Origin of the sequence: Arthrobacter sp. JZ12 (assembly GCF_035189165.1) — a bacterium.
Taxonomy (GTDB): domain Bacteria; phylum Actinomycetota; class Actinomycetes; order Actinomycetales; family Micrococcaceae; genus Arthrobacter_D.
This window is the reverse complement of the sequence record NZ_CP045246.1, coordinates 1,545,252-1,602,922: the sequence shown is the minus strand read 5'-3', so window position 1 is coordinate 1,602,922 and position 57,671 is coordinate 1,545,252. Positions and strand designations below refer to the sequence as shown.

Sequence of the window (57,671 nt, the reverse complement as noted above, 5' to 3'; positions counted from 1 at the left end):
GAACCATGTTGATCGCTGCCGCGCGCGCCCGGCGAAGGTCGCGGTGGGGGCCGTCCTGCAGGTTCTGGTCTGCGGTGTAGGCGTGCACGGTGGTCATCAGGCCGCGCTCGATGCCGAAGTTGTCATTGAGCACCTTGGCCAGCGGGCCGAGGCAGTTCGTGGTGCACGATGCGTTGGAGATGATGTGGTGGTTTTCGGGGTCGTACTTGTCCTCGTTGACTCCGAGGACCACGGTGATGTCCTCATCCGTGGCAGGAGCGGAAATCAGCACCTTCTTGGCGCCGGCGTCGATGTGCTTCCGGGCCTCGGAGGCCTTGGTGAAGAAGCCGGTGGATTCGACGACGATATCGACGCCGAGATCAGCCCACGGAAGATTTGCGGGATCGCGCTCTGCCAGGACCTTGATGGTCTTGCCGTTGACGACCAGGGCTCCGTCAGCCACTTCGATGCTGGCTCCTAGCCGGCCGGTGACGGAGTCGTACTTCAAGAGGTGCGCCAGTGTTTCGGGGCTGGTGAGGTCATTGACCGCGACGATTTCAAGGTCAGCGCCCTGTTCCAGAGCCGCCCGGAAGTAGTTGCGCCCAATGCGGCCGAAACCGTTGATTCCAATACGGGTAGTCACTGTTTCTATCTCCTTGATAGGGGTTGATGCCGACGGCGGTTGCCCTCCAAGGCGTACCGTCCGGCGTCTGACAATTCCTGCACCGCACTGTGCGCGTCTACTGAAGTTTGCTGCCAACTGCCGCGTCCGGAGAGGTGTGGAACGACTGTGACGAATACAACATTGACTATCTTATGCACCGACGAGCCTTTCCCGCCGTGCGGCGGGAAAGGTTACGCCGAATGCAGTGGGTTACGACAGGGTGATGAGCCCCGAAGCGTGGGTGCGGGCGGCCTCGAAACGGCGGGAGACATCAGCCCAGTTGACGATATTCCAGAACGCCTTGACGTAGTCTGCCTTCACGTTCACGTAGTCCAGGTAGAAGGCGTGCTCCCACATGTCGAGCATGAGCAGCGGCGTGGTTCCGACCGCGACGTTGCCCTGCTGGTCGTAAAGCTGCTCGATGACCAGGTTTCCGCCGACCGGCTCCCAGGCCAGGAATGCCCAGCCCGAACCCTGGAGGCTGATCGCTGCGGCGCTGAAGTGGTTGCGGAAGGCGTCAAAGGAGCCGAAAGCGTCGTCGATCGCTGCAGCGAGCTCACCCTCGGGCTTGTCACCGCCTTCCGGAGAGAGGTTGTTCCAGAAGACCGAGTGGTTGACGTGGCCGCCGGTGTGGAAGGCAAGGTCCTTGGACAGCTTGGGGATGTTGGTGAAGTCCCCCTTCTCACGAGCTTCGGCGAGCTGCGCCAGGGCATCGTTGGCGCCCTTGACGTAGGTCGCGTGGTGCTTGCTGTGGTGCAGCTCCATGATTCGGGCCGAAATGTGCGGCTCAAGCGCTGCGTAGTCGTAATTGAGGTCAGGCAGTACGTATTCGCTCACGAAATCCTCCAGATCCTGTGTTTCGGTTCCGGGCGGACGCCCGGCTGTTCCGGTTTTCCAAGCGCGGCCCCGCCACCCTGAAAGGGCAGCAGGCCATGAGCTTCCATCCTATGCACGGAATCAGTCATCAAGCATGTCGGCCGTAACGCTGTCCTCGGTTCCGGGGATTCCCAGTTCCACCGCCCGTTTGTCCGCCATCGCCAGCAGACGCCGGATGCGCCCCGCTATGGCGTCCTTGGTCATCGGCGGGTCGGCGATGCGGCCCAGTTCGTCGAGGCTGGCCTGCTTGTGGGCGACACGGAGCTCCCCCGCGTACTTCAGGTGGTCGGGCACCTCATCGCCCAGAATCTCCAGCGCCCGCTCAACCCGCGCACCGGCGGCCACAGCAGCCTGCGCCGAGCGCCGGAGGTTGGCATCGTCGAAGTTGGCCAGCCTGTTGGCGGTGGCGCGGACCTCCTTGCGCATCCGCCGCTCTTCCCAGACCATCAGTGCATCATGCGCGCCCATGCGGGTCAGGAGGGCCGCGATCGTGTCGCCGTCACGAATGACGACGCGGTCGACTCCGCGCACTTCCCTGGCCTTGGCGGTGATCCCCAGCCGGCGGGCCGCGCCCACCAGCGCAAGCGCGGACTCCGGACCCGGGCAGGTCACCTCCAGGGCGGAGGACCGGCCCGGTTCAGTCAGGGAGCCGTGGGCGAGGAATGCGCCGCGCCAGACGGCCTCGGCGTCGGCTGCGGACCCGTTGACGACGACGGAGGGCAACCCTCGCACTGGCCTCCCCCGATTGTCCAGGAGTCCGGTCTGCCGTGCGAGCGACTCTCCATCGCGGACTACGCGCACCACGTAGCGGTTGCCCCGCCGGAGGCCGTTGCCTGACACTACGATGATCTCGCTGTTGTGCCCGTAAACATCGGCGATGGCGCTGCGGAGGCGCCGTGCTGTTGAGGCAAGATCCACTTCCGCCTCGATCACGATCCGTCCCGAAATGATGTGCAGCCCTCCGGCGAACCGCAGAAGTGCGGAAACCTCAGCCTTGCGAACCGACGATTTCTTGACGTCGAGGTGTGAGAGTTCCTCTTTAACATCCGCGGTCAGCGCCACAGACACCCTCCTAGAATTCTCCGAACATGTCGTGGTAGGCCGTTGCCAGGCGCAGCGCGTCGTGCACAGCTCCGCCGGTTGAAGAGCCTACTTTACCGAAGATCGCCCTGCCGCCCATCTCGCCTACAGCTGCCTGGAACTCGCCTTCATCCGCGACGACGGAGGGATCCGCGATGACGGCATCAACCCGGAAGTCCGGTGCGTAGCGGCGGATGACGGACAGGTGGTCCACCGCGCTCATGCCCTGCGTTTCCTTGGTGTCATTGCTCAGGTTCATGGTCAGGCAGCGCCGGGCGGTGGTGTTGCACAGGGCGTTGCGAAGCTCCGGCAGCAACAGGTGCGGCAGGACGGAGGTGTACCAGGACCCGGGACCGAGAATGACCCAGTCTGCAAGCTCGATCGCGTTGAGCGCGTCAACGCAGGCGGGGGCATCCTCGGGTAGCAGCCGCACGGAGCTAACGTTTCCCGAGCTGCCGACCACCGCCAGCTGCGCCTGGCCCGATACCCTGCGCAGGCGCAGGCTGCCGTCCACCTCGGTGAGTACGTCCCCCTCGATCGTGAGTGGAACGCTCGCCATGGGCAGCACCCGGCCCCGCGCGCCGAGCAGGGCTCCTGCCCACTGAAGGCCTGCCACGGGGTCGCCAAGCAGTTCCCACAGGGTCACGATCAGGAGGTTGCCGAGAGCATGGTTGTCAAGGGATCCCTCGACACCCTCGCGTGAGGTGAAGCGGTGCTGCATGACATCGCGCCAGGTCCTGCCCCAGTCGGTGTCATCGCATAGGGCAGCCAGCGCCATCCGCAGGTCTCCGGGCGGAAGTACGCCCAGCTCATGCCGCAGGCGGCCGGAAGAACCGCCGTCGTCGGCTACGGTCACAACAGCGGTGAGCTCCGAGGTCAGCAGCCGCAGGGCAGAGAGTGAGGCTGAAAGGCCATGCCCGCCTCCCAGGGCGACCACGGAGGGAGCATTGTCCTGGGTTCCAAACTTGCTTCGCGCGGCGGAGCTCGCGGGAATCAGGGGCAGCGATCCCGTGAGTACGGCCACTATTCCCGCCCGAGGTCTCTGTGATGGGCGGTGACCTGCAGTCGCGGCAGTTGGGCGAGCCGCTGGGCGATTTCCTCGGTAACCGCGACCGAGCGGTGCTTGCCGCCGGTGCATCCGACGGCGATGGTCGCGTAGTGCTTGTTCTCGCGCCGGTAGCCCTCAAGCACCGGTTCGAGGGCCAGAACGAATCGGTCCACGAATTCACCGGCGCCGTTTGCCTGCAGCACGTAGTCCCGCACGGGTTCGTCCAGGCCGGTCTGCGGACGAAGCACCGGAACCCAGTGGGGATTGGGGATGAAGCGCACGTCGGCCACGAAGTTCGCATCCACAGGGAGCCCGTACTTGAACCCGAAGCTCATCACATTGAGCCGCAGGACGATCGGACCGGACTCGGAGAACAGTTCGGTGATGGTGGTGGCCAGAGCGTGCACGTTGAGCTGGGTGGTGTCGACCACCAGGTCGGAGGCGTGCTTGAGCTCCTTGAGGACCTCGCGTTCCGCGGCGATACCGTCGAGGATGCGGCCGTCAGCCTGAAGCGGGTGGGGACGCCGTCCCTGCTCGAAGCGCCGTACCAGCGTGTCGTCGGCGGCGTCGAGGAACAGCACCCGGTAGTTGATTCCGGCTGCCCTCAACGCATCAAGGGATCCCTGGATATCGCGGAAGAGCTCCTTGCTGCGGACGTCGACGACGACGGCGAGTTTGGGGATCGACTCCGGCGTGCGGGACACGATCTCCGTCAGGGTGCTCAGCATCTGCGGGGGCAGATTCTCGACCACGTACCAACCGTGGTCCTCAAGGGCGTTGGCAGCTGTACTGCGGCCGGCGCCCGACATCCCGGTCACCACGAGCAGTTCAGATTCGGCAGGTTTGACCGGCGTCAGACCGTCAGTCTCGTTCATGTGATTCGTTTCCATCCCACCGTTGCGCGCGAGCAAGGTCTGCACCGCCCCCGGCCGTGCATCCACGCTCTACCCTAACTAAGAATCGAGTATTTCGCCGGTTGCCATGTTGACCGCCGGAGCAGCCGCACGTTCGGCCTCATTCCCCTGCCCCTCCGCCAGTTGGCGGCGGATTGTGGCTGCGAGTGCCGGACCCACGCCCTGCACTTCCTGAAGCTGCTCGACGCTAGCCGCACGCAGCTTACGCACCGATCCGAAGTGTTTGAGCAGGGACCGCCGCTTCGCTGGACCGAGGCCGGGCACGTCGTCAAGCACCGAAACGGTCATGGACTTGCCACGCTTTTGCCGGTGGTAGGCAAGCGCAAACCGGTGCGCTTCGTCCCGGATCCGCTGAAGCAGGAACAGCCCCTCGGAGGCACGGGGCAGGATGACGGGGAAGTCGCCCTCCGGCAGCCAGACCTCCTCAAGCCGTTTGGCCAGCCCGATGACGAACACGTCGTCGATGCCGAGGTCACTGAGCGCCCGGGCGGCCGCACGCACCTGGGGCTGGCCGCCGTCGACCACGACAAGGTTCGGCGGGTAGGCGAACTTGGCGCGCGGTTTCTTCTCCTGCGCAGGTGCAGGTGAGGTACCGGCATCCGGTGACGGTTCGCCGTCGTCGCCGGGCAGGGAATCCAGGGGATTCTGCTCCGCGAGGTAGTTGCGGAACCGGCGGGAGATCACGTCGTACATCGAGGCGGTGTCGTCGCGCGCGGCCTCACCCGTGATTGAGAACCTGCGGTAGTCGGACTTCCGCGGCAAGCCGTCCTCCACCACCACCATCGAAGCCACGACGTTGGTGCCCTGCACATGGGAGATGTCGAAGCATTCAATCCGCATCAGCGGAACCGGCAGGTCGAGCGCCTCCTGCAGTTCCTGAAGCGCGGCCGACCGCGTGGTGATGTCTCCGGCCCTGCGACTCTTGTGCAGCCTCAACGAGTCGGCGGCGTTCTGGGCGACGGTGCCCAGCAGGGCCGCCTTGTCACCGCGCTGCGGCACCCGGATATCGACCTTAGCCCCGCGCAAGCCGCGCAGCCACTCCCGCATCTGTTCCTCGTTGCTCGGAATAGTAGGGACCAGTACTTCACGGGGTATCCGGTTGTTGCTGCTGCTTCCCTCGCCGTAGACCTGCTGGAGCAGGTGCTCCACCAGGTCGGCGGTGCTCATGTCCTCAACCTTCTCCACGACCCAGCCACGCTGGCCACGAATCCTGCCTCCGCGCACATGGAACACTTGGGCCGCCGCTTCGAGCTCATCCTCTGCCAGAGCGAACACATCAGCATCGGTGTCCTCGCTCAGGACCACCGCGTTCCGCTCGAACACCCGCCGGAGCGCGGCGATGTCGTCGCGGATTCGGGCCGCCGACTCATAGTCAAGCTCCGCCACGGCTGCGGACATCTTCTGCTCCAGCTCACGGATGAAGCGGTCCGCCTGACCGGACATGAAGTCGCAGAACTGGACCGCCAACTCCCGGTGGCCCTCGGGCGTGATCCGGCCCACGCACGGCGCGGAGCATTTGTCGATGTACCCCAGCAGGCAGGGCCGACCCGAACGCTCAGCGCGCTTGAACACGCCCGAGCTGCAGGTTCGCACCGGAAACACGCGCAGCAGCGTATCCACCGTTTCGCGGATGGCCTTCGCTGGATAGAAGGGCCCGAAGTACCGGGTGTCCTTGCGCCGGTCGCCGCGCATGACCTGGACCCGCGGATACTTCTCGCCAAGGGTCACGGCGAGGTAGGGATAAGACTTGTCATCCCGGAACATCACGTTGAACCGTGGATTGAACTCCTTGATCCAGGTGTACTCGAGCTGGAGCGCCTCGAGTTCGCTTCCGACGACGGTCCACTCCACGCTCGCGGCGGTGTGCACCATGGCACGGGTGCGCGGCATCAGTCCGCGTGGATTCGCGAAGTAGGAATTCAGGCGGGACCTAAGATTCTTCGCCTTGCCGACGTAGATGACGCGCCGGTGCTGGTCCCGGAAGCGGTAGACCCCTGGTTCCTGGGGGATCTCCCCTGTCTTCGGGCGGTATGTTGCTGGATCTGCCACCTATATATCCTACCGGCGGCTCGCCAGGCCCACTCGCCCGCATGGATTCGCCCGACGGCAAGGGGCCCGCCCTCGGGCTATTCCGTGGGGCCCTTGTTATAACCGGCTGCCCGTTTCTGTCCGGTCAGGGAAGCTATGGCGTCCATGATGGTGTCAGTCACCTGCCTCCGGGCTGGCAGCGAGTGGTCCGGTCCGGTGCGGTCGAAGTAGAGCGGCTCGCCGATTTTCATGGTGAAGTGCTGCGGTCTGATCCATCGGCTGCCGGCCGGCTGGAGGCGTTCTGTCCCGAGCAGCCCGACGGGAACTACCGGAGCCCCGGTGGTGAGCGCGAGCCAGCCGACGCCGGTTCGACCGCGATACAGCAGTCCGTCGCGGGAACGTGTCCCCTCCGGATAGATTCCGACGCCTTCTCCGGCCTCCAGCATGGCGAGCAGGGTCTTGAGCGCCTGCACACTGGCCGCCTGTTGGCCCCGCTGAACCGGAATGGAGCCGACTCCCTCGAAGAACGAGCGCATGAGACTGCCCCTCACACCTGATCCCGTGAAGTACTCGGCTTTGGCGAAGAAAGCCACCCGGCGCGGCATGAGCGCCTGCACAAGCACGCTGTCCAGGAAGGAGAGATGGTTGGGGGCGACGATGAACCCCCCTGTCTCGGGAACATTCTCCAGCCCGACGACAGTGGGCCGGCACAGCGTTGCAATCAGACCGCGCGTGCTGCTTCGGGTCAGGTCATAGACGCCCATGGGCAACCTCTCCCGCGCGGTGCTGCGCGTACTCGAGCACCCTCTCCACCAGTTCCTCGGCAGAATGTACGACGGCGGAGGGCCCGGCGGTGGAGAATTCCTCTTCGCTGCCGAAACCCCAGGAGACCGCGATGCAGTCCAGTCCGTTGGCCGCGGCTCCGTGCACGTCGTGGGATCGGTCCCCCACCATAACGGCGGCGTCGTAGGTGCCCGCGTGCTCTGCAAGGGCGGCCGCGATGATCGTTCGCTTCCCATCCAGCAGGGCCGCCGCCCGCTCATCCCGTGGTGCGCCGTGAACCGAGGCGAACAGTGGGGCCATCTGCTGCACGTCGAGAAGCTCACGGGCGAGCCACTCAGGCTTCTGGGTGGCGACGGCAACGATGTGGCCGTCCGCTTTGAGCCTTTGAACGGCGTCGACAATTCCCGGATAAGCGGTACTGTTCGCCATGCCGTGTTGCCTGTAGCCGGCGCGGTAGATGTCCACGACCTCGTCCACCCGCTCCAGCGGCACGCGCGCAATATCCACAAGTGAGCGCACCAGGGCGGGACCCACCATGCGTTGCAGATTTCCGGAGCTCGGAACGGGCAGCCTGAGTTCCTGTAGCGCCGAAGCAATGCCTCCGGTGATTGCGCCTTCCGGGTCGACCAGCGTTCCGTCCAGGTCGAACAGTATGAGCAGGCGCGTATTCTTCACCGAGCAAGTTTCCCACAGTCGCGGGAGCGACCGGAAACTCTATTCCCGTCAAGGAATATGCGCTAGCTCCCCAGGATCTCCGCGAGGAAGCGCCCGGTATGGCTGCCTTCGGTTGCGGCGATCTGCTCAGGGGTGCCGGTTGCGATAATCTCGCCGCCACCCGATCCCCCGTCCGGACCCAGGTCTATCACCCAGTCTGCACTCTTGATGACGTCGAGGTTGTGCTCGATGGTGATCACGGTATTGCCCTTGTCCACCAACCCCTGCAGCACCTGCAAAAGCTTGCGGATGTCTTCGAAGTGCAGTCCTGTGGTGGGCTCGTCCAGCACATAGATGCTTCGGCCGTTTGACCGCTTCTGAAGCTCACTGGCCAACTTCACCCGCTGCGCCTCACCGCCTGACAGTGTGGTAGCCGGCTGCCCCAGGCGTACATAGCCCAACCCGACATCCACCAGGGTGTTCAGGTGGCGGGCGATCGGCGTGAATGCCGCAAAGAACTCTGCTGCTTCCTCGATCGGCATGTCCAGCACATCCGCGATGGTCTTCCCCTTGTAATGGACCTCGAGCGTCTCCCTGTTGTAGCGCGCGCCGTGGCACACCTCGCACGGGACATAGACGTCTGGTAGGAAGTTCATCTCGATCTTGAGGGTGCCGTCCCCGGAGCATGCCTCGCAGCGGCCGCCCTTCACGTTGAAGGAGAACCTACCGGGCAGGTAGCCGCGAACCTTGGCCTCTGTTGTTTCTGCGAAGAGCTTCCGGATGTTGTCGAATACGCCGGTGTAGGTCGCGGGATTTGAACGCGGTGTGCGCCCGATCGGCCCCTGATCCACATGGATGACCTTGTCCAGGTGCTCGAGTCCGTCAATGCGGCGGTGCCGGCCCGCAACCTGCTTGGCACCATTGAGCTTGTTGGCCAGTACCTTGTACAAAATCTCATTAACCAGCGTGGACTTGCCCGAACCGCTCACGCCGGTCACCGCTGTGAGGACTCCGAGCGGGAAGGTAGCATCGACGCCCTTCAGATTGTGCTCGCGGGCGCCCACAACCTTCAGCTGACGGGAACGGTCAATCTTACGGCGCGTCTCAGGCGGGTCAATCCTGCGCCTGCCGGCGAGGTAGTCACCGGTGACCGACTGCTCGTTCTGCAGCAGGTCCTCGAGTGAGCCGGAGTGCACCACCTGCCCGCCGTGCTCGCCGGCGCCGGGTCCGATGTCGACGATCCAGTCGGCCTCATTGATGGTGTCCTCGTCGTGTTCGACAACGATCAGCGTGTTGCCCAGGTTGCGCAGACGGGTCAGCGTTTCGATGAGCCGGCGGTTGTCCCGCTGGTGCAGTCCGATCGACGGCTCATCGAGGACGTAGAGCACGCCGACCAGGCCCGAACCGATCTGCGTGGCCAGGCGGATGCGCTGGGCCTCGCCTCCGGACAACGTTCCCGCGGCACGCTCCAGGTTCAGGTATTCGAGCCCTACATCGAGAAGGAAGCGAAGCCGCGCCTGGATTTCCTTGAGAACCTGCGCAGCGATCTGCGCCTCCCGCCCCGTGAGCACGAGGTTGTCGAGAAACTCAGCGCACTCCCTCATCGGCATGGCCGACACTTCGGCAATGGAGCGCCCGTTGATCAAAACGGACAGGGACGCAGGATTCAGGCGCGCACCGCCGCACTCCGGGCAGGGCACCTGCCGCATGTATTCCTCGTACCGGTCACGCGCGTAGTCGGACTCCGTCTCAAGGTGCTTCCGGTGGATGTACTGGACCGCGCCCTCGAATCCAGTGCTGTACTTGCGCTCCCGGCCGAACCGGTTGCGGTACTGCACAACGACCTTGTGGTCCTTGCCGTACAGAGCGGCGTCCCGGGCATGGGCAGGAAGTTTGTTCCACGGCGTATCGATGGAAAAATCAAGTTCCTTCGAAAGCCCCTCGAGCAGCCGGGTCCAGTATTCGAGGGTGGCTGCGCCCAGCGCCCACGGAGCAATTGCGCCTTCACGAAGTGAGAGATCCGGGTTGGGCACCACCAGTTCCTCGTCCACCTCCAGCTTGGTGCCGATGCCGGTACAGGCCGGACAGGCACCGAACGGATTATTGAACGAGAAGGATCGCGGTTCGATTTCATCGATCGCCAGCGGGTGCTCGTTGGGGCACGCGAGGTTCTCGGAGAAAGCACGGATGCGGTGCGGGTCATCGGACTCGAGGTCCACAAAGTCCGCGAGGACGCGACCCTCCGCGAGCTTGAGCGCGGTTTCGATCGAATCCGTGAGCCGCTGGCGAACGCCTTCCTTGACGACGAGGCGATCCACCACGACCTCAATGGTGTGCTTGAACTGCTTGCCCAGCTTGGGCGGATCGGTGAGCTGGATCAGGTCGCCGTCAACGCGGGCGCGGGAGTATCCCTTCGCCGCAAGATCCTGGAACAGATCCGCAAACTCACCCTTGCGCCCGCGCACCACTGGGGCGAGCACCTGGAAGCGCGTTCCCGCGTCCAGTTCCATCAACTGGTCGACGATCTGCTGCGGAGTCTGCTTGGTGACTGCTTCACCACACACCGGACAGTGAGGGCGGCCTACGCGCGCCCACAGCAGGCGCATGTAGTCGTAGATCTCCGTGATTGTGCCGACCGTGGAGCGCGGATTCTTGCTGGTCGACTTCTGGTCGATCGACACCGCCGGAGACAAACCCTCGATGAAGTCGACATCCGGCTTGTCCACCTGACCGAGGAACTGGCGGGCATACGCCGACAGCGACTCCACGTAACGCCGCTGGCCCTCCGCGAAAATGGTGTCGAACGCCAGGGACGACTTGCCGGACCCGGAGAGTCCGGTGAAGACGATCATGGCGTCCCGGGGCAGGTCCAGGTCCACGTTGCGCAGGTTGTGCTCGCGTGCGCCCTTGACGATCAGACGGGACAGGTCGTGAGGCAGCTTGTCGGGATGGGAAACTGCGGAATCCACGGAAGTTGCTATAGACACCATTTCACTTTAGTGGAAGCGATGTTCGAAGACATATTCGAATGCCCCAAATCCCGGCGTGTCGGCGGTGATGTTCACCGACGGCGCAGAGCGGCGCGCAGATAGGAGACTGCCTCGTCCTCGGTCAGCCCGTTAGCTTTAATGAGCCGGGCGTATTCGGCTGCGCCTTCCGCAGCCTTGCGCCGTGCCTCATCGCCTGCTGCGGCGACCACCGTTCCGGCGCGTGAACGGGTCACAACGATGTGTGCCTGTTCGAGTTCCCGGTAGGCACGGGCGACGGTATTGACGGCAACGCCCAGATGGCCGGCAAGGGTGCGGACTGGCGGAAGCCGGGTACCGACCGGCAGCGACCCGTCATTTGCGGCGTCAAGGATCTGCACGCGCAACTGCTCATAGGGCGGTACTGAACTGTTCGGATCGATGCGCAGCCACGCCGTCACTTCAGAATTCACGGTGCGCGCTCCTGGACGTTGGTGGGGTGCTCACATTCTGCCACGCAGCTAGAGTGGCCACCATGCACGATCTGAAGGACCTGACCATCCGCAGCATCTCGGTCAGCGAGATGGACAACAACGTCTATCTGCTCACTGCAAAGTCCAGTGGAGCCCAGGTGCTCATTGACGCTGCCGATGACGCGGCGGCGATCCTTCGGCTTCTCGAGGACGGTGCCCAGGACGCGGCGTCCGAGGCGAAACTGGCCCTCATTATCACCACGCACGCGCACTGGGACCATGTGCGCGCGCTCGCCGAAGTCGTGCGGAAGACGGGAGCGCGCACAGCGGCCGGCAGAGACGATATCCCCGAGATCGCCGTACCGACGGATGTTCCCCTGGACCACGGAGACGTCGGTGAATTCGACGGATTCTCCCTGGAGGCCATAGCCCTGCGCGGGCATACGCCCGGGTCGGTAGCCCTTGCCTACCGGGACCCGCACGGTCCGGCTCACCTTTTCACCGGGGATTCCCTGTTCCCGGGTGGAGTGGGAAACACGGGGAAGGACCCCCAGCGCTTCGACTCGCTGTACCGGGACGTGGTGGAGCGCCTGTTCGACCGGTTCGACGATGACACCGTCGTGCACCCCGGACACGGCAAGCCGACAACGCTCGGCGCGGAGCGTCCCTTCCTCAGCGAGTGGCGTTCACGGGGTTGGTGACTTGACTCCGACCGCAAAGATGCGGCGGAAGGGAAAGTGCGTGGCGCCGTCGGCCTCTGCTGGATAAGCCAACCGCAGGTCGCGCGCATAAGCCTGCTCAAACTCCGCCGCGTCCTGCTCGGGCAAGGCGGCAAGCACGGGCCGCAGGCCGGTCCCGCGCACCCATTCCAGGACTGGATCCGCTCCGTGCAGCAGATGCAGGTAGGTGGTTTCCCACGCATCGGTTTCCAGCCCGGCCCCGCGCAGGAGCCGCAGGTATTCGTCCGGGCTCCCGACGGCGTCGTCATGGCGCAGCACTCCGCCAAGCCGGCCCCGCCACCTCTCCGAGTCAGCAAGCCCGCGCATCAGGGTGTGCGAGGGGGCCGAAAAGTTGCCGGGCACCTGTACGGCAAGCCAGGCTCCCTCTTCGAGCAGCGACGCCCACTGCACCAACAGCTCCTGGTGCCCCTGCACCCACTGCAGTACAGCGTTGGAAACAACGACGTCGGTGCCAGCCGCCGGGCGGAAGTCGCGGACATCGCCCACGGCGAAAGCAAGGTTGGGCGGCTGGTGCGGCCGCCTCCGGGCCGCATTGACCATTTCGGGCGAGGAGTCGATGCCGAGGACCTCGGCATCCGGCCACCGCTGCGCGAGGACAGCAGTGAGCTCTCCCGAACCGCAGCCGAGGTCCACCACCCTGCGTGGTGCGTGATGACCGATTCTCCCCACCAGGTCAAAGAAGGGGCGCGACCGGTGATCGGCGAATAGCTCGTATTGTGCGGGGTCCCAGCGCATGCTGCCCACCCTACCGGCCTGCACTGACGCTGAGCGGATAGGGTGGGAGGACATGAGCATCCAGGACCACCTCCCCCAGACCGAACGGCCAGGCGCGCCCGACGCCGACGCCGTCTACACCGCATTCATCGCCTGGTCGGAGAGCAACGGCATCAGCCTGTATCCCGCGCAGGACGAGGCCGTCCTTGAACTGGTATCCGGCAGCAATGTCATCCTGGCTACCCCTACCGGCTCGGGGAAATCGCTGGTGGCCGTGGCGGCTCACTTCCACGCGGTGGCCGAGGGCCGACGCAGCTACTACACGGCCCCCATCAAAGCGCTGGTGTCCGAGAAGTTCTTCGCGTTGTGCGCCATTTTCGGGGCTGAGAACGTGGGCATGGTTACCGGCGATTCGGCAGTCAACCAGGACGCCCCGATTATCTGCTGCACCGCCGAAATCCTGGCCAACATTGCGCTGCGTGAGGGAAACGGGGCCGACGTCGGCACCGTCATCATGGATGAATTCCACTTCTACGCTGACCCGCAGCGCGGCTGGGCCTGGCAGGTTCCGCTCCTGGAGCTGCCGCAGGCCCAGTTCCTGCTCATGTCGGCGACGCTCGGCGACGTCGAACGCTTCGAAACCGACCTGACCGCCCGCACCGGGCGGCCCACCGTACTGGTCTCCTCCGCAGACCGCCCCATCCCGCTCAACTTCTACTACTCGGAGGATCCACTCCAGGAAGCGCTTGAGGAGCTGCTGTCCACGCACCAGGCCCCTGTCTATGTGGTGCACTTCAGCCAGCTCGAGGCGATCGAGCGCGCCCAGAACCTCATGAGCATCAACGTGTGCACCCGCGAAGAGAAGGACCGCATCGCCGCGCTCATCGCTTCCTTCAGGTTCTCCGCCGGGTTCGGGAAGACACTGAACCGTCTGGTCCGGCACGGGATCGGCGTGCACCACGCCGGCATGCTGCCCAAGTACCGGCGGCTGGTGGAACAGCTTGCGCAGGCCGGCCTGCTGAAGGTCATCTGCGGCACCGACACCCTCGGCGTCGGAATCAATGTGCCGATCCGCACCGTCCTGCTCACCGCCCTCAGCAAGTACGACGGCGTGCGGACCCGCCTGCTCAACGTGCGCGAATTCCACCAGATTGCCGGCCGCGCCGGCCGCGCGGGTTACGACACCGCGGGAACCGTCGTCGTGCAGGCGCCGGACCACGTCGTCGAGAACACCAGGGCGATGGCCAAGGCCGTCGCGAAGTTCGGAGACGACCAGAAGAAGCTGCGCCAGGTCGTGCGCAAGAAGCCGCCGCAGGGCTTCGTCTCCTGGGGAAAGCCGACGTACGACCGACTGGTGGAGGGCACTCCCGAGCCCCTGGCGTCCAGTTTCGCGGTCAGCCACTCCATGCTGCTCAACCTCCTGGAGCGCCCCGGAGATCCCCTCGCCACGGTCCAGAACCTCCTGCGCGGCAACCACGAGCCGCCCGCGCGGCAGTTCGCCCACCTCCGCCGGGCCATCAGCATCTACCGTGAACTGGTCACCGCCGGGATCGTGGAGCGGCTGGATGAGCCGGACGAGGATGGCCGGACCGTGCGGCTGAAAGTTCACCTGCAGGCCAACTTCGCGCTGAACCAGCCGCTCTCCCCCTTCGCGCTAGCCAGCCTGGAGCTTCTGGACCCGGAAAGCCCGTCCTATGCGCTCGACGTCGTCTCGGTCATCGAGGCCACGCTTGAGAAGCCGCGCCAGGTGCTCAGCGCGCAGGAGAAGAAGGCACGTGGGGAGGCCGTGGCGGCCATGAAGGCCGACGGCCTCGACTACGACCAGCGGATGGCGCGCCTCGAGGAGGTCACGTATCCGCAGCCGCTCGCGGAGCTGCTGACGCAGGCGTTCGACACCTACCGTTCGGGCTCCCCGTGGCTCGGAGACTTCGAGCTCAGCCCCAAATCGGTGGTACGGGACATGTACGAGCGGGCCATGAACTTCGGTGAGTACATCTCGTTCTACAGTCTCGCCCGCTCCGAGGGCATCCTGCTCCGCTACCTGGCCGACTGCTTCAAGGCCCTTCGGCAAACCGTCCCGAGGGATGCCCTGCGTGAGGATCTTTCGGACATCGTCGAGTGGCTCGGGGAGATGATCCGCCAGGTCGATTCGAGCCTGCTCGACGAGTGGGAGCAACTCGCCGCCGGCGTCCACAGCCGCGACCCGGAGAAGGTGGACCTACCGCCGGAACCGGATTCCGTAACCTCCAACGAGCGGGCCTTCCGGGTGATGGTGCGGAACGAGATGTTCCAACGGGTGCAACTCTTCGCCGACGAGAATGAGGAAGCACTCGGCCGCCTCGATGAGGGCTCCGGCTGGGACGCCGCACGCTGGGCGGACGCCCTGGACGGCTACTTCGATGCCCATGACGACATCGACGACGGCCCGGACGCGCGGGGACCAGCGCTGCTGATCATTCGGAAGTTCCCGGACCGGTGGGAGGTGCGGCAGATCCTGAAGGATCCTTCCGGAGACCAGGATTGGGGCATCAACGCCGTCATCGACCTGGCTGCTTCCGACGAGGCCGGCGCTCCGGCCGTCAGGATCGTCTCCGTAGGGGCGCCGTAGGGCCCTGCCCAAACGCAGGCTGACAGTACGCTGGCTTTATGACTGCTATCCGCGAGGCACGTCGCGACGACGTGCCCATCATCCTGCAATTGATCCATGATCTCGCAGAGTACGAGAAAGAACCCGATGCTGTCCGCAACACCGTCGAAGGGCTGGAAGATGCGCTCTTCGGCGAAAACTCCCGCATCTTTGCCCACGTGGCCGAGGACGACGGCGGTGTCCAGGGCTTTGCCCTCTGGTTCCTGAACTACTCCACCTGGGAAGGCGTCCACGGGATCTACCTGGAAGACCTGTACGTGCGCCCTGAAGCGCGTGGCTCCGGATATGGCAAAGCGCTGCTGCAGACCTTGGCGCGGATAGCTTCCGAGCGCGGGTACGCACGGGTGGAATGGTCCGTGCTGGACTGGAATGAGCCGTCCATCGGCTTCTACCGCAGCCTCGGCGCAGCGCCGCAGGACGAGTGGACAACGTTCCGCCTGACCGGCCCTTCCCTCGCCGCCTTTGCCGACGCCGACTCGTGAGCCAGGCGCACCACTCAAGCGGCCGGACGCTCACCATGCGTGGTCTGCGCTGCACAGCGCATTACTTTTCGGTACCGCTGGACCACACCGATCCCGACGGCGAGCGGATCGAACTCTTCGCGCGTGAGTACAGTTCACTTGAGCACGACGACGGTGCTGCCGCGCGGCTTCCGTGGCTGCTGTTCCTTCAGGGCGGGCCCGGGATCCGCGGCAACCGCGTCACCCAGCTTTCCGGTTGGATGAAAGCTGCGGCGCGGCGGTTCCGCATCCTGATGCTCGACCAGCGCGGCACCGGGCTTTCCACACCGGCGGATGCGCTTTCCCTCGCGAGTCGCGGTACGCCGCAGGATCAGGCCCGGTACCTCCGGCATTTCCGCGCGGACTCGATCGTTGCGGACGCGGAGGCGGTGCGCGAAGCGCTCGGTTCCGGACCCTGGACGGTGTTCGGACAAAGCTTCGGGGGCTTCTGCACGTTGACGTATTTGTCCTTCGCTCCCGAGGGTATCGAGCGGGCACTGATCACCGGCGGGCTCGCCCCGATCTCCGGGTCACCGGAGCGGGTTTACCGGAAGACCTTCGAGAGGGTGGCGGCCCGCAATCGGGAGTACTTCGCCCGCTACCCGGAGGATCGTGCCGCGGTGACCCGCATTGCCCGGCATCTGGAGAAGGTAGCAGAAATCCTGCCGACAGGGGAACGGCTGACCCCGCAACGCTTCCAGATGGTGGGCTCCTACCTCGGAGGCAACACCCGCATCGACTCACTCCACTACCTTTTGGAGGACGCGTTCGCGCCGTCAGGGGACCGGCTCTCCCCCGTCTTCCTCGACCAGCTCCAGCCAGTCATCAGCCGGCGCTCGAATCCCCTCTACGCACTGCTGCACGAGTCGATCTACTGCCAGGGCGAGGCATCGCGGTGGTCGGCGTGGCGTGTCCTGCCGGAGTTCCCGAAGTTCCTGCCCGACGCCCCGGAGCCGCTCCTCACCGGGGAAATGGTCTACCCCTGGTACTTCGACGAGGACCCGGCGCTGGTTCCGCTCCGGGAAACAGCTGACATTCTCGCGGATGTCGATGACTGGGGCCCGCTGTACAGTCGGGCCCAGCTGGCCCGCAACGCGGTCCCTGTCGCCGCAGCCGTGTACCGCGACGACATCTATGTGGACCGGGACCTGTCGCTGGAAACGGCAGCGCAGGTGCAGGGGCTGCAGGTCTGGGAAACCCCGGAATTTCACCATGACGGAATATCCGACGACGGCGACGCCATCTTCTCGCGGCTTCTTGCCATGACGGAGGCCTAACCGCTCGGCCTTCCGTCCGATGGTGATTCCTGGCTCAGCCCTTTCGATGCGAACGCAGAAGCGCCGGCCCTGCCAAGGCAGGACCGGCGCTTTTCGAGGTAGCGAAGCTGTACCCGTTACGGATCAGTGATCCGGGCCACCGGTGCGGGCGCGCTCGGCGTCCGCGGCAAGTTCCGCGTCGATCTTTGCCTGCTTGGCGGCCGGGCTGAGCAGGCTGGCAACAACGGCGATCACGATGGTTCCCAGAATGATGCCGAGCGAGAGGAAGGTCGGGATGACCGGGGCCCACTCGATGTGCTGTCCGCCGTTGATGAACGGCAGCTCGTTCTCGTGCATCGCGTGCAGGATCAGCTTCACGCCGATGAAGGCGAGAATGAAGGACAGGGCGTGCTTGAGGTAGACCAGTCGCGTCATCAGTCCGCCGAGCAGGAAGTAAAGCTGTCGAAGGCCCATCAGCGCGAACAGGTTCGCGGTGAACACGATGAACGGGCTCTCGGTCAGCCCGAAGATCGCCGGGATCGAGTCGACCGCAAACATGAGGTCGGTCAAACCGATGGTGATGAACACGATGATCATCGGGGTGAAGAGCTTCTTGCCGTTCACTACGGTGCGGATCTTGTTGCCGTCGTAGTGCTCGCTCATCGGCAACACGTTGCGCAGCTTGGCAATGAGCTTGTTTTCCTTGTCCTCTTCCTCCTCACCGGAGTCCTTCGCCTGGTGGTACGCGGTCCACAGGAGGAAGGCGCCGAAGACGTAGAAGACCCAGGAGAAGTTGCTGATGAGCGCTGCACCGAGCAGGATGAAGATTCCGCGCAGGACCAGCGCGATGATGATGCCCACCATCAGCACTTCCTGCTGGTACTTACGGGGCACCGAGAACCTGGCCATGATGATGATGAAGACGAACAAGTTATCGATGCTGAGGCTGTATTCGGTCACCCAGCCGGCGACGAATTGACCGCCGAATTCCGGACCCGTGAAGACGAACATCAGCGCTGCGAAGATCAGCGCGAGCCCCACGTAGAACGCGACCCAGAGGCCGGCTTCCTTCATGGACGGTTCGTGCGGTCGCTTGACGACCAGCAGAAGGTCCAGAAGGAGAATAATTCCCAGGACCACGAAGGTGCCTATTTCAAAGGCAAGGGGCAGTTCAAGCACTAGGTACCCTTTCGGAGTTATGACAGAACCCGCAAGTCTCTCCGCCGCGCTTGCTCAATGAAACGACTTGCTCATTGGAACGATCAACGCGGCCGCTACGCCCGGCAGATCCTCATTGGCCTGCGTGTTGACGTTCGTAGCGCGAAAGGATACTCCCCTACGTCTGGACCATGGTACCCGCGCCGAACCGCGATCCTGAAATACCACCAACATGTTGGACGCCGTCAGGCCTGCTTGCCCGCCAGCCCTGCCACATGCTCGATGATGGCAGGCTCGGTCCAGTAGTCGCTGTGGCCACGTACCACTCCATCGGACCTGCGGTCGGGCAGCAGTCGGTTCTCCGCTCCCGGCACCGGGGAACCTACCGGGTCGGTCTCCCTCCAGAAGTTCGTCCAGGATCGGGTGCAGCCTGCCACGGTGTCCAGCACTTCGGGACTGAAGTAGGCGGGGAAGTACTGCGCGTAGATGGAGTAGAGCGGTGCACCGGCGGTTACGAGATGGGGCAGACGAGCGGATCCCGTTCGCCCATGCCGGTGGGCCACCATCCAGGCGCACAGAGCCGACCCCTGGCTGTGGGCTACCAGCACCACCTCACCGTCGGAGTGTCTGCTGACGAGCTGGACTATCCCTGCGACAGCCGCGTCACGGTAGGAGGACCCGGCGAGCGGGTGGTCCCGGACCGGCCAGAAGCCCGCGACGTCCGCTACCTTGCCGAGCACCTCTCGCAGCGGACGGAACTGCCCGAGCAGGATGACCAGCACCACGAAGGCGCCCGCGATCTGCAGCACGAGGATTGCCAGCGCGAGCCACGGACCGCCCAGCCTGCCCTCCCCGAGCGCAGCCGCCGTCGTCGTCGCCGTCAGCGCAAGAACCACAGCGAGCGGCACGATCCCGGGCAGCAGGCTGGGTGCCGAGCCGGCGACGCTGTGCCACCAGCGGCCGCGCGCGGCTTTGCCGCCCCTCAGCGGCGGCAGGCCGGGCCCCGGCGCAAACACGAAGACGACGGCGATCGCCACGATAGCCGCCACCACTGCGATGAGCACCAAAAAAGGGAAGAGATCGAGCCTGCTGTCCCCGGGGTCGGCTGGGTTGTCGTAGGCCAGCAGGATCCCCGTTCCATTCCGGGGGGTCGGCACCAACGCGAAGAGACCCGCCACATAAGTCACGGCATTGTCGATCACGAGCCTGAGCAGTGCGGTCACCGCATGCATGAGGGGAACGGCAACCGCCAGCAGGGCCGCTGCCGCCGCCAGGGGTGCCCGGGCACTGCCCACCTGACCGGAGGCAGCGGCACTTCGGACCGAGAGCAGCAGCGCTGCGAGGAAGGCGCCCCCGGTGCTCACCGCTATCCAGAGTGCCATTGCGTCCAGCCTTGCGCCGTCAGCTGGAACATCCGTTGAGGGCCAGCCGGCGTGCGGAAGCTGAGCCGGCGGGAACAGGGTCACCAGTACACCGGCAACAAAGAGGACAATCCCGTGAACGAGGGTTGCACCCAGCTGCCCGCGCCGGCCCGACTGGTTCCGAATGACTGTGCGGTACCGAAAGATCAGCCAGGCCAGCATCAGGCCCACCGCCGTAAGCGGCAAGGCGCTGACCCAGAAATCGGGAACCGGCAGGGAACGCAGAACCGTCTCCCCCAGCACAACAATCCAGGCGAGCTGGGAGAGCGTCAGCAGCAGGCCGACAACCGCAACCACGCCTGCAAGGAGCCGCTGGCTGCCGGGGTCGGCCAAGGCGGCACCCGGTTCCATTCGGCCTGCAACATTGGCGAGAGTAAATGGAAATGCGAGGTACCAGAGGAAGCTGGTCCTGCGGCGGCTGGATCGGGACCAGTTGAGGATCCTGAGCCGATGGCCGGGGAGCGGCGGCGGTTCGGCGACCTGCACCCACGCGTTCAGGGACTTCTCGCGCGGAAGGCCAAGACTGGTGTAGTACTCGTGGTCACCGATGCCGTGAACCCTTATCTCGGTGAGCTGTGCACCATAGGACCCCGGCTCCGCAGTCATGGCTTAGGCATGTCCCGCGGACTGCATCTGCCGCAGCTCCTTCTTCAGATCGCTCACCTCGTCGCGCAACCGCGCGGCCAGCTCGAACTGCAGTTCTTCAGCGGCGGCATGCATCTGTTGGGTCAACTGGCTGATCAGGTCGGTCAGGTCTTCGGCCGGCACGGCTGCCAGGCCGTCGGAACGGACGGCCGCGCCCTTGCCCTTCCCCTTGCCCTTCGAGCTCTTCGCGGTCTTCTCCAGCAGCGCGCGGGTGTCGGCGTCTTCGCGTGCCAGGGTGTCGGTGATGTCAGCGATGCGCTTGCGCAAGGGCTGCGGGTCCACGCCGTTCTTCTTGTTGTACGCAACCTGGATGTCCCGGCGGCGGTTGGTCTCCTCAATGGCGCTGGCCATCGAGTCAGTGATCCTGTCCGCATACATATGGACCTGGCCGGAGACGTTTCGCGCCGCGCGGCCGATGGTCTGGATGAGCGAAGTGGAGCTGCGGAGGAAGCCCTCCTTGTCGGCGTCGAGGATGCTGACCAGCGACACCTCGGGCAGGTCCAGGCCCTCGCGCAACAGGTTGATGCCCACCAGCACGTCGAAAGTTCCCAGCCGGAGCTCCCGCAGGAGTTCGACGCGGCGGAGGGTGTCGACGTCGGAATGGAGGTATTCGACCTTGACCCCGTGTTCCAGCAGGTAACCGGTGAGGTCTTCGGCCATGCGCTTGGTCAACGTGGTCACCAGGACCCGTTCGTCCCGTTCAACGCGCAACTGGATCTCGCCCAGGAGATCATCGATCTGGCCCTTGCTCGGCTTGACGATGACCTCCGGATCCACCAGGCCGGTGGGACGGATGATCTGCTGGACGTAACCGTCGGACTTGCTCAGCTCGTACTTGCCCGGCGTTGCCGAAAGGTACACGGTCTGCCCGATCCGCTCGAGGAACTCATCCCATTTGAGGGGACGGTTGTCCATCGCCGAGGGCAGGCGGAACCCGTGGTCCACCAGCGTGCGCTTCCGCGACATGTCGCCCTCATACATGGCACCGATCTGCGGGATGGTGACGTGGGATTCATCCACTACCAGCAGGAAGTCGTCCGGGAAGTAGTCCAGGAGGCAGTGCGGGGCACTCCCCTGAGTCCGTCCGTCAATGTGGCGTGAGTAGTTCTCGATTCCGTTGCAGAAGCCCATCTGCTGCATCATCTCGAGATCGTAGGTGGTGCGCATCCTCAGCCGCTGCGCCTCGACCAGCTTGTTCTGGGACTCCAATTCCTCCAGCCGCTCCCGCAGCTCGTCCTCGATGCGGGTGATCGCCCGGCTCATGCGCTCCGGTCCGGCGACGTAGTGGGAGGCCGGGAAGATGTACATCTCGGTTTCCTCGCGGATCACCTCGCCCGTCAGCGGGTGCAGCGTGTAGATGCGCTCCACCTCATCGCCGAAGAACTCGATCCGGACGGCATGCTCCTCATACATCGGGATGATTTCCACCGTGTCACCGCGCACGCGGAAAGTCCCCCGGTGGAAGTCCATGTCGTTGCGGACGTACTGCATTGCCACGAACTGCCGCAGGAGCGCATCCCGGTTCAGTTCCTGCCCCTGCTGCAGGGTGACCATGGCGGAGATGTACTCCTCCGGTGTACCCAGGCCGTAGATGCAGGAAACGGTGGCAACAACGACGACGTCGCGCCGGGTCAGCAACGCGTTGGTCGCCGAGTGGCGCAGCCGCTCCACTTCCTCGTTGATGGAAGAGTCCTTCTCGATGAAGGTGTCCGTCTGCGGGACGTAGGCCTCGGGCTGGTAGTAGTCGTAGTAGGAGACGAAGTACTCCACCGCATTGTTGGGCAGGAGCTCGCGGAACTCGTTGGCCAGCTGCGCGGCCAGCGTCTTGTTCTGAACCATCACCAGGGTGGGGCGCTGCACCTGTTCGATCAGCCAGGCCGTGGTCGCGCTCTTTCCGGTACCGGTGGCGCCCAGCAGCACCACGTCCTTCTCACCGGCGTTGATCCGCTCGGCGAGCTCCTTGATGGCGGTTGGCTGGTCTCCGGCGGGCTGGTATTCGCTGACCACCTCGAAGGGCGCGACGACGCGGTTGATCTCCTGCGCAAGACTCATGCTTAAACGTTAGTCCTTACCCCGGACAAGTTCAGTCCGCAGCCCCCGGTCTCAGCTGCCGGTGAACGCGCTTCTTACTGTTCCGCCGCCTGCTCAGGCGACCAGCCGACGTCGTTCTTCCAGGCGGACAGGCGCGGCGCGGCAAACTGCGTAAACCAGGCCTCCTTGGCAGCCGCGTATCCCGCGATAGTGAAGTCGCCCTGATGCTCCTGCGCGCACCGAACCTTCTCCGTGAGGTACGCCTGAACCATGTCCGGGTTGGCGCGCAGCCAGTCCCGGAAGGCGAGGGCATACACCCAGCCGGGCGAGCCGGCAGCCCTTACGTGGAGGTTCACGGCCCGGCCGGGATCGGCGTTGCAGTGGAGCCGCTTCTGCCAGAGCTCCGGGTCCGGTGCCTCCGGCGTCGGAGTGTCCTGCCAGGTGCCCGGCAGCCGAGGGAATCCGGCAGCGGTGAGGAGGTCGCAGAGAGCGTCAGCGTCGTCGAGGGAACGTACCGTGAGCTGAAGGTCCAGGACGTCCTTCGCCGGCAGCCCCCCAACGGCAGTGGAGCCGACGTGCTGCACCGAGACCACGCGGGGGTCCAGGCGCTTCAAGCGCCGTCCGAGCAGGTCGGCTTCCCGCGGCCAGTCAGGGTTCTCGACGAGCACGGGCCCGCCACTGCGTTCCGCCACACGGCCCAGCTCGATGTTCCGGGCGAAGGGAACAAGCCTGTCCTTCCACAAGCGCCGTACCGCATCCACCAGGTCCCCCGGGGCTCCCGAATTGTCCAGCACGACGTCGGCCGCAGCCCTCCGCGCGGCCGGATCAGCCTGCGCCCGGATGCGGCTGAGCGCATCCTGCTCGGACATGCCGCGGTGGACAACCATCCGCTGAACCCGCTGGTCCTCCGGCGCGTCCACCACAAGCACCAGATGGAAGGTTTCCTCCTGTCCGGTCTCGACCAGGAGGGGGATGTCGTGCACGACGACGGCGCCTGCTGAACCTGAAGCGGCCGCTGCCTCGGCCTCCGCAGCCAGCCGCCGGACGCGCGGGTGGATGATGGCGTTCAGGGTTTCCCTGCTCCCGGGGTCGGAGAAGATGCGCGCTCCGAGCGCCGGCCGGTTCAGCGACCCGTCCTCCTGAAGCACACCGGGTCCAAATGCCGCAGCGACCTCCCGTAATCCTTCCGACCCGGGCTCAACCACCACACGCGCCAGACGGTCCGCATCGATCAGCACCGCACCTGCTTCCTGCAGTGCCCTTGCCGCCAAAGACTTGCCCGCGGCGATCCCACCCGTCAATCCGACCCTCAGCATGTCTGCAAGGCTACCTGCCGTCCTTGGCCTGTTTGGGCGGACGGGGCTGCCTGGGCGGACAGGGCTGCCTGTTTCGCCCAGGTGCCTAAACTGGACTGATGACTGCAACCGGGACGGCGCTGAGCTACACCACGATCGCCGCACCCCACAGGCAGGAGCTTGAGATACGGCGCTCCCGCTTCATCACAGTTCTTGAGCGGGTGGAGAGCGACGAGCAGGCGCGTGCCCTGGTTGCACGGCTTCGCAGAGAATTCCCGGATGCCCGGCATCATTGCAGCGCCTATCTGATCGGTCCGGCCCGTGAGATCCAGCGGGCCAACGACGACGGCGAGCCGTCCGGCACTGCCGGCGCCCCGATGCTCGAGGCTCTGATGCGACGGGAAACGGCTCCCGGCCGCGCCGACGCGAGCGACATTGTTGCCGTGGTGGTCCGCTACTTCGGCGGAGTCCTCCTTGGAGCGGGCGGCCTGGTCCGCGCGTACTCCGAGTCCGTCTCCAGCGCCCTCGATTCAGCCTCTTTCCTGAAGCGCGAACGACGGCGCCTGTTCACGATTGCTGTGCCGCCTGCAATTGCCGGGAAACTCGAGAACGACCTGCGTACCACCGGCATCGCCGTCCTCGGCTCGGCCTACGACGTACAGCTCGCCTCCATCACCGCCGCCGTTGCGGGCGGGCAGGAAGCAGTGGATTCCTTCCACGGACGCATTGCAGGACTCACGGCGGGGCAGGCACTGCTCTCCCAGGCCGGCGAGGAATGGGTCGACTGTGCCTGAGTTCAACCTCGACGCCCTTCGACGATGGCCTGATGTCGAGGCAAACAATCTTTTCGCGGCCGACGCCACCGACCGCCTGCTCCTCGACTCGGCAGCGGAGCTGCTGCAAGCCTCGGCTCCAGGTGAGGTGGCCGTCGTCGGCGACACCCACGGGGCACTAACTTGCGGCGCGCTGCACGGCGGAGCCGAGGGGGTGCGCGTCCACCAGGACTCGTTGACGAGTGAGTTGGCGCTCGCCGCCAACGCACGCAATTTCGGCTTCGAGGGCCGGTTCCGTTCCTCCTCCCTCGACGGCGAGGTGTTCGACGGCGTCCGGCTGGTCCTGCTGCAGCTTCCACGGTCACTGGACGCGCTGGAGGAAATTGCCTGGCACATCGCCGCCGCAGCCGATCCGACAGTCACGGTTCTTGCCGGGGGCCGCGTCAAGCACATGACTCCCGCGATGACCTCAGTTCTGACCCGCTACTTCAGGACCGTAAGCGCCGGCCTGGCGCGCCAGAAGTCCCGTATCCTCACCGCTACAGGTCCCCTGCCGACCGGACCGTGCCCGTTCCCCACGGAAGCGGAGTACGACGTCGGCCTCCCCCGTCCGCTGAAGCTGCGCGCCTTCGGAGCCACCTTCGGCGGCCCGCGCCTGGACCCGGGTACACGGTTCCTGCTCCCCCACCTTGGAAACGCCCGGCAGGCGGAGCACGCAATAGACCTGGGCTGCGGGAACGGATCGATCGCCTCCTACCTGGCCATCCGGCCGGGACTGTCCATCACCGCGACGGACACGTCGGCCGCCGCTGTGGCGGCGACGCGCGCAACAGTCGAGGCGAACGGTGTCGGCGGGCAGGTCGTCGTCGTACGGGATGACGGCCTGTCCGGCCAGCCGGACGGAAGCGCACAGCTGATCGTGCTCAATCCGCCCTTCCACTCGGGCCACACTGTGCATGCCGGTATTGCGCTCAAGCTGTTCGAGCACGCGTCCCGGGTCCTGGGGACCGGCAGCGAGCTGTGGACGGTGTGGAACAGCCACCTCCAGTACCGGCCAGCCCTCGAAAGGCTCGTAGGTCCAACGCGGCAGGTTGCACGCAACCCCAAGTTCACTGTCACGGTAAGCACCCGCCCCGCAGCGACCGGGCGGAAATAACCACCAAGGGGTGCCAGCTAGGCTATCTCCGCCCGCTCGATGCGGTTGATACGCGAAAAAGGCCCCCCACCCGAAGGTGGAGGGCCTTTTCAAGCGACCTTAGTTGCCGGTCAGCTTCTCGCGAAGTGCTGCAAGAGCCTCGTCCGAAGCCAGGGTTCCGGAGCCAACGTTGGACTCGGCAGCCGGCTCGGAGGAGTAGCTGGTGGCGCCGGAGTCGACGGACTCGTTGGCGGCAGCAGCGTCGTCGGAAGCGTGCTGTGCAACCTGCTTCTTGTGAGCCTCCCAGCGAGCCTGAGCCTCGGCGTACTGTGCCTCCCAAGCGGCACGCTGTGCCTCGTAGCCCTCAAGCCACTCGTTGGACTCGGGGTCGAAGCCCTCGGGGTACTTGTAGTTGCCCTCTTCGTCGTACTCAGCGGCCATACCGTACAGAGCCGGGTCGAACTCGGTGCTGTCGGCGTCCACGCCCTCGTTGGCCTGCTTGAGGCTGAGGGAGATACGACGACGCTCGAGGTCGATGTCGATGACCTTGACGAAGAGCTCGTCGCCAACGGAGACAACCTGCTCGGCCAGCTCAACGTGGCGGACTGCCAGCTCGGAGATGTGCACGAGGCCCTCGATGCCGTCCTCAACGCGGACGAACGCACCGAACGGAACAAGCTTGGTGACCTTACCCGGAACAACCTGGCCGAGGGCGTGGGTGCGGGCGAAGGTCTGCCACGGATCTTCCTGGGTGGCCTTCAGCGACAGGGAGACGCGCTCGCGGTCCAGGTCAACCTCGAGAACCTCAACGGTGACTTCCTGGCCGACCTCGACAACCTCGGAGGGGTGATCGATGTGCTTCCAGGACAGCTCGGAAACGTGAACCAGGCCGTCTACGCCGCCCAGGTCCACGAATGCGCCGAAGTTGACGATGGAGGACACAACGCCCGGACGGACCTGGCCCTTCTCCAGCTTGTTGAGGAAGGTGGAGCGAACCTCGGACTGGGTCTGCTCGAGCCACGCACGGCGGGACAGAACAACGTTGTTGCGGTTCTTGTCCAGCTCGATGATCTTTGCCTCGATCTGCTGGCCGATGTACGGAGCCAGGTCGCGGACACGGCGCATCTCGACGAGCGATGCGGGAAGGAAGCCGCGCAGGCCGATGTCGAGGATAAGACCACCCTTGACAACCTCGATGACCGTACCGGTGACAACACCGTCTTCTTCCTTGACCTTCTCGATGTCGCCCCAGGCACGCTCGTACTGTGCGCGCTTCTTCGAGAGGATCAGGCGGCCTTCCTTGTCTTCCTTGGTGAGGACAAGCGCTTCAACCTCGTCACCAACGGAGACCACGTCCCCCGGATCGACATCGTGCTTGATGGAAAGCTCGCGGGAAGGAATGACACCTTCGGTCTTGTAACCGATGTCGAGCAGAACTTCGTCGCGGTCAACCTTGACTACCGTTCCTTCGACGAGGTCTCCGTCGTTGAAGTACTTGATGGTGGCGTCAATGGCTGCGAGGAAGTCCTCAGAGGTGCCGATGTCGTTGATAGCGACCTGCGGGGCACCTGGCTTCTCGGTGGTGGTGATGGTCATGTAGTTGGGGCTCCGTTGTGGATGATTTATGAGTTCCGGACCGTCCTTAGCTCCGCATGGCGGGCGCACGTCAATGCGCTCTCCGCGAGAAGCCTGTCCGGAAGTGGACAATTGGAAATGTGTAAGCACTGCTGCCTCCGCACCATTGATCGGACTGAGCCGGAAATCCGGACAGATCAGTGCCAGAAATCTGGTCAAAAACTGATCAGGGAACTGGCAGCCGGTCACTGTGCGCGGGACACGCCTATCCAGTCTAGCGCCAGCCCACAATCCGGGTCAAAGCGAGACAGGTATTCAGAAGTGCGTGACGCAGTAGGGCTGACGGGCGACACCGAACAACCGGTCGGCGAGGCCCAGAGCGTCCGGGGACGATGCCGAGATCCTTCCGGCGCTGGCGAGGATGGTTGCGTCCACACCCCCGAGATACAGCGAACCCAGAGCCGAAACATCGAGGTCGATGTCCGCCTGTGTCCCCTCCTCGAGCCTCGAGACAACGGCAGAACCGGCCTCAGCCACAATCTTGAAGGTTCCGGCAGCGTGGCGGAGCGCGTCGGCCACCCGCACTGTCAGCGTGCCGTCGGACTCATAGAAGCGTGTTTCCAGGGCCACCAGCGGGTCCAGGATCCGCAGCCACAGTGCGTCCTCGTCGGACTTCAGCGTCCGGCAGCGGCGGTCGGACAGCGCCCACGGCAGAGGGTCCTGGACCGGGGCGGCATGGAAGGTCACCCGGTCAATCAGGTCCAGCGAGCCGAGGTAGCGCCAGATCTCAAGGTAGGCTGCGTCCGAAACCGCCACAAGGTCCTTCACCCGCACGGTAGTCGGGGTTGAATCCCAACCGTTGAATTTGTAGGACACATAGGCGTCCGGGCGGCCGTCGTCGTCGTAATGGACTGCGGTTCGAAGCCCGTTGTCCGGGCGCGGCCGTTCCTCGCCCCACAATCCCGAGGCCATGCGGGCGTAACTGTACTGGCGGCCCACAGAGCCGCGGGCACGGGCGTGAAAGCCTGCGAAGATGGCATCCGCGAGTTCCACCGCGCTTCGCGGTTCCACGACCTCCATCCGCCCATACGAGGGAGCGGTCAGTTCGAACCGCTCCCGGACGTCAACCTCCACGCTCGTGGTGAGAGCGGCGGCACCGAAACCGAACCGGCCATAGATGGTGGCCTCTGAGGCGGTAAGGGCCGCGATCGCCAGTCCCCTGTCGGCTGCTCCCTGAAGATCCTGGGTGATCATCCGGCGCAGCAGCCCCTTGCGCCGGTGGGTGGGGCGCACGGTCACCGAGGTCACCAAATGTGCGTCCAGGAGCCTGCCGCCGCCCACGTTCAACGAATTGACCATGGTGGCGTAGGTGGCGACCGGGATGCGCGGATCCCAGGCATGTGTTCCGCCGTTGTCGTCGTAAGCGCCCCAGAGTATGCGGCCATCCGCGTCGTACGCCTCGGCAAGCGCCGGAACGTCGTCCGGCTCCACCCGCGCCTGATGGAACCCGAAGCGCACGCCTTCAAGCCAGGCCGCGAACGCGCCCTCTCCGGACAGGTCGCTGCCCTGCGCGGCCGTGAACGACTCGACACGTAGGGTGGGCGCGATTTGCGGTTCGGCAGTCACGAAAGCACAGCCTAGCCGTCCGCGCCCCTCCAGACCATTGGTCACTTGGCGAGGAGTCAGTGTGCTGCTTCGTGCCAGCTGGTGCCGGTACCCACTGACACATCGAGCGGGACCGATAGGTCGGCCGCGCCAGCCATCTCCGCACGGACCACCTGCTCGACCTCCTCCGCCTCACCGGGAGCGACCTCGAGGACTAGTTCGTCATGCACCTGCAGGAGCATCCGTGAGGACAGGCCACGGGCCCGAAGCTCATCGTCGACGCCGAGCATCGCCTTCTTGATGATGTCGGCAGCCGAACCCTGGATCGGTGCGTTGAGCGCGGCCCGCTCGGCCATCTCACGGAGCTGCCTGTTGTCGCTCGAGAGGTCCGGCAGGTAACGACGGCGGCCCTCGATGGTCGACGTGAAACCGTCCTTGCGTGCCTGCTCCACAATGCCCCGAAGGTAATCGCGAACGGCGCCGAAACGGTCGAAGTAGTCGCGCATCAGCGTCCGTGCCTCATCAACGGAGATCGCGAGCTGCTTGGACAGTCCGAATGAGCTCAGGCCATAGACAAGGCCGTAGGACATGGCCTTCACCTTTGAACGCATTGCGCTCGTGACGTCCTCGGGCGCCACGCCGAATATGTGGGAGCCCACGAACCGGTGCAGGTCCTCCCCCTCGTTGAATGCCTGGATCAACCCTTCATCGCCCGAGAGGTGCGCCATGATGCGCATCTCGATCTGCGAGTAGTCCGCCGTCATCAGGCTCTCGTAGCCGGGACCAACCACGAAAGCTTCCCGGATTCGGCGGCCCTCATCCGACCGGATGGGAATGTTCTGCAGATTCGGGTTCATCGAAGACAGGCGTCCGGTTGCCGCGATGGTCTGGACGTATGTGGTGTGGATCCTGCCGTCGTCGGCCACCGATTTGCGGAGCCCCTCGACGGTTTGGCGCAGCTTGGATGCATCCCGGTGCGCCAGGAGCTGCTCCAGGAAGGGATGCCCAGTCTTGACGATCAGATCGGTAAGCGCATCGGCGTCGGTGGAGTACCCCGTCTTGATCTTCTTGGTCTTCGGCAGCCCCAGTTCATCGAACAGCACAGCCTGCAGCTGTTTGGGTGAGCCGAGGTTGATTTCCTTGCCGATGATCCGGAAGGCCTCGGAACTCGTGTTGGCCATTGTGGCCGAGAAATCGTCGTACAGCCGGTCAAGGCCGTCGACGGCAACACTGATGCCGGTAAGCTCCATCCGAGCCAGCACCTCGGCAAGGGGCAGCTCCAGCCCGGCGAGCAACTGGTTTGCCCCCCGTTGCACAAGCTGTCCCGCGAAATGCCGGCTGAGCTCCAGCGCCGCATGGGCGGCAGCGATGGCGGGAGTGGCGACGTCTTCCTCCTCCAGTGCCAAGGCCTGCTGGCCGCCGGTAGGAGTTGCGGCTCCCGGTACCGTCAGCTTGAGGTGGAACTGGCTCAGGTCAGCGAGCTCATAGCTGCGCCGGTCGGGCTGGATCAGGTACCCGGAGATCGCGGTGTCGTCCACTTCCCCGGCAAGGTGGAAACCGCGTGCGTGCAGCAGCTTGTATGCGGCCTTGAAATCGTGAACCACCTTCGGTGCGTCCAGGTCTGCAAACCAGCCCGCCAGCACTGCTTCGGCGTCCCCATCGAGGTCCTCGAAAGGAACGTATGCGCCGCTGGAGTCTGTAACCAGTGCAGCGCCGACCGCTTCCTCTCCCCCGCTTGTGGACCGTGTGACAACCTGTACGGCCGCCGGAGACTGGTTGGTCGATCTGATCCATCGGGTCAATGCGTCGGCATCGGCGAGGATCTGGTGCTGCGGCGGAGCCATCTCGGCCCCCGGCACTTCCGGCTCGTCCTCGCCGAAGAGATCGAACAGCCGCTTCCTGAGCACATTGAACTGCAGTGAATCGAACAGATCCTCGACCGCATCCCGATCGGGGCGCTGGGCGGCCATGGTGTCCAGGTCCACGGTCAGTTCGAGATCGGTCAGCAGGCGGTTCAGACGGCGGTTCCGCTTGACGTTCTCAATGTTCTCGCGCAGTGCGATGCCGACCTTGCCGCCGATTGCGTCCAGGTTCTCCAGAATGCCATCGAGACCGCCGTACTTCAGGAGCCATTTGGCTGCGGTCTTGGGCCCAACGCCCGGCACGCCCGCGAGGTTGTCCGCGGTTTCCCCGACCAGCGCGGCAAGGTCCGAGTAGAGGCTTGGAGGGACGAAGTACTTCTCCTCAACCGCCTTCGCATCCATCTGCGGGATGTTGGTGACTCCCTGCTTCGGGTAGAGCACCGTAACGCGGTCGTTTACGAGCTGGAAAACGTCCCGGTCACCGCTTACCACCTGCACGTCCCAGCCACGGGCCGCGGCGGTGGTAGCGAGGGTGGCCAGGACGTCGTCGGCCTCATAGCCTTCCATGGACAGGGTGGGAATGCGCATGGCCTCCAGCACCTTGATGATCAAATCCACCTGGCCGTGGAACTCCTGCGGCGTCTTGGAGCGGCCGCCCTTGTACTCGGTGTACTCGGCATCCCGAAAAGTAGGGGTATCAAGGTCGAAGGCAACGGCAACATGGGTTGGCTCCTGGTCCCGCAGGAGATTGATCAGCATTGCGGTGAACCCGTAGACGGCGTTGGTGTGCTGGCCCGTGTCGGTGGAGAAGTTTTCGGCAGGCAGCGCGTAGAACGCCCGGAATGCCATCGAGTGCCCGTCAACCACCAGGAGGCGCGACCGCTCCAGAGTGTTCACAGCTGCGGGCGCAGGACTGGTCTGGACGCCTGTCGGGGCGCTGACTTGCACGGTTTGGTTTGTTTGGTTCACAGGTGCCAGCCTAGTTCCCATGAATGACAAATTCACTCCGGAGCCCGGCGTCCAGGATGATCATCCCTACCTTGAGGAGCTGCGGGCTGCGGGTGTGCCGTCGCACATGCACGAGTGGCTGCGCGGACACGGCATTGGCCGGCTCGCGGCCAAGATGGGCATCGTGTTCCTGGAGATGAGCGCGGAGCGGATGGTGGCCACCATGCCCGTCGAGGGGAACCAGCAGGTTGCGGGGATCCTTCACGGCGGCGCCCACCTGGTGCTCGCTGAGACCCTGGGCTCCTTCGCCGCCGGTATCCACGCCGGTCCCTTCCGTCAGGCGGTGGGCATCGAGATCAATGCCACACATCACCGCTCGGCGTCAGCCGGCCTGGTGACCGGCACAGCGACAGCTATTCACCTCGGCAGGACGCTCGCCACCCACGAAGTGGTCATGACCGACCAAGAGGGACGGCGCCTATCAACTGCACGCATAACCAATCTCATCCGGGAAGCGCGCTGAGGTTCAGCTGCTAAGCCTGCGCGGCTGAAGCTGCTGTTCCGATCCCCAGTACACCGAGTATTCCGCCGGATGAGATCTCGAGGTTGCGGGTCACACGCGGACGGTTCAGCCAGGCGTTCGCCTTGGCTGCCACCAGGCATAGACCGGCCAGATACACCAGCACGATGGTCCCCAGCGTCGCCCCAAGGAACATCGTCACTCCGACGACGGAGCCGTCCTTGGGCAGGAACTGCGGAACCACCGCCAGAAAGAAGAGACCCACCTTCGGGTTCAGCATCGTCGAGGTGAGCCCTGCGCCGAATGAACTCCACGGGCGCGCGCGGTCGATAACCGGCACCTCCGGTGCCGATGCCCGCTTCTTGCCGTTCTTTCTGTCCCCGCGGATGGCCTTGATGCCCAGGTAGACAAGGTAGATCCCGCCCAGGACCTTCAACCCGCGGTAGGCCATGGCGGACTGCTCAATCAGTGCGGCCAGGCCCACGGCTACCAGAGCCGCCCAGACCATATAGCCGAGAGCGGACCCGACGGACGCGGCCATCCCGGAAGAAACCTTGCGCAGGCTGAACCTGAGGATCAGGAAACTGTCGGGACCGGGCGTGACTGCGAGAACAACACACAGTCCGCAAAAGGCGAGATAGGAGGACATCGACATGGGTTCCATTAGAACGCATCCGAAAGGTCCTCGAGGAAGCGGTGCCCGAAGTGGGACTCGAACCCACACACCTTTCGATACTGCATTTTGAGTGCAGCGCGTCTGCCAATTCCGCCATTCGGGCCTGCGCCGCCTGACTTGGGATGACGTGAGATATGGAACTATCCCCATGCCAGTGCGCGAATCTACTCTACATGCCGATAGGCTGTTCCAGTGAACCGGCGGATGCCCTCGTGTGAGGTCGCCTGCTGCCGGGCCAAAGCAAAACACACTGAACGTACATCAAGGAGCCACCAGTGCCTCAAACCCGCGACTCAGCCGCCGCGAGCCCGGCACGACGCGTAGTCGTCGCCGAGGATGAGACCCTCATCCGCCTCGATATCGTCGAGATCCTGCGCGGCGAAGGCTTCGAAGTGGTCGCTGAGGCCGACAACGGCGAGAAGGCCGTTGCCCTTGCCCAGGAACACAAGCCGGACCTCGTGCTCATGGACGTCAAGATGCCCGTTATGGACGGCATCACGGCGGCAGAGCAGATTGTGAAGGCGCGGATTGCGCCCGTAGTCCTGCTCACCGCCTTCAGCCAGAAGGAACTGGTGGAGCGTGCGCGCGACGCCGGTGCGATGGCTTACGTGGTGAAGCCCTTCACCCCCGCTGACCTGATTCCGGCCATTGAGATCGCCCTGTCACGGCACGAGGAGATCAAGGCGCTCGAGAACGAGGTGTCCGACCTCCAGGAGCAGTTCGCCACGCGCAAGCTCGTGGAACGCGCCAAGAGCCTGCTGACCACGAAGATGGGCCTCACCGAACCCGAAGCCTTCCGCTGGATCCAGAAGACCTCAATGGACCGCCGCCTCAGCATGCGCGAGGTCGCTGAGACCATCATTAACCAGGTCAACTAAACGATCCCGCGCAGCAACCGCCGCATCAGGCAACACCCGCCATATCCAGAAAGGGAACCCCGCTTCCGCGGGGTTCCCTTTCTGGATGCGCGTGAGACGTGTGTGCCTGGACGGCACGTCCGGCAGGTTACTTGAGCTTGTTCCGGACCGGCCAGGGACCGACCTTCTCCTTGCTCGGCGTGTAGCCCTCGGGCAGCTGGCCGGCGTCGGCGATGTCGCCCACCTTGTGGACCTTGATCGAGTTGGTGGAGCCTGCCTGTCCGGGAGGGGAACCGGCAGCGATGACCACGAGGTCATTGAGATCCACGAGTTTCTGCTCGAAGAGCACCCGGTCCACCTGCGCGGTCATCTGGTCGGTGTGCTCCGCGTACTCCACCAGCATCGGCTGAACGCCCCAGATCAACGACATCGTGTTGAGCGTGGACTGAACGGGTGTGAAGGCGAAGACCGGCTTGCCCGGCCGCAGGCGCGAGAGGCGGCGCGCGGAGTCACCGGACTGAGTGAACGTACAGATGTACTTTGCGCCCAGCTGGTCAGCAATCTCCACTGCTGCGCGGGTGATTGCCCCACCGCGGGTCTTGGGCTTGCTGCCCAGCGGCGGTACGCGATCGAGTCCGTGCTTCTCGGTGGACTCGATGATGTTCGCCATGGTGCGCACGGTTTCGATTGGGTATTTGCCCACGCTGGTCTCACCCGAGAGCATGACCGCATCGGCGCCGTCGAGCACGGCGTTCGCGCAGTCGGAGGCTTCCGCCCGGGTGGGACGGGGGTTCTCGATCATCGACTCGAGAACCTGGGTTGCAACGATCACAGGCTTGGCCCACCGGCGGGCCAGTTCAATGGCGCGCTTCTGAACAATGGGCACGTCCTCGAGCGGGAGTTCGACGCCGAGATCGCCGCGGGCAACCATGATTGCGTCGAACGCGTCGATGATTTCCTCGATGGCGTCAACGGCCTGCGGCTTCTCGATCTTGGCGATGACCGGGACCCTGCGGCCCTCCTCGTCCATGATCTCGTGCACGCGTTCGACGTCGGCTGCGTTCCTCACGAAGGACAGCGCCACCATGTCGACTCCGCGCTGGATTGCCCAGCGGAGGTCTTCCTCGTCCTTGTCGCTCAGCGCGGGGACATTCACGGCTACACCCGGCAGGTTGATGCCCTTGTTGTTGGACACCGCGCCACCGACGGTCACCTCCGCCTTCACCTTGACGTCGTCGACCTCGATGGCACGCAGCGCCACCTTGCCGTCGTCGATCAGGAGGGTATCCCCTACCTTCACGTCCTGCGGCAGACCCTTGTGGGTGGTGGAGCAAATCTCTGCGGTTCCCTCGACATCCTCAGTGGTGATCGTGAAGATGTCTCCCGGCAGCAGCACGTGCGGTCCGTCGGTGAATCGGCCGAGGCGGATCTTGGGACCCTGCAGGTCGGCGAAGATGCCCACGGGACGGCCGAGCTCCTCGGCCGCCTTCCGCACGAACTCGTAGGTCTGGTTGTGCACGGAATGGTCGCCGTGGCTCATGTTCATCCGGGCGACGTCCACGCCGGCCTCGAGGACTGCGAGGGTGTTCTCATAGCTCGCGATTGCGGGGCCGAACGTGGCCACTATCTTTGCGCGTCTCATAACCTTGCCTGTCATGTCGTGATCGAAGATTGGTATGCGCTGCGTCGCCGTCGAACTAGAGGACGTAGGCCGTCGGATCTAGAGGACGTTGATAGCGCGGTCGGTCGGTGCCACCGGTGCAGGCAGCTTTGTTTGCCCCATAAGCCACTGGTCAACAGCAGCAGCGCAGGCGCGTCCCTCCGCGATTGCCCACACGATGAGCGATTGTCCACGCCCCGCGTCGCCTGCCACGAAGATTCCGGGCGTACTCGTCATGTAATACCCGTCACGTTCAACATTACCCCGCTGATCGAAGCCCGCGTCCAACTGCTCCGCGATTCCGGCGGGTTCGGGGCCGGTGAATCCGAGGGCGAGGAACACCAGGTCGGCGGGAATTTCGCGCTCCGTGCCGGCCTTCGGCAGGCGCTTGCCGTTCACGAACTCGGTCTCGGCGACCTTGACTGCGGTGACCTGGCCGTTCTCGCCGACGAATTCGACGGTTGACGCCAGGTACGTACGCTCGCCGCCTTCCTCGTGGGCACTGGAAACCTCGAAGAGGGTGGGGAACGTGGGCCACGGCTGGTTCGGCATGCGCTCCAAAGGAGGCTGCTGACCGATGGCCAGCGTGGTCACCGAGGCGGCCTTGTGGCGGTGGGCCGTGCCGATGCAGTCCGCACCGGTGTCGCCGCCGCCAAGAATGACGACGTGCTTGCCTTCGGCGTGGATCTGGTCCTCAATCTCCTCGCCGGCCACTACACGGTTGGCCTGCACCAGGTACTCCATGGCGAAGTGGACCCCATCGAGCTCGCGGCCGGGGATGGGGAGGTCGCGGGGCACGGTGGCACCGGTGGCGACAACGACGGCGTCGTACCGGCGACGGAGCTGGTCCCAGCTGATGTCGCGGCCAACTTCGACACCGGCGCGGAAGCGGGTGCCCTCGGCCTTCATCTGCTCAAGCCGGCGGTCGAGCTGGACCTTCTCCATCTTGAAGTCCGGAATTCCGTAGCGCAGGAGCCCGCCGATGCGGTCATCCCGCTCATACACGGCTACGGTGTGTCCGGCGCGCGTCAGCTGCTGTGCAGCGGCCAGTCCCGCTGGGCCGGAGCCGACGACGGCGACGGTCTTCCCGGTCAGTCGCTCCGGCGGGTGCGGGTGCACCCAGTCGTTGTCGAAGGCCTCATCGATAATGGAGACCTCAACCTGCTTGATAGTTACCGCGGGCTGGTTGATGCCCAGCACGCAGGACGCCTCGCACGGAGCAGGGCAGAGCCGGCCGGTGAACTCGGGGAAGTTGTTGGTGGCGTGAAGGCGGTCAATCGCCTCGCGGCCCTTGTCGCGCCACATCAGGTCATTCCACTCGGGAATGAGGTTGCCCAACGGGCACCCCTGGTGGCAGAACGGAATACCGCAGTCCATGCAGCGTCCGGCCTGGCTCTTCAGGACACCTTTCTCCTGCGCCTCATACACTTCCTTCCAGTCCATGATGCGGACCGGAACCGGGCGGCGCGGCTGCGTCTGCCGCTCGCGCACCTTCATGAATCCCCGGGGATCAGCCACCGGTAACCTCCAAAATCCTGTTCCAAACCTCTTCACCGTCGGGATCAAGTCCCTCTTCGATGGCAGCGGCCCGGGCATCGAGAACACGTGCGTAGTCACGCGGCAGCACCTTGGTGAGCCGCGGCACGGTGGCCTCGAAATTGTCGAGTAGTTGGGCAGCGAGCGGCGACTCGGTCTCCTCATGGTGGCGCACCAGCAGCTGCCGCACGATATCAGCGTCTTCGGCGTCGAGTTGCTCGAGCTTCAACTCACCGCTGTCCAGCGCCTGGATGTTGACGCGGCTTTCGTCCAGATCCAGGACGTAGGCCGTACCACCGGACATACCGGCACCGAAGTTCCTGCCGGTCCTGCCGAGAATGAGTGTCTGTCCGCCGGTCATGTATTCGCATCCGTGGTCGCCGATTCCTTCGACCACAGCGGTTGCACCGGAGTTGCGCACGAGGAAGCGCTCACCGACCTGGCCGCGAAGGAAGATCTCGCCGCTGGTGGCACCGTAGCCGATGACGTTGCCCGCGATCACGTTACGGTCGGCCGCGAATACGTTAGCGCGGTCCGGCCGGACGATGATGCGTCCGCCCGAGAGCCCCTTGCCCACGTAGTCGTTCGAGTCTCCGAACAGCCGGAGCGTGATTCCAGCAGGCAGGAAGGCGCCCAGCGATTGGCCCGCCTGGCCGGTTAGGGTCACATCGATAGTGTCCGTGGCCAGGGTTTCCGTGCCGAACCGCCGCGTGACCTCGTAGCCCAGCATGGTGCCCACCGAACGATCGGTGTTGACCACGTCGAGCGTGATCCGCACGGGGGCACGATGCTTTAGCGCGTCACTGCTCATCTCGATCAGCTTGTTGTCGAAGTGCTGGTCGAGCTCGTGGTTCTGCGGCAACATGTTGCGCAGCGGTGCGTCTTCGCCGAACTCGTACCCGCGCAGGATCGGATCGAGGTCGAGGCCGTCGGCCTTCCAGTGGTCGATCGCACGCTGGACATCGAGTACCTCGCTGTGGCCGATGGCCTCATCCAGTGAACGGAATCCAAGCTCGGCCAGGAGCTCACGTACTTCCTCGGCAATGAACTCGAAGAAGTTCACAACGAATTCCGGCTTCCCGGTGAAGCGGCTGCGCAGTTCGGGGTTCTGCGTTGCCACGCCGACAGGGCAGGTGTCCAGGTGGCACACGCGCATCATGATGCAACCCGATACAACGAGCGGAGCAGTGGCGAAGCCGAACTCCTCACCGCCGAGCAGAGCTGCAATAAGTACGTCGCGTCCCGTCTTGAGCTGGCCATCAACCTGGACGACCACGCGGTCCCGCAGGCCGTTCAGCATCAGCGTCTGCTGTGTCTCGGCGACGCCGAGCTCCCATGGAACACCTGCGTGCTTGAGCGAGTTGAGCGGGCTGGCACCGGTTCCGCCGTCGTGACCGGAGATGAGTACGACGTCGGCCTTCGCCTTGGTCACGCCCGCCGCGACAGTGCCGATCCCAACCTCGGACACGAGCTTCACATGAACCCGTGCGGACGTGTTGGCCCGCTTCAGGTCGTAGATCAGCTGGGCGAGATCCTCAATCGAGTAGATGTCGTGGTGCGGCGGCGGCGAGATGAGCGCCACGCCCGGCGTCGAGTGCCGGGTCCGGGCTACCCACGGGTAGACCTTCTGACTCATGAGCTGACCGCCCTCGCCGGGCTTGGCCCCCTGGGCCATCTTGATCTGGATGTCGTCAGCGTTGGTCAGGTAGAGGCTGGTGACACCGAACCGTCCGGAGGCGACCTGCTTGATCGCAGACCGGCGCTCAGGGTCGAGCAGACGGTCTACGTCCTCGCCGCCCTCACCCGTGTTCGACTTCGCTCCGAGGCGGTTCATGGCGATGGCGAGCGTCTCGTGGGCTTCCTGCGAAATTGAGCCGTAGCTCATGGCGCCGGTGGAGAACCGCTTCACGATGCTAGAGACCGGCTCCACTTCCTCAAGGGGCACAGGCGGACGCAGGCCCTCCTTGAAGCCGAGCAGGCCGCGCAGGGTCATGAGCTCGCGGGACTGGTCGTCCACGCCCTTCGTGTAGGCCTTGAAGATGTCGTAACGCCGCTCCCGCGTAGCGTGCTGGAGACGGAAGACGGTTTCAGGGTTGAACAGGTGTGGCGGTCCTTCGCGGCGCCACTGGTACTCCCCGCCGTTGTCCAGGCTGCGGTAGGGGTCCTCGATCCCGTCCTGCGGATACGCGAACTCGTGGCGCGCAGCCGCCTCGGCGGCAATGACGTCAAGGCCGACGCCGCCGAGCTGGGTCTGCGTACCGTGGAAGTACTCGTCGACAAGCTCCTGGGACAGGCCGAGGGCCTCGAAGGTCTGTGCACCGCAGTAGGAGCTGACGGTGGAGATGCCCATCTTGGACATGATCTTCAGAACGCCCTTGCCCAGCCCCTTGATGAGGTTGGCCACGGCCTGCTCGGCGGTAACCCCCGTGATGTCACCATTGCGGACCAGTTCCTCGCAGCTTTCCATGGCGAGGTACGGGTTGATCGCCGAGGCGCCGTATCCAATCAGCACCGCTACGTGGTGGACCTCGCGCACATCGCCCGCCTCCACTACCAGGGAAGTCTTGGTGCGGTTGGCGCTCTTGAGCAGGTGATGGTGCACCGCGCTGGTCAGCAGCAGGGAAGGAATCGGCGCCCACTGCGCATTCGAGTCTCGGTCCGACAGCACCACGTACTGGATGCCGCGATTGATCGCACTGGAAACCTGCTCACAGATCTCGGCAAGCCGAGCGCGGAGGGATGCTTCGCCGCCGTCGACCCGGTAAAGCCCGCGCACGCGGACGGTAAGGCGGTCGCCCTCATCGGATTCCAGGTTGGCGATCTTCGCGAGTTCGTCATTGTTGATGACCGGGAAGTTCAGTGCGATCTGCTTCGAGCGCACCTGGCTGGAGGACAGCAGGTTCCCGTCCGGTCCGATGGTGACGCCCATGGACGTCACAAGCTCTTCACGGATCGAGTCCAGCGGCGGGTTGGTCACCTGGGCGAAGGACTGCACGAAGTAATCGAACAGTAGCCGCGGACGCTTGGACAGGACGGCGATGGGCGTATCCGAACCCATGGCGCCCAGCGGCTCAGCGCCGGACTTCGCCATGGGGCCAAGTAGGATGCGCAGTTCTTCCTGCGTGTAGCCGAAGGTGCGCTGGCGCCGGTTGATCGAGGCCTTAGTGTGCACAACGTGCTCACGCTCGGGCAGGTCCTTGAGGTCGATCAGGTTCTCCTTGACCCATTCGCCCCAGGGGTTCGCTGCGGCGACCTCGGCCTTGACTTCCTGATCCTCGATGATGCGGCCGTCCTCGGTGTCCACCAGGAACATCTTGCCCGGCGACACGCGACCCTTGCGCACGATTTTGGAAGCTTCGACGTCGATCACGCCGACCTCGGAGGCCAGCACAACCAACCCGTCCTCCATGACCCAGTAACGGGCAGGCCTGAGGCCGTTGCGGTCCAGCACTGCTCCCACAAGCCGTCCGTCGGTGAAGGAAACGGCTGCGGGTCCGTCCCAGGGCTCCATCAGCATGGAGTGGTACTGGTAGAAAGCCCGACGGGCGGGATCCATCGAGGTGTGGTTCTCCCAGGCCTCGGGAATCATCATCATGATGGCGTGCGTGATGGGGCGGCCGGCCAGCATAAGCAGCTCGGCGACCTCGTCAAAAGAGGCCGAATCGGAAGCGCCAGGCGTACAGATCGGGAAGAGTTCCTCCGGCGAATCCCCGAGCAGCGGGTTGGCCAGCTGGGACTGCCGGGCACGCATCCAGTTCCGGTTGCCCTTAACCGTGTTGATCTCGCCGTTGTGCGCGATGGTGCGGAAGGGCTGGGCCAGCGGCCAGGACGGGAAGGTGTTGGTGGAGAAGCGCGAGTGGACAATTCCGAGCTTGGTCTTGAACCGGGGATCGGAGAGATCCGGGTAGAACGGCTCCAACTGCGCAGTAGTGAGCATGCCCTTGTAGACCATGGTCTTCGAGGACAGCGAAGGGAAGTAGACGCCGTACTTGTTCTGGGCTCGCTTGCGCAGGCGGAAGGCCTTGGCGTCAAGGTCGCCGAAGCTGTTTCCGGCGTTGTTGTCGGCCGGAGCAATGAACAGCTGAACGAAGTGCGGCATGCAGGCACGCGCCATTGACCCAATGAGGTCAGCTGTCACGGGCACTTCACGCCAGCCCAGGACGGAGAGCCCCTCGGACTCGGCGATGCTCTCGATACCGGCACGGGCGGTCGCCTCCTCCCCCGGCTCGGCCGGAAGGAACGCGGTTCCGACCGCATAGGTGCCGGGGGCCGGCAACTCGAAGTCAACGACAGCCCGGAAAAACTCATCAGGGACCTGCGTGAGGAGACCCGCGCCGTCGCCCGTTCCTTCATCCGCGCCAACGGCACCGCGGTGCTCGAGGTTGCGCAGGGCGGTCAGCGCGGCGTCGACGATGTCGTGGCCGGGCTCGCCGCGAAGGGTAGCGATCACAGCCAGGCCGCAGGCGTCCTTCTCGTTCTCCGGGTTGTAGAGCCCGGATGCCTCCGGATAGGAGGCAAAACGCGAAAAGGGCGATTCGGCAGGATTGCTCTGCGGAAGCGGAGCATTGGTGGGTGCAGTCATAGTAGAGTCCTTCCCCCATGATGGAGCGTCGGGAGGGGACGGCTTCGGCCCCGGGCGCGCTTATCCCAAGGCGGGAGGCGCTGCAATTCCTAGTGCACATTGTAGGACCGACATGTTCCGCGCCGGCATGGGTTGCCGGCGATGTTTCGGGAACAATTCGGCCTGAGCGATTGCCCGTACTAACTGAGCCGATGAGCCAGCCAACGTACCGAGCAGAGTCACAACGCTGTGACGGTGTCCGTGGAAGGGGCGGTGGCCCCGCTGGACGCTACTTCCGGGAGTCTGATTCCCGGGGTTCCTCGGTGGCCGGCTCCGCGGACGCGGGCGTGCCTGAGGCATCTTTTATTTCTGGAAGATTACCACGATCCGGACGGTCCCCCGCTGAATCGTCCGAAGTATGGACATCCGTATCCGATCCGTTACGCGCTTCGGAGGCCTGTTCCTTGTCCTCCTCAGCACCGACCTCACGCTCCTCCGCTGCCGCCGGTTCGCGACCTGGGAGGTAGATCGAGGGGGTGCCGCTGCCCCGCTGCCTGACTGACAGGTAGATGAAAATTGCCAGGGCAATCACGAGGACAAGCACGCTCGTCCAGACATTCAGCCGTTGTGTTACGCCGAAGAGCGTAATCATTTCGGCGTCGTCGATGCGCAGCGCTTCGATCCAGACGCGTCCTGCCGTGTAGTACGCCGCGTACAGCCAGAACATACGCCCGCCCCGCAAGCCGAACCGCCGGTCAAGCAGGAGCAGAAGGGCGACACCCGCGAGATTCCAGAGCGATTCGTACAGGAAGGTCGGATGGAAAAGGGTTCCGGGCGCCTCGCCCGCCGGAAAATTGGGGTTGTCTGCGTCGATCTCCAGGCCCCAGGGCAAGTCGGTCGGCGCGCCGAAGAGTTCCTGGTTGAACCAGTTGCCCCACCGGCCGATTGCCTGGGCAAGCAGGACGCCGGGTGCCGCGGCATCCGCGAAGGCGGACAGTCGGACGCCGGCGCGGCGGCATCCGATCCAGGCCCCAACAGCTCCCAGCGCGACCGCGCCCCAGATACCGAGCCCGCCCTCCCAAATCCGGGGAATGCGGGACAGATCGCCGTCGGGACCAAAGTACGCGTCCGGAGAAGAGAAGACGTGGTAAAGCCGCCCACCGACCAGCCCGAAGGGAACAGCCCAGATGGCAACGTCCCACACGACGTCGGAGTTGCCGCCGTAGCGCTTGAAACGCGCAGCGGTAAGCAGCAGTGCAGCAACTATGCCGGCAAGGATGCAAAGGGCGTAGGCGTGAATTGCCACAGGCCCCAGCGAGAAGGAAGCCCATTCCGCCGGAGGGCTCGGGATGCTTGCGGGGATCATGCGGTGCCCTTCGCGGTTCCGGTGCTCAGTTCCTTCGCCAACGCTGCCACGGCAGGCACACCGCCGTCGCGGAGGGCGGCGACCAGCGCGGTGCCTACGATCACGCCGTCGGCATAGGCGCCGATCTCGCGGACGTGTTCAGCCGTGGAGACCCCGAGACCCACGCAGGCACGCTCGGCGCCGGCCTTGTGTGCCGCGGCGACCACGTCCCGGGCGGCGGAACTTACCGAAGACCGCGCACCGGTGATTCCCATGATGGAGACCGCGTAGACGAAACCGCGGGAGGCCGCCACTGTGGATTGCATCCGTTCAGGGGTGCTTGAGGGAGCAACGAGGAATACCCGGTCCAGCCCGAACTCGTCCGACGCCTCGAACCACTCAGCTGCTTCGTCCGGAATCAGGTCCGGCGTGATGAGCCCGGCTCCGCCGGCTTCAGCTAGGCGCCGCGAGAACTCGCGGACGCCCATCCGCATGACGGGGTTCCAGTAGGTCATCACCAGAACCGCCGCATCGGTCCGGCTGGTGATTCCTGAGACGACGTCGAATACCTGCGACACGGTGAACCCGCTGTTCAGCGCTTCGACGGTGGCCTGCTGGATGACGGTTCCGTCCATGACCGGATCGGAGTACGGGATTCCGATCTCGATAAGGTCGACACCGTTCTCGGCCATGGCCACTGCGGCATCGATGGTGGTCTGAACGTCAGGGAAGCCGGCCGGCAGGTAACCCACTAGCGCGGTGCGTCCGGCAGCGCGCGCACGCTCGATCGCTGCCGCGGATTTGCTCAGTGTCTCAGTGTTCACAGCTGTTCTCCTTCTGCGCCGATCTCGGCTTCTGCGCTGTCCTCCGGCAGAAGGTTGAACCATTCAGCGGCGGTGGCCACGTCCTTGTCACCGCGACCGGAGAGGTTCACTAGTACGATCTTCTCCGCGGGGTCGCCCGCCTCCGCAGCCAACCGCTGCCCAACCTTGAGGGCACCGGCAAGGGCGTGTGCCGACTCTATGGCGGGGATGATCCCCTCGGTGCGGCAAAGCAGGCGGAATGCTCCCATGGCTTCAGCGTCGGTGATGGGCTCGTAGCTGGCCCTCCCGATGTCGGCCAGGAAGGCGTGCTCGGGGCCAACCCCGGGGTAGTCAAGCCCTGCGGAAATGGAGTGTGATTCGATGGTCTGCCCGTCGTCGTCCTGCATGAGATAGGAGCGGGCGCCGTGCAGGACGCCCGGCCGGCCGAGCGTGATCGTTGCGGCGTGGCGGCCGGTTTCGACGCCGTCGCCGCCGGCCTCGAAACCGTAAAGCGCAACGTTCCGGTCATCGAGGAAACCGTGGAAAATGCCGATCGCGTTGGACCCGCCGCCGATGCAGGCGCACACGGCGTCGGGCAGGCGGCCCGTAGCGGTAAGCATCTGCTCCCGGGCTTCCTCACCAATTACTTCATGGAAGTAGCGGACCATCGCGGGGAACGGGTGGGCCCCCGCAGCTGTTCCGAGGAGGTAGTGCGTGGTGTGGACGTTGGCCACCCAGTCGCGCAGCGCGTCGTTGATTGCGTCCTTGAGGGTTTGCGACCCGTTGGTCACGGGAACAACCTCGGCGCCGAGCAACTGCATGCGCGCAACGTTAAGGGCCTGCCGGCGGCAGTCCTCCGCTCCCATGTAGACGACGCACTCCAGCCCAAGGAGCGCGGCGGCGGTAGCGCTGGCCACGCCGTGCTGTCCGGCACCGGTTTCGGCGATGACGCGGGTTTTGCCCATCCGCTTGGCCAGCAGGGCCTGGCCCAGCACGTTGTTGATCTTGTGGGAACCGGTGTGGTTCAGGTCCTCACGCTTGAGGAAGACCCGCACACCTCCCGCATGCTCAGCGAAGCGGCGGGCCTCGGTCAGAAGCGACGGACGGCCCGAGTAAGTGCGGTTCAGCTCGGCAACCTGGGCCAGGAAGTCGGGGTCCGACTTCGCCTTGTCGAAGGTCTCCTCCAGCTCATCAAGTGCCGCGATCAGCGATTCCGGCATCCACCTCCCGCCGTAGGCGCCGAAATAGGGACCCTGGGCGTGGCGGAGGGATCCGCCTGCCAGAAACGCTTCAGTTGCGCCCTCAGTAACAGACTGCTGCTGTGGGGTGTCGGTCATGAACTCGCTGTCCTGTCGTGATGAGTGAAGCTGGGCGGACGGGGACCGACCGCGTCAGGAGGTCAAACCCGATGCGACAGTGCGCACACGGGAAAATTCGCGCACAGTCACTTCAGGGTTGTCGTGGCGCACCAGCGCCTCGCCGACAAGCACCGCCCGGGCGCCGTCGGCGGCAAAGAGCTCGACGTCGGCGAGGTCGCGAACGCCGGACTCGGCGACCGCCACCGCACCGGCGGGAATGAGCTCTGCCAGGTCTGCAAACACCGACCTGTCGATATCCAGTGTCTTGAGGTTTCGTACGTTCACGCCGATGATCCTGGCGCCGGCCGCGACAGCCCGTTGCACTTCCTCGGCGGTGTGTGTCTCCACGAGCGCGTGCATGCCGAGTTCCTCCGTGAGCCGAAGGAATGATGCGAGGGTGGCGTCGTCGAGCGCGGCCACGATCAGGAGGATCAGGTCGGCGCCGTGGGCGCGCGCTTCCCAGATCTGGTACTCGTCGACCGTGAAGTCCTTGCGGAGGATCGGCAGTTCGACGGCGGCGCGGACAGCATCGAGATCGGCGAGCGACCCGCCGAACCGGCGTTCTTCAGTCAGGACGCTGACGACTGCTGCGCCCCCGCGCTCGTAGGCGGAGGCGAGCTCGGCCGGGTCTGCGATTGCGGACAGGTCCCCCTTCGAGGGGCTTTTCCGCTTCACCTCCGCGATGACGCGGAGGCCCGAAGCGCCGTCACACAGTGCAGCGTGGGCATCGCGGGGGGCGGGTGCCTGCGCAGCAAGGGTCCGCACCTCCTCAAGCGGAAGGCGCGCCTTGCGCGTGTCCAGGTCCTCCCGGACTCCGGCAATGATGTCGTCGAGAACGGTCACTTAGTGCCCGGAGTTCTTGAGGCGATGACCGCCGACGCCGAACCCGGCCTTCTTGAGTACGAAGCCGAGCACGAGCCCAATAACAATGATCAGGGCGCCGATCCAGAACAGCAGCGTGCCGAAATCCTTGTTGCCTTCGGTGCTGGCGAGGATGTACGCAAAAGAGGAGAGCGCGGCGCCGGCCAGCATCACGAAAACGCAGGTCCAGGCAGCGGGGCTGTTGCCGTGCCCGATGGTCTCATCGTGGGCAGCGGCATGCTCAACCATCGGTGTGTCGTTCTCATGGGTTTCAGGCGCGGTTTTAGCCATGGCGTTTCTCCTTGTGCTGTCGTCGGGATCCATTCTGCCATTGATTGGACAGCGGATTGGTTTGGTGAAGGCTCAATTGGTCGGGTCTTCTCCGCGGGTCAGGCTGTCCCAGCTGTCGATCTCGTCCGAAGCCGTGGCGGGACGTGATGTTGATCCACGGGAACCGGACTTTTCGTAGCGCTTCGCCGCACCCCAGGTCCGTCCCGCGACCAGCAGCCACGCAGCGCAGGCAACGAGCAGTACTCCCGCCGCGGCTGCCACCCACGGCATCGCTGTGCCGGAAACTACTACCCCGGCCTGTCCGGTTACTCCCAGTGCTTCGCCAATGGCGGGCGCAGCGGCGGCTGCAGGATCGGCTGCAACCGAAAGGGTGCTCCAGGTGATGCCCGCGCCGGCGACCGTAAGGATGACGGCGATTATCCAACGCGCGATCGGACCGGCGATGGAGGCGGCCAGTCCAGCCGCCAATCCGACCAGCGCGAACGCCGTTACGGCAGTGGCTGCTTCGGAACCTGGAACCGAGAGGTCCGGCGTCTGTACCGCTGTCTGAGGCAGGGCGACCGAAAGCCAGGTCTGGGTGGTGCTGCCGAAGGCAGCAAGCGCTGCTGCCGCTGTGGCAAGAACCACAGTCCCCCGGCGCTGGCCCCGCTTCCGGCGGAGCGAGCCGGCTCCGGTGTTGTCCGCCGACGTCGTCATAGTGGTGCGCCGGCCTCCGTTACGGGACGCAGGCTCGCTGCGATGCGGGCGGCGCGCAGGGGTGCGGCAGCCTTGTTGACCGTCTCGAGCGCCTCGGCCTCCAGTTCCGAGTCGGCGACGATTCCGCCACCGGCCTGGACATAGGCACGGTTGTCCCGCAGGAGGGCCGAGCGGATGGCGATGGCCATGTCCATATCTCCCGCAAAGTCCAGGTAGCCCACCACTCCGCCGTAGATTCCGCGCCTGTGCGGTTCCAATTCGTCGAGCAGCCGCAGCGCACGCGGCTTCGGGGCGCCCGAAAGGGTGCCGGCAGGAAAAGTCGCAGCAAGTACGTCATAGGCAGAACGTGCAGGATCAAGCTGTCCGACCACGGTGGACACCAGGTGCATGATGTGGCTGAACCGCTCCACCTCCATGAACTGGGTGACGTCGACCGTTCCCGGCAGGCACACCTTCGAGATGTCGTTCCGCGCCAGATCCACCAGCATCAGGTGTTCGGCGCGTTCCTTCTCGTCAGCGAGCAGCTCCTCGGCGAGCTCGCGATCACGCTCCCCCGTCTTGCCGCGTGGACGGGAGCCGGCGATCGGGTGGGTGATCACCTCGGAGCCGTTGACAGTGACCAGTGCTTCCGGTGAAGACCCGACGATCGAGTAGGCCCGTCCTGCGGCGTCCTCAAGGCTGAACAGGTACATGTAGGGGCTGGGGTTCGTGGCGCGCAGCACCCGATAGACGTCCAGGGCGGGGGCGTCGCAGTCGAGCTCGAACCTGCGGGAAATGACCACCTGGAAGACTTCGCCATCCACGATCGCTTCCTTGCCACGGTCAATGGCCGCCAGATACTGATCGCGGTCCCACCGCTCGCGGATCCCCGCAGTGAGGGATGCACCGTCGAGCGCACCGTCGGCGAGGACGGACACGGGTTGGACCGAAGCGGCGGCCAGGCGCTGCAGCATTGCGTGAACGCGCGCGACGGCGTCGTGCCAGGCCTCGTCCACCCGCTCCGAGGAATTGTCGTAGTTGATTGCATTCGCGACCAGGGTCACCTTGCCGCCCGCATTGTCGTGGATCGCCATATCCGTGACGAGGTTCATTGCCAGTTCGGGCAGTTCCAGGTCATCTTCGGGAGGCGACGTGAGCCGTTCCCAGTGCCGGACCGATTCCCAGCCGATGAAGCCGACCATCCCGGAGGTGAAGGGCGGCAGCCCCTCGAAGCGGGCCGTCTGGAGCGCCTCGACAGTCTGACGCAGCGCCTCAACCGGGTTCCCCTCGGTGGGCACACCCGCTGGCGGTTCCCCCAGCCAGCAGGCCTCGCCGTTCTTCGTGGTCAGCGTGGCACGCGAATTGACACCGATGAAGGAGTACCGTGACCAGACCCCGCCCTCGGCGGCGGACTCCATCAGGAAAGTGCCGGGATGCCCGTCGGTGAGCTTGCGGTAGATGCCGATCGGCGTGTGCGCGTCGTCGAGCACCGTCAGGCGCACGGGGATCACCCGCCGGTCGCGTGCGAGGGCGCGGAACTCCTCCAGGCCGGGGGTGATTACTCCAAGCTCATCCATGTGACTATGTCTTCCCTGTCCCGCCCACCCGCTCGGTGGGCCAACTCCTGTTGCTTACTGCGTACCTGCCCGGGCCCGGCCGGGCTAAACGGATCCGACGACGGCGGGAAGTTCCCTGCCGTCGAAGCAGGTCCGGCTTCCGGTATGGCACGCCGCGCCTACCTGCTCCACCCGCACCAGCAGTGCATCGCCGTCGCAATCCAGGGCCACGGATCTCACGTACTGCACATGCCCGGAGGTGTCGCCCTTGCGCCAGTATTCCTGGCGGGAACGCGAGTAGAACGTCACGCGGCCGGTGGTGAGGGTGCGGCGCAGCGCCTCATCGTCCATCCAGCCGAGCATCAGGACCTCCCCGGTGTCGTGGGCCTGGATGATTGCGGCAACAAGTCCCGCCTCATCGCGCTTGAGGGCGTCGGCGATGGCGGGATCGAGTGCAGGGGCGTCCACGGAGAGAGAAGAGCCGTGGGTCTCGGGGTGAAGTGACATCGACATCGATTCTAGTCTCGTCTGCAGATCATCGGTTCACCCGAGCCAGGAGGAAGGCTCCCGTGCTATTTTCAGCAGTGATGCATTTCGTTGATCCCTCCCGTGAAGTCCTCGCCGAGACGCTGCTTGCGGCAGGGCCGCACGCGCCTACCCTCTGCGACGGCTGGCAAACCAAGGAGCTCGCGGCGCACCTTTACCTGCGTGAGCACCGGCCAAGCGTCGGAATCGGAGCGATCATCAAGCCGCTCGCCGTGGTCTCGGAAAAAGCCACCCGTAAGAGGGCTGCAACTGCCTCCACCGCAGCCGAGTACGAAAAGTTGGTCAACGAATTCCGCAAGGGACCACCCTTCCTCTCGCCGATGCGCCTGCCGTCGATCGACACCAGCACCAACCTCATCGAGTACTTCGTCCATACGGAGGACGTTCGGCGCGCCACGAGCCGCTGGGCGCCGCGCGCACTGGACGAGACGTACTCAAACGCTCTGTGGGATGAGCTGATCAAGCGGGCTGCCATCCTCTACCGCGGCGTAGACCTCGGCATCGTCCTCGTGCGGCCTGACGGGCCGCGGCACGTGGCAAGACGGGCGCCCGTATCGGTGGCCATTGTCGGCGAGCCCGGCGAGCTCCTCATGCACGCGCACGGCAGGACACGCCACGCACTCGTCACCTTCGAGGGTGAGCCCGACGCCGTGGCGCTGCTTGAAAGCGCCGAAGTAGGGCTCTAGCTCCAACGGCCGGAATTGCCGGCTAGCGGACGGGGAAGCCCGCGTCCGCAATCGCCTTCTTGACCTCGGCGATGGCGTCCACCGGGCCGAAGTGGAAGACAGACGCAGCCAGCACAGCATCGGCGCCGGCCTCGACGGCAGGCGGGAAATGGGCGGGCTCACCCGCTCCGCCGGAAGCGATGATGGGCACCCGAACGGCTGCGCGGACGGCCCGGATCATCTCCAGGTCAAAGCCCTCACGTGTGCCGTCGGCGTCAATGGAGTTCAGCAGGATTTCACCCACGCCCCGGTCAGCCGCTTCCCGGGCCCAGGCAACCGCGTCGATCCCGGTGCCCTTCCGTCCGCCGTGGGTAGTGACCTCGAAACCGGAGGGGGTGGAGGAGTCATGCGTGCGGCGAGCATCGAGGCTGAGGACCAGCACCTGCGAGCCGAAGTGGGACGTGATCTCGTCGATGACCTGGGGCCGTGCCACCGCAGCTGTGTTGATGGAGGCCTTGTCCGCGCCGGCGCGCAGGAGGGTGTCGACGTCGGAAATTTGGCGGACCCCGCCTCCCACCGTAAGAGGGATGAAGACTTCCTCGGCCGTCCGGGCAACGACGTCGAACGTTGTTGCCCGGTTGCCGGACGACGCTGTGACGTCGAGGAAGGTCAGTTCGTCTGCTCCGGCGCGATCGTAGCGGTGAGCCAGTTCCACCGGATCTCCCGCGTCGCGGAGATCCTCGAAATTGATGCCCTTCACCACGCGTCCGGCGTCCACATCAAGGCAGGGAATTACACGGATTGCCACACTCATTGCAGTTCCGTCCGTCCTAGATCCGGCAGGCGTGGATGGTGCTCACGAGGATGGCGCGCGCGCCGAGGTCGTAGAGCTCATCCATGATCCTGTTGGTGCTGTTGCGCTTGACCATGGACCGCACGGCAACCCACTCCGAATCGCGCAGCGGCGAGACAGTCGGTGATTCCAGCCCCGGGGTCAGCGCGGCGGCCTGGTCCACCAGTTCCTTGCGGATGTCGTAGTCAAGCAGCACGTACTGGCGGGCAACGAGGACACCCTGCAGGCGTCGGATGAGAATGTCCAACCCGTCCGGCGAAGCTCCCTTGCGGCCGATCAGGATCGCTTCGCTCCGCAGGATCGGATCGCCGAAGATCTCCATCCCGGCCGCCTTCAGCGTGTTGCCGGTTTCGACGACGTCGGCGATAGCGTCGGCCACGCCAAGCCGTACCGAAGACTCCACCGCACCGTCCAGGCGGACGACTGTGGCCTCGACTCCCTGCTCTGCCAGGAAATCGCGCAGCAAGCCGTCGTAGCTGGTGGCGAGCCGGCGGCCGTGCAGTTCAGTAACTGAGGAGAAGTGGCCGATCGGCCCGGCGAAGCGGAAGGTCGACGCACCGAAGCCCAGGGGCAGGAGCTCTTCGGCCTCCACCTGCGCGTCGAGGAAGAGGTCCCGGCCGGTAATTCCGACGTCAAGCGTTCCGGAGCCGACGTAGACGGCGATGTCGCGGGGGCGGAGGAAAAAGAATTCAACGTCGTTGTCCGGATCCACCATCACCAGTTCACGGGAATCGCGGCGCTGGCGGTATCCGGCCTCGCTCAGCATGGCGGAGGCGGACTCGGACAGGGACCCCTTGTTGGGGACTGCTACTCGAAGCATGGGTTTCCTTTATCAGGAGGGGGTTCCTCGGATGGGAAGTTTCCTTGAAGCGGGCGCTGGGCCGCGCGCGGGTACAGCCGAGGCATGGCGCGCGGCTACAGATGCTTGTAGACGTCCTCGAGAGTGAGTCCCTTGGCGATCATCATGACCTGAAGGTGGTAGAGCAGCTGTGAGATTTCCTCCGAGGCTGCTTCCTTCGACTCGTACTCCGCCGCCATCCATACTTCGGCGGCTTCTTCCACAACCTTCTTGCCGATCCCATGCACGCCGGAGTCCAGCTCGGCTACGGTGCGGGACCCGGATGGACGGGCAGCAGCTTTCTCGCTCAGCTCGGCGAAGAGGCTATCGAAGGATTTCACTCTGCCTAGGTTACTGCGTTCCGCCCGATCCGCCGTATCGCCCCTGTTGTATGTGACGAAGGTCTATGCGTTCACGGCCTGCCACGGCGCGAGCGACGCCGCGGTCGAGAGCGCAGCCACAGTTGCCTCGTATCCCTTGTCCTCGCTGGACCCTTCCAGCCCGGCACGGTCCAGGCCCTGCTCCTCGGTGTCGCAGGTCAGGACGCCGAAGCCCACCGGCACGCCGGTCTGCACGCTGACGTCCGTGAGTCCCGACGTCGCGGCGTGGCACACGTAGTCGAAGTGCGGCGTTCCGCCGCGGATTACGACGCCGAGGGCGACGACGGCGTCATAGTGCGGTGCGAGGCGGGCCGCAGCAACAGGCAGCTCGAAGCTGCCCGGAACCCGAAGTACGTCCGGTTCAATTCCAGCATCCGCCGCGGCGCGCCGGGCGCCGTCGAGCAGTCCGTCCATGATGGCCGTGTGCCAGCTTGCGGCGATGATGGCCAGCCGCAGCGGCTGCTTCTGATTGATGTCGGTGATGTCGATCGTGGGCGCGCCGTGGCCGGCCATGGTTCTCCTTCGGAGACTAGTTTCGGTGTTGGTCTGGACTTGCTTGGTAGGAACGGGGTCCGTCAGATGTTCCGACGGATCCGTTCAGCTTTGCTGGACGATTTTTTCGTGCGGGTGCTGGTAGAAGCGTTCCTCGAGGTGCGACAGCTGGTGGTTCAGGCGGTCGCGCTTCGTCTCAAGGTAGTGCTGGTTCTCCAGGCGCGAGGGAATCTGGGACGGCACCATCGAGGCAACAGTGATCCCGTACCGTTCCAGGTGCTCACGCTTGACCGGATTGTTGCTCAGCAGGCGGATCCGGGTGATACCCAGCTCGGTGAGGATCCCGGCCGCCGCCTGGTAGTCGCGCGCATCAACCGGAAGTCCGAGCTGCTCGTTCGCTTCAACCGTGTCCGCACCGTTTTCCTGCAGGGCATAGGCGCGCAGCTTGTTGGCAAGGCCGATTCCGCGGCCCTCCTGCCCCCTCAGGTAGACCACCGTCCCGCCCTGCTCCTGGACAAGCCCAAGCGCCTGCTCAAGCTGTTCGCCGCAGTCGCAACGGAAGGAGGCGAAAACGTCCCCGGTAAGGCACTCGGAATGCAGGCGCACCAACGGGTCGGTACCGTCGTCGGCGCCGGGGCCGGGTGCTGACATCGTAAGGTGCTCCACTCCAGTCACCGGGTCCACCCATGCCTGCGCCGAGAAGGTGCCGAACGCCGTCGGAATGGTTACTACCGGCCCCCCGGACACTGTGCTCATTCGATGCCTCCGAATTCTCCGGAGTCGTCGGTGCCCAGATAGGCAACAAGGTCCTCGATCGACACCAGCGGCGCGGAATGCAGCGTAGCGAATTCCCGCAGGGCAGGCAGGCGCATCATCTCGCCGTCGTCATGGGTCAGCTCCGCGATGACAGCGGCGGGCTGCACGCCGGCCAGCCGGCACAGGTCGATCGACGCCTCGGTGTGTCCGCGCCGTGCGCGCACGCCGCCCTCGACAGCCCGCAGCGGGAACATGTGTCCCGGGCGTGTGAGGTCCGACGCCGCTGTGGAGTGCGCGGCCAGCAGGCGCGCCGTCAGCGCCCGGTCCGCTGCGCTGATGCCCGTACTGACGCCGACGGCCGCGTCGCACGAGACCGTGTAGGCGGTCTGCTTTGAGTCCTGGTTATCAACGACCATCGGCGGCAGTTCCAACCGGTCTGCGATCTCGCCGGTGACCGGAACGCACAGCACGCCCGAGGTGTAGCGGATGGTCCACGCCATGAGCTCGGTGGTGGAGAACTGCGCGGCGAAGATGATGTCGCCCTCATTCTCCCGGTCGGCATCATCGACGACGACGACGGGCCGGCCGGCGGCGATGGCCGCCACCGCGTCCTCGATAGGGTCCAAAGCGATCTCGAAGACCCGCCCGGGGTTCGCCTCACTCACGCTTCCAGGAGCGTTCGCATTGGCCTGTGCCGGGATCATGCGCGCTCTCCGTTCCCGGAAAAGGAAAGCAGCCGCTCGGCGTACTTGGCCAGGACATCCATCTCGAGGTTCACGGGGTCACCGATCTTCTTCTCCCCCAGGCCGGTCTCGCTCAGGGTCGTGGGGATGAGGCCGACTTCGAACCAGGGCTCGGCAGCACCGGGTTCGCTCACGGCGGTGACCGTCAGTGACACCCCGTCGACCGCAATGGAACCCTTCTCGGCGGCGTACCTGTCCAGGGGAACCGGAACGCTGAAGCGCAGGCGCTCCCAGGCGCCCTGGTCCTCGCGCTCAAGGAGGGTGCCGACGCCGTCGACATGCCCTTGCACGACGTGCCCGTCGAGGCGGCCGGTTGCAGGAACGCAGCGCTCCAGGTTCACGCGGTCCCCCTCGCCCAGGCTGCCGATCGTGGTGCGCGCGAGGGTCTCCCCCATCACATCGACGCTGACGTGTCCCTGCCGGATCTGGGTTGCGGTGAGGCAGACACCGTTGACTGCGATCGATCCACCAAGCTCGAGGTCGGCGGCGGAATCACCGGCATCGAACTCGAGCACGGCGCTTTCGCCGTCCGGGGTGGGCTTGAGGGAAGTAACCCTGCCCTGTCCGGAGACAATTCCTGTGAACACTCATCGGCCTTTCACTGTGGCCGCCGGCGGCGGCGTGATGGGTTTGAAGTGGAGCCGGACATCGTCGCCCAGCTGTGCAACGGCGTCGGCGCCGTCAGGATCGAGACGCCACACGTGCGCGTCCGTCAGGGTTGCGACGCCCAGCCGCTGGAAGGCCGGGATACCAGAGCCAAGCAGCATCGGAGCGATATAGCTGAAGAGCTCGTCGGCGAGGTCCGCCATGAGGAACACGCCGATGAGCTGCGGTCCACCCTCCACGAGGACGTGGCGGACCCCCCGCCCGTACAGCTCGCCGAGAGCGGCCACGGGGTCCTGGGTGCGTAGATGCACAAAGCCGTCACCCCGGATCGCGGCTTCCTCGGGCACGTCCCGCAGGCCCATGACGGCGCGCAGCGGCTGGCGCTCCGCGTCGGAGCCGTCGAGTACCCGGGCGGTAAGACGGGGATCGTCCGCGAGTACCGTTCCTGTACCGACGAGCACTGCGTCAACACGTGAACGGATGGTGTGCCCGTCAGCGCGGGCATGCGGGCCGGTGATCCATTGGCTTGAGCCGTCTGCCGCAGCGGACTGCGCGTCGAGGCTGTGCGCGACTTTCACGGTGACAAAGGGGCGGCGTTCCTGCATGGCCTGGATCCAGCGCCGGTTCAGCTCCTCCGCGGGACCGGCCAGCAGACCGCCGGCGACGTCGACACCCCGCTCGGCGAGCCAGGCGGCGCCGCCCGCGGCTTCAGGATTCGGGTCCGAGGCGGCGTGCACAACGCGACGAATTCCTGCTGCCGCGACCGCCGCGGCGCACGGTCCCGTCCGCCCGGTGTGATTGCACGGTTCGAGTGTCACCACCATGGTGCATCCGGCAGGATCTGCTCCCTGCCGAGCCGCATTCTTGAGAGCCGCTACCTCTGCGTGGTCGGTTCCTGCGCCGTGATGCGCTCCGGAGGCGACCATAGCGCCGTCGCTGTTCAGAATGACCGCACCCACCAGCGGATTCGCACCGCGCACGCCCGTGCCGGCCAGCTGAAGCGCATGCTCCATGGCGGCCATCTCCGCTGCCGTGAAGTGCGGCTGGGGCGCGGTCATGCCTGGCTCCGATCGAGCCTGCCGTCGAGATTCATGTCGTTCCCTACATATAGCGCGGTGGCTCCAGGGTTAACGACGGTAGCCGGCATCAGCCGGCCACGAGCGGCGCGCCACCTGAAGGGCAGCGCCGGCCGCACGTGCTTCTCCCATCCAGACTGTAACTGTCGGTGCCGGAATTTCACCGGCTCAACCACCCTCCTGGAAACCAGTCGGGCGGGTCGCGGACTATAACCGCCGGTTCGGACTTTCACCGACCCCGGAGCACGTTGTACGTGGACATTCTTTCACAACTTTTGAATTCGGATGTCCGTGCTGGGGAACGGCTGACGGGGCACCGGCTGACGGACTGGCCGGGCTGGCCTGGGAGGCCGGCCAGCCCGGGCACGCCGGTCAGCCCGCGCCGGCTGCTTCCTTGGGCTTGGCGTCCACGCCGGCTTCCTTGCGCTGCTGGGCAGTAATGGGTGCCGGCGCCGCGGTGAGAGGGTCGTAACCGCCGCCCGACTTCGGGAATGCGATGACGTCGCGGATCGATTCGGTTCCGGCGAGCAGTGCAACCACGCGGTCCCATCCGAAGGCGATTCCACCGTGCGGGGGCGCGCCGTACTTGAAGCCCTCAAGGAGGAAGCCGAACTTCTCCTGCGCGTCCTCGGCGCTCAGGCCCATGACCGCGAAGACGCGTTCCTGCACGTCGCGCCGGTGGATACGGATGGATCCGCCGCCGATCTCGTTTCCGTTGCAGACGATGTCGTAGGCGTAGGCCAGCGCGCTGCCCGGGTCGGTGTCGAAGGAGTCCATGAACTCGGGTTTGGGCGACGTGAACGCGTGGTGCACAGCCGTCCACGCGCCGGAACCCACGGCCACGTCGCCCGCTGCGACAGCGTCGGACGCCGGTTCGAACATTGGTGCGTCAACAACCCAGACGAACGCCCAGGCGTTGGGATCGATCAGTCCGGTACGGTGTCCGATCTCGACGCGTGCAGCGCCCAGGAGCGCGCGCGACGGCGACTTCTCGCCTGCCGCGAAGAAGATGCAGTCGCCGGGGTTGGCGCCGACGGCCGCGGCGAGGCCTTCCCGCTCGGCGTCGGTCAGGTTCTTGGCAACGGGCCCGCGGTGGCTGCCGTCGTCGTCAATCAGGACGTACGCAAGGCCCTTCGCGCCACGCTGCTTGGCCCACTCCTGCCAGGCGTCAAGCTGGCGGCGCGGCTGGGCGGCACCGCCGGGCATGACGACGGCGCCGACATAGCCGGCGGCAATGCCGGCCTTGAACACGCCGAACTCGGTGTCCTTGAAGTACTCGGTCAGGTCGGTGAGCTCCAGGCCGAACCGCAGGTCCGGCTTGTCCGAGCCGTAGCGGTGCATCGCGTCCGCGTAGGTCATCCGCTGGATCGGTGTGGGGATCTCAACGTCGATGAGCTTCCAGAGCGCCTTCACGATGGCCTCGCCGAGAGCAATGATGTCGTCCTGCTCCACGAAGCTTGCCTCGATGTCCAGTTGGGTGAACTCGGGCTGGCGGTCGGCGCGGAAGTCCTCATCCCGGTAGCAGCGCGCGATCTGGTAGTACTTCTCGAAACCGCCCACCTGGAGAAGCTGCTTGAACAGCTGGGGCGACTGCGGCAGCGCGTACCAGGAGCCGGGAGCGAGGCGCGCGGGCACCAGGAAGTCACGGGCTCCTTCCGGGGTGGAGCGCGTGAGAGTGGGAGTCTCAATCTCGACGAAGCCGTCCTTGTGGAGGAGCTCCCGGGCCACACGGTTCGCTTCGGAGCGAAGGCGAAGGTTGGCGTTCGGTGCAGGACGCCGCAGGTCGAGGTAACGGTGCTTCAGGCGTGCTTCCTCGCCCACCTCAACGTGCTCATCGACCTGGAACGGAAGCGGATCAGCGGTGTTGAGGATGGTGACCTTCTCGGCCATGACTTCCACTTCACCGGTGGCCAGCGCCGGGTTCTCGTTCCCCTCAGGTCGCTTCTCGACGGTGCCGACGATCTGCAGTACGTACTCGTTGCGGAGGCCTGCGAAAACCTCCTCCTCGCGCACAACCACCTGCGCCACACCGGATGCGTCGCGAAGATCGAGGAATGCGACGCCACCGTGATCCCGACGGCGGGCCACCCATCCGGCGAGAGTAACGGTCTGTCCAATGTGCCCGGTCCGCAGGGAACCAAGGTCATGTGTGCGCAGCACAGCATTCCTTCCGGTGTGGTTAGATTTCGAAGAGTAGGAACTCAATGATCGAGTTTACCGCCGGATACGGGGCAGTTCCGGCCACTG

48 protein-coding genes, 1 tRNA gene and 1 riboswitch (1 of these 50 only partly in view) are annotated in these 57,671 nt (G+C 65.1%); of the genes, 9 read left to right on the top strand and 40 right to left on the bottom strand.

The window, feature by feature from the left end:
* The 10 genes from gap to GC088_RS07340 all read right to left on the bottom strand — a co-directional run.
* Nucleotides 1-622 carry the 5' portion of a type I glyceraldehyde-3-phosphate dehydrogenase gene (gap, locus tag GC088_RS07385; protein ID WP_323961781.1) on the bottom strand. 386 nt of this gene lie to the left of the window's left edge, so only the first 622 of its 1,008 coding nucleotides appear in the window; its start codon is at nt 620-622; its stop codon lies beyond the left edge, outside the window.
* A gap of 231 nt (nt 623-853) precedes the next feature.
* On the bottom strand, nt 854-1,480 hold the full coding sequence (locus GC088_RS07380; protein WP_323961779.1) for a superoxide dismutase: 627 nt from the start codon (nt 1,478-1,480) through the stop codon (nt 854-856).
* A 120-nt stretch (nt 1,481-1,600) separates the two neighbouring features.
* Nucleotides 1,601-2,581 (bottom strand): DNA-binding protein WhiA, encoded by a 981-nt coding sequence (gene whiA / locus GC088_RS07375; RefSeq protein WP_323961777.1) that lies wholly within the window; start codon nt 2,579-2,581, stop codon nt 1,601-1,603.
* Between the two features lie 10 nt (nt 2,582-2,591).
* Nucleotides 2,592-3,623 (bottom strand): gluconeogenesis factor YvcK family protein, encoded by a 1,032-nt coding sequence (locus GC088_RS07370; RefSeq protein WP_323961775.1) that lies wholly within the window; start codon nt 3,621-3,623, stop codon nt 2,592-2,594.
* Nucleotides 3,623-4,522, bottom strand: coding sequence for an RNase adapter RapZ (gene rapZ / locus GC088_RS07365; protein ID WP_323961773.1), 900 nt, complete (start codon nt 4,520-4,522; stop codon nt 3,623-3,625). Before rapZ ends, GC088_RS07370 begins: the two co-directional genes overlap by 1 nt.
* Nucleotides 4,523-4,600: 78 nt before the next feature.
* The gene (gene uvrC, locus GC088_RS07360; protein ID WP_323961771.1) at nt 4,601-6,610 is read right to left on the bottom strand and encodes an excinuclease ABC subunit UvrC; all 2,010 of its coding nucleotides are present in this window, start codon (nt 6,608-6,610) and stop codon (nt 4,601-4,603) included.
* Between the two features lie 77 nt (nt 6,611-6,687).
* The gene (locus tag GC088_RS07355; RefSeq protein ID WP_323961769.1) at nt 6,688-7,353 is read right to left on the bottom strand and encodes a lysophospholipid acyltransferase family protein; all 666 of its coding nucleotides are present in this window, start codon (nt 7,351-7,353) and stop codon (nt 6,688-6,690) included.
* Complete coding sequence (locus GC088_RS07350; RefSeq protein ID WP_323961767.1) at nt 7,340-8,047, bottom strand: HAD hydrolase-like protein; 708 nt, start codon at nt 8,045-8,047, stop codon at nt 7,340-7,342. Before GC088_RS07350 ends, GC088_RS07355 begins: the two co-directional genes overlap by 14 nt.
* A gap of 62 nt (nt 8,048-8,109) precedes the next feature.
* Complete coding sequence (gene uvrA, locus GC088_RS07345) at nt 8,110-11,016, bottom strand: excinuclease ABC subunit UvrA (protein WP_323961765.1); 2,907 nt, start codon at nt 11,014-11,016, stop codon at nt 8,110-8,112.
* A 71-nt stretch (nt 11,017-11,087) separates the two neighbouring features.
* A complete protein-coding gene (locus tag GC088_RS07340) occupies nt 11,088-11,465 on the bottom strand; it encodes a GntR family transcriptional regulator (protein ID WP_323961763.1) in 378 nt (125 codons plus the stop codon).
* Nucleotides 11,466-11,527: 62 nt separating this feature from the next.
* Between GC088_RS07340 and GC088_RS07335 the strand changes: the two genes are divergently transcribed.
* Nucleotides 11,528-12,166 (top strand): MBL fold metallo-hydrolase, encoded by a 639-nt coding sequence (locus GC088_RS07335; RefSeq protein ID WP_323961759.1) that lies wholly within the window; start codon nt 11,528-11,530, stop codon nt 12,164-12,166.
* Here the strand turns inward: GC088_RS07335 and GC088_RS07330 are convergent.
* Entirely contained in the window at nt 12,152-12,940 is a 789-nt protein-coding gene (locus GC088_RS07330) for a trans-aconitate 2-methyltransferase (RefSeq protein WP_323961758.1), read from the bottom strand. The genes GC088_RS07335 and GC088_RS07330 overlap by 15 nt on opposite strands.
* Nucleotides 12,941-12,992: 52 nt before the next feature.
* Between GC088_RS07330 and GC088_RS07325 the strand changes: the two genes are divergently transcribed.
* Genes GC088_RS07325 through GC088_RS07315 form a run of 3 tightly spaced genes read left to right on the top strand, consistent with a single transcriptional unit; the run spans nt 12,993 to nt 17,343 of the window.
* The gene (locus tag GC088_RS07325; protein ID WP_323961756.1) at nt 12,993-15,527 is read left to right on the top strand and encodes a DEAD/DEAH box helicase; all 2,535 of its coding nucleotides are present in this window, start codon (nt 12,993-12,995) and stop codon (nt 15,525-15,527) included.
* A gap of 38 nt (nt 15,528-15,565) precedes the next feature.
* On the top strand, nt 15,566-16,048 hold the full coding sequence (locus GC088_RS07320) for a GNAT family N-acetyltransferase (protein WP_323961754.1): 483 nt from the start codon (nt 15,566-15,568) through the stop codon (nt 16,046-16,048).
* Nucleotides 16,049-16,083: 35 nt separating this feature from the next.
* Nucleotides 16,084-17,343 carry an alpha/beta fold hydrolase gene (locus GC088_RS07315; RefSeq protein ID WP_323961989.1) on the top strand — a complete coding sequence of 420 codons (1,260 nt, stop codon included), beginning with the start codon at nt 16,084-16,086 and terminating at the stop codon, nt 17,341-17,343.
* Nucleotides 17,344-17,466: 123 nt separating this feature from the next.
* On the opposite strand, the gene GC088_RS07310 is transcribed toward GC088_RS07315, so the two are convergent.
* From GC088_RS07310 to coaE, 4 genes are all read right to left on the bottom strand, one after another.
* Complete coding sequence (locus tag GC088_RS07310; RefSeq protein WP_323961752.1) at nt 17,467-18,501, bottom strand: TerC family protein; 1,035 nt, start codon at nt 18,499-18,501, stop codon at nt 17,467-17,469.
* Between the two features lie 224 nt (nt 18,502-18,725).
* Nucleotides 18,726-20,507, bottom strand: a complete 1,782-nt coding sequence (locus tag GC088_RS07305; RefSeq protein WP_323961750.1) for an alpha/beta hydrolase family protein — start codon at nt 20,505-20,507, stop codon at nt 18,726-18,728.
* A gap of 3 nt (nt 20,508-20,510) precedes the next feature.
* A complete protein-coding gene (uvrB, locus tag GC088_RS07300; RefSeq protein ID WP_323961748.1) occupies nt 20,511-22,598 on the bottom strand; it encodes an excinuclease ABC subunit UvrB in 2,088 nt (695 codons plus the stop codon).
* 74 nt (nt 22,599-22,672) lie between these two features.
* Complete coding sequence (coaE, locus tag GC088_RS07295) at nt 22,673-23,893, bottom strand: dephospho-CoA kinase (protein ID WP_323961746.1); 1,221 nt, start codon at nt 23,891-23,893, stop codon at nt 22,673-22,675.
* Nucleotides 23,894-23,991: 98 nt separating this feature from the next.
* Between coaE and GC088_RS07290 the strand changes: the two genes are divergently transcribed.
* Complete coding sequence (locus tag GC088_RS07290) at nt 23,992-24,666, top strand: IMPACT family protein (protein ID WP_323961744.1); 675 nt, start codon at nt 23,992-23,994, stop codon at nt 24,664-24,666.
* Nucleotides 24,659-25,801, top strand: a complete 1,143-nt coding sequence (locus GC088_RS07285; RefSeq protein ID WP_323961742.1) for a class I SAM-dependent methyltransferase — start codon at nt 24,659-24,661, stop codon at nt 25,799-25,801. The genes GC088_RS07290 and GC088_RS07285 overlap by 8 nt, the downstream gene beginning before the upstream one ends.
* A gap of 99 nt (nt 25,802-25,900) precedes the next feature.
* Here the strand turns inward: GC088_RS07285 and rpsA are convergent, their stop codons facing one another.
* The 3 genes from rpsA to polA all read right to left on the bottom strand — a co-directional run bounded on the left by rpsA (nt 25,901) and on the right by polA (nt 31,671).
* Nucleotides 25,901-27,376: a 30S ribosomal protein S1 gene (rpsA, locus tag GC088_RS07280; RefSeq protein ID WP_323961740.1), complete on the bottom strand. Its 1,476-nt coding sequence runs from the start codon at nt 27,374-27,376 to the stop codon at nt 25,901-25,903.
* A 294-nt stretch (nt 27,377-27,670) separates the two neighbouring features.
* A complete protein-coding gene (locus GC088_RS07275; RefSeq protein WP_323961738.1) occupies nt 27,671-28,981 on the bottom strand; it encodes a GNAT family N-acetyltransferase in 1,311 nt (436 codons plus the stop codon).
* A gap of 56 nt (nt 28,982-29,037) precedes the next feature.
* Complete coding sequence (gene polA, locus GC088_RS07270) at nt 29,038-31,671, bottom strand: DNA polymerase I (protein WP_416377526.1); 2,634 nt, start codon at nt 31,669-31,671, stop codon at nt 29,038-29,040.
* 139 nt (nt 31,672-31,810) lie between these two features.
* Between polA and GC088_RS07265 the strand changes: the two genes are divergently transcribed.
* Nucleotides 31,811-32,293 carry a PaaI family thioesterase gene (locus tag GC088_RS07265; RefSeq protein WP_323961734.1) on the top strand — a complete coding sequence of 161 codons (483 nt, stop codon included), beginning with the start codon at nt 31,811-31,813 and terminating at the stop codon, nt 32,291-32,293.
* 10 nt (nt 32,294-32,303) lie between these two features.
* Here the strand turns inward: GC088_RS07265 and GC088_RS07260 are convergent, their stop codons facing one another.
* Nucleotides 32,304-32,945 carry a LysE family translocator gene (locus GC088_RS07260; protein WP_323961732.1) on the bottom strand — a complete coding sequence of 214 codons (642 nt, stop codon included), beginning with the start codon at nt 32,943-32,945 and terminating at the stop codon, nt 32,304-32,306.
* A gap of 42 nt (nt 32,946-32,987) precedes the next feature.
* Nucleotides 32,988-33,069 (bottom strand) — tRNA-Leu (locus GC088_RS07255).
* Nucleotides 33,070-33,241: 172 nt separating this feature from the next.
* Here GC088_RS07255 and GC088_RS07250 point away from each other — a divergent pair.
* The gene (locus GC088_RS07250; RefSeq protein ID WP_323961730.1) at nt 33,242-33,844 is read left to right on the top strand and encodes an ANTAR domain-containing response regulator; all 603 of its coding nucleotides are present in this window, start codon (nt 33,242-33,244) and stop codon (nt 33,842-33,844) included.
* A gap of 127 nt (nt 33,845-33,971) precedes the next feature.
* On the opposite strand, the gene pyk is transcribed toward GC088_RS07250, so the two are convergent.
* From pyk to hisI, 11 genes are all read right to left on the bottom strand, one after another.
* Nucleotides 33,972-35,465 (bottom strand): pyruvate kinase, encoded by a 1,494-nt coding sequence (pyk, locus tag GC088_RS07245; RefSeq protein WP_323961728.1) that lies wholly within the window; start codon nt 35,463-35,465, stop codon nt 33,972-33,974.
* A gap of 78 nt (nt 35,466-35,543) precedes the next feature.
* A complete protein-coding gene (locus GC088_RS07240; RefSeq protein ID WP_323961726.1) occupies nt 35,544-37,001 on the bottom strand; it encodes a glutamate synthase subunit beta in 1,458 nt (485 codons plus the stop codon).
* Nucleotides 36,994-41,601, bottom strand: coding sequence for a glutamate synthase large subunit (gene gltB, locus GC088_RS07235; RefSeq protein WP_323961725.1), 4,608 nt, complete (start codon nt 41,599-41,601; stop codon nt 36,994-36,996). Before gltB ends, GC088_RS07240 begins: the two co-directional genes overlap by 8 nt.
* A 268-nt stretch (nt 41,602-41,869) precedes the next feature.
* Nucleotides 41,870-42,946: a prolipoprotein diacylglyceryl transferase gene (lgt, locus tag GC088_RS07230; protein ID WP_323961724.1), complete on the bottom strand. Its 1,077-nt coding sequence runs from the start codon at nt 42,944-42,946 to the stop codon at nt 41,870-41,872.
* On the bottom strand, nt 42,943-43,749 hold the full coding sequence (trpA, locus tag GC088_RS07225; RefSeq protein WP_323961722.1) for a tryptophan synthase subunit alpha: 807 nt from the start codon (nt 43,747-43,749) through the stop codon (nt 42,943-42,945). The genes lgt and trpA overlap by 4 nt, the downstream gene beginning before the upstream one ends.
* The gene (gene trpB / locus GC088_RS07220; protein WP_323961720.1) at nt 43,746-45,065 is read right to left on the bottom strand and encodes a tryptophan synthase subunit beta; all 1,320 of its coding nucleotides are present in this window, start codon (nt 45,063-45,065) and stop codon (nt 43,746-43,748) included. Before trpB ends, trpA begins: the two co-directional genes overlap by 4 nt.
* Before the next feature lie 54 nt (nt 45,066-45,119).
* Complete coding sequence (trpC, locus tag GC088_RS07215; RefSeq protein ID WP_323961719.1) at nt 45,120-45,929, bottom strand: indole-3-glycerol phosphate synthase TrpC; 810 nt, start codon at nt 45,927-45,929, stop codon at nt 45,120-45,122.
* On the bottom strand, nt 45,930-46,238 hold the full coding sequence (locus tag GC088_RS07210) for an HGxxPAAW family protein (RefSeq protein WP_323961718.1): 309 nt from the start codon (nt 46,236-46,238) through the stop codon (nt 45,930-45,932).
* A 72-nt stretch (nt 46,239-46,310) separates the two neighbouring features.
* The gene (locus tag GC088_RS07205) at nt 46,311-46,934 is read right to left on the bottom strand and encodes a Trp biosynthesis-associated membrane protein (protein ID WP_323961717.1); all 624 of its coding nucleotides are present in this window, start codon (nt 46,932-46,934) and stop codon (nt 46,311-46,313) included.
* On the bottom strand, nt 46,931-48,490 hold the full coding sequence (locus GC088_RS07200) for an anthranilate synthase component I (RefSeq protein ID WP_323961715.1): 1,560 nt from the start codon (nt 48,488-48,490) through the stop codon (nt 46,931-46,933). The genes GC088_RS07205 and GC088_RS07200 overlap by 4 nt, the downstream gene beginning before the upstream one ends.
* 84 nt (nt 48,491-48,574) lie before the next feature.
* Nucleotides 48,575-48,976, bottom strand: a complete 402-nt coding sequence (gene hisI, locus GC088_RS07195) for a phosphoribosyl-AMP cyclohydrolase (RefSeq protein WP_416377525.1) — start codon at nt 48,974-48,976, stop codon at nt 48,575-48,577.
* 80 nt (nt 48,977-49,056) lie between these two features.
* On the opposite strand from hisI, the gene GC088_RS07190 reads away from it, so the two are divergent.
* On the top strand, nt 49,057-49,701 hold the full coding sequence (locus GC088_RS07190) for a TIGR03085 family metal-binding protein (protein WP_323961987.1): 645 nt from the start codon (nt 49,057-49,059) through the stop codon (nt 49,699-49,701).
* Nucleotides 49,702-49,723: 22 nt separating this feature from the next.
* Here GC088_RS07190 and hisF read toward each other — a convergent pair whose 3' ends face one another.
* The 9 genes from hisF to aspS form a co-directional block, all read right to left on the bottom strand.
* On the bottom strand, nt 49,724-50,494 hold the full coding sequence (gene hisF / locus GC088_RS07185) for an imidazole glycerol phosphate synthase subunit HisF (RefSeq protein ID WP_323961712.1): 771 nt from the start codon (nt 50,492-50,494) through the stop codon (nt 49,724-49,726).
* 16 nt (nt 50,495-50,510) lie between these two features.
* Nucleotides 50,511-51,353, bottom strand: coding sequence for an ATP phosphoribosyltransferase (gene hisG, locus GC088_RS07180; RefSeq protein ID WP_323961710.1), 843 nt, complete (start codon nt 51,351-51,353; stop codon nt 50,511-50,513).
* 95 nt (nt 51,354-51,448) lie between these two features.
* Nucleotides 51,449-51,712 carry a phosphoribosyl-ATP diphosphatase gene (locus tag GC088_RS07175; RefSeq protein WP_323961709.1) on the bottom strand — a complete coding sequence of 88 codons (264 nt, stop codon included), beginning with the start codon at nt 51,710-51,712 and terminating at the stop codon, nt 51,449-51,451.
* Between the two features lie 63 nt (nt 51,713-51,775).
* A complete protein-coding gene (gene ribH / locus GC088_RS07170; protein WP_323961708.1) occupies nt 51,776-52,264 on the bottom strand; it encodes a 6,7-dimethyl-8-ribityllumazine synthase in 489 nt (162 codons plus the stop codon).
* A gap of 84 nt (nt 52,265-52,348) precedes the next feature.
* A complete protein-coding gene (ribA, locus tag GC088_RS07165) occupies nt 52,349-52,999 on the bottom strand; it encodes a GTP cyclohydrolase II (RefSeq protein ID WP_323961706.1) in 651 nt (216 codons plus the stop codon).
* A complete protein-coding gene (ribB, locus tag GC088_RS07160; RefSeq protein WP_323961704.1) occupies nt 52,996-53,664 on the bottom strand; it encodes a 3,4-dihydroxy-2-butanone-4-phosphate synthase in 669 nt (222 codons plus the stop codon). Before ribB ends, ribA begins: the two co-directional genes overlap by 4 nt.
* 35 nt (nt 53,665-53,699) lie before the next feature.
* Nucleotides 53,700-54,329: a riboflavin synthase gene (locus GC088_RS07155; RefSeq protein WP_323961702.1), complete on the bottom strand. Its 630-nt coding sequence runs from the start codon at nt 54,327-54,329 to the stop codon at nt 53,700-53,702.
* On the bottom strand, nt 54,330-55,406 hold the full coding sequence (gene ribD / locus GC088_RS07150; RefSeq protein ID WP_323961701.1) for a bifunctional diaminohydroxyphosphoribosylaminopyrimidine deaminase/5-amino-6-(5-phosphoribosylamino)uracil reductase RibD: 1,077 nt from the start codon (nt 55,404-55,406) through the stop codon (nt 54,330-54,332).
* 134 nt (nt 55,407-55,540) lie between these two features.
* Nucleotides 55,541-55,674: riboswitch (FMN riboswitch) on the bottom strand.
* A gap of 122 nt (nt 55,675-55,796) precedes the next feature.
* Nucleotides 55,797-57,584, bottom strand: coding sequence for an aspartate--tRNA ligase (aspS, locus tag GC088_RS07145; protein ID WP_323961700.1), 1,788 nt, complete (start codon nt 57,582-57,584; stop codon nt 55,797-55,799).
* Nucleotides 57,585-57,671 lie beyond the last annotated feature (87 nt).

Excerpts from the sequence above, each read along its gene's own strand:
- rapZ (WP_323961773.1), bottom strand. The coding sequence starts at position 4,522 with ATGAACGAGACTGACGGTCTGACGCCGGTCAAACCTGCCGAATCTGAA.
- GC088_RS07355 (WP_323961769.1), bottom strand. The coding sequence starts at position 7,353 with ATGGGCGTCTATGACCTGACCCGAAGCAGCACGCGCGGTCTGATTGCA.
- uvrA (WP_323961765.1), bottom strand. The coding sequence starts at position 11,016 with ATGGTGTCTATAGCAACTTCCGTGGATTCCGCAGTTTCCCATCCCGAC.
- GC088_RS07335 (WP_323961759.1), top strand. The coding sequence starts at position 11,528 with ATGCACGATCTGAAGGACCTGACCATCCGCAGCATCTCGGTCAGCGAG.
- GC088_RS07330 (WP_323961758.1), bottom strand. The coding sequence starts at position 12,940 with ATGCGCTGGGACCCCGCACAATACGAGCTATTCGCCGATCACCGGTCG.
- GC088_RS07325 (WP_323961756.1), top strand. The coding sequence starts at position 12,993 with ATGAGCATCCAGGACCACCTCCCCCAGACCGAACGGCCAGGCGCGCCC.
- GC088_RS07320 (WP_323961754.1), top strand. The coding sequence starts at position 15,566 with ATGACTGCTATCCGCGAGGCACGTCGCGACGACGTGCCCATCATCCTG.
- GC088_RS07315 (WP_323961989.1), top strand. The coding sequence starts at position 16,084 with ATGCGTGGTCTGCGCTGCACAGCGCATTACTTTTCGGTACCGCTGGAC.
- GC088_RS07305 (WP_323961750.1), bottom strand. The coding sequence starts at position 20,507 with ATGACTGCGGAGCCGGGGTCCTATGGTGCACAGCTCACCGAGATAAGG.
- uvrB (WP_323961748.1), bottom strand. The coding sequence starts at position 22,598 with ATGAGTCTTGCGCAGGAGATCAACCGCGTCGTCGCGCCCTTCGAGGTG.
- coaE (WP_323961746.1), bottom strand. The coding sequence starts at position 23,893 with ATGCTGAGGGTCGGATTGACGGGTGGGATCGCCGCGGGCAAGTCTTTG.
- GC088_RS07290 (WP_323961744.1), top strand. The coding sequence starts at position 23,992 with ATGACTGCAACCGGGACGGCGCTGAGCTACACCACGATCGCCGCACCC.
- rpsA (WP_323961740.1), bottom strand. The coding sequence starts at position 27,376 with ATGACCATCACCACCACCGAGAAGCCAGGTGCCCCGCAGGTCGCTATC.
- polA (WP_416377526.1), bottom strand. The coding sequence starts at position 31,671 with ATGGCATTCCGGGCGTTCTACGCGCTGCCTGCCGAAAACTTCTCCACC.
- GC088_RS07265 (WP_323961734.1), top strand. The coding sequence starts at position 31,811 with ATGAATGACAAATTCACTCCGGAGCCCGGCGTCCAGGATGATCATCCC.
- GC088_RS07260 (WP_323961732.1), bottom strand. The coding sequence starts at position 32,945 with ATGTCGATGTCCTCCTATCTCGCCTTTTGCGGACTGTGTGTTGTTCTC.
- pyk (WP_323961728.1), bottom strand. The coding sequence starts at position 35,465 with ATGAGACGCGCAAAGATAGTGGCCACGTTCGGCCCCGCAATCGCGAGC.
- gltB (WP_323961725.1), bottom strand. The coding sequence starts at position 41,601 with ATGACTGCACCCACCAATGCTCCGCTTCCGCAGAGCAATCCTGCCGAA.
- lgt (WP_323961724.1), bottom strand. The coding sequence starts at position 42,946 with ATGATCCCCGCAAGCATCCCGAGCCCTCCGGCGGAATGGGCTTCCTTC.
- trpB (WP_323961720.1), bottom strand. The coding sequence starts at position 45,065 with ATGACCGACACCCCACAGCAGCAGTCTGTTACTGAGGGCGCAACTGAA.
- GC088_RS07210 (WP_323961718.1), bottom strand. The coding sequence starts at position 46,238 with ATGGCTAAAACCGCGCCTGAAACCCATGAGAACGACACACCGATGGTT.
- GC088_RS07205 (WP_323961717.1), bottom strand. The coding sequence starts at position 46,934 with ATGACGACGTCGGCGGACAACACCGGAGCCGGCTCGCTCCGCCGGAAG.
- GC088_RS07200 (WP_323961715.1), bottom strand. The coding sequence starts at position 48,490 with ATGGATGAGCTTGGAGTAATCACCCCCGGCCTGGAGGAGTTCCGCGCC.
- hisI (WP_416377525.1), bottom strand. The coding sequence starts at position 48,976 with ATGTCACTTCACCCCGAGACCCACGGCTCTTCTCTCTCCGTGGACGCC.
- GC088_RS07190 (WP_323961987.1), top strand. The coding sequence starts at position 49,057 with ATGCATTTCGTTGATCCCTCCCGTGAAGTCCTCGCCGAGACGCTGCTT.
- hisF (WP_323961712.1), bottom strand. The coding sequence starts at position 50,494 with ATGAGTGTGGCAATCCGTGTAATTCCCTGCCTTGATGTGGACGCCGGA.
- hisG (WP_323961710.1), bottom strand. The coding sequence starts at position 51,353 with ATGCTTCGAGTAGCAGTCCCCAACAAGGGGTCCCTGTCCGAGTCCGCC.
- ribH (WP_323961708.1), bottom strand. The coding sequence starts at position 52,264 with ATGGCCGGCCACGGCGCGCCCACGATCGACATCACCGACATCAATCAG.
- ribA (WP_323961706.1), bottom strand. The coding sequence starts at position 52,999 with ATGAGCACAGTGTCCGGGGGGCCGGTAGTAACCATTCCGACGGCGTTC.
- ribD (WP_323961701.1), bottom strand. The coding sequence starts at position 55,406 with ATGACCGCGCCCCAGCCGCACTTCACGGCAGCGGAGATGGCCGCCATG.